Genomic DNA, 57,671 nt, shown 5'->3' with positions numbered 1-57,671 from the left:
ATATGTTAATCCTGCATTTGAACGCATCACCGGTTACAGTGCCGAGCAAGTGATAGGACACAATCTCGAAATTCTGCAGGGAGCAGATATTGAGCAGATAGGCAAAGAAGAAATTTACAGTGCCATCAAAGAAAAGCGCACTGGCAATGCCATATTTCGTAGCTATCGTAAAGACGGTGGGTTGTTATGGACGGATATGTATATTGCGCCGGTCAAAGACGATTTCGATAAGGTCACGCATTTCGTCACCGCTTTGTACGACATCACAGAAATGAAGCGTTATGAGTCCGAGCTGGAACATCAAGCGCGTCACGATACGCTTACCGGATTGGTCAATCGCAATGTACTGCGGGATCGCTTAAGCCAGTCGATTGTTTATGGTGCCCGCTATAACCATCAAGTGTGGGTGCTATTTCTGGATTTGGATAGATTTAAATTCGTTAATGACACTTTGGGTCACAACGCCGGTGATCAACTACTGAACAAAGTGGCGGCATTGCTTAAAGCTTTTACACGTGAATTCGATACGATTGCCCGCCTTGGCGGAGATGAGTTCGTTCTGATTTTGCCGGAGCGTCCTGAAGAAACCTTGGCAGTTAATCTGATACAACGTTTGATGGATGCGATTGCAAAGCCGTTGCAAATTGAGGGCCATGATTTTTTCCTGACTTGCAGTGTGGGGGTGGCGGTATATCCGAATGATGGACAAGATCCGGAAACCTTGCTTAAAAATGCCGATATCGCCATGTATCGCGCCAAGGAAATGGGGAGCAATAATTACCAGTTTTACACCGCGGCCATGAATGAAAGGGCTTTAGAGCGCTTACGTATCGAAGGCGATTTACGCACTGCATTGGAACGCAAGGAGTTTGTCTTGCATTACCAGCCGCAAGTGGATGTGCGCACAGGGCGTATTATTGGGATGGAAGCGTTGATTCGTTGGATACATCCTAAATTTGGTGCTATTTCCCCGATTCGATTTATCGAAGTGGCCGAAGAAACCGGCATGATTGTACAAATTGGCGCGTGGGTCTTGCGTACCGCATGTGAATTTAATAAAGATTTGCAACGTAAAGGCCTAGGCTATTTACGCGTGGCGGTCAATTTATCAGTGCGTCAGTTTTATCAAAAAGATTTGGTACAGTCGATTATTAAGACATTACATGACACTGAGTTAACGCCGCATTATCTGGAAGTGGAGTTAACGGAAAGTCTGGTCATGTCAGACGTGGAGCTTGCTGTCGGCATTCTCAAACATTTGAAAAGCGTTGGTGTTCAGTTATCGATTGATGATTTTGGAACCGGTTATTCCAGCCTTGCTTACCTTAAGCGCTTTCCGATTGATGCGCTGAAAATTGATCAATCTTTTGTACGTGATATTACTAACGATCAAGACGATGCTGCGATTGTGGCTTCTATCATTTCGTTAGCGCATAACTTGCGTCTGCAAGTGATTGCTGAAGGTGTGGAAACGAATGAACAGATTGCCTTTTTGCGGCGTCAGCATTGTGATGAAATACAAGGATTTTATTTTAGCCCGCCAGTATCGAGTGAGGCATTTGAGGCAATGCTGAGAGAAGGAAAAATGCTGTAGTAAATTATATAATTTACGTTAATCAGAGAGCCGGTCGCAGATCCATAACGCATGTGGTGATATCCATCGGTGTCCATCGTCGACCATTAATGCGTATTGCAACGTTCCGACCACCCTACATTTTCGAAGCCATCACTTTATATATTTAATTTAATTATTCAATTTAATTATTCAATTTCATAAGGCTGATCATGAGCACCAGAATTGAACGGGATACCTTTGGCGATATTAAAGTCCCCGCTGCGCGATTATGGGGAGCGCAAACGCAGCGCTCACTGGAGCATTTTCATATCTCTACTGAACGCATGCCGACGGAATTGATTGCAGCGCTGGCAACCGTGAAATATGCTTGTGCGCAAACCAATCTTGATTTGAAAAAATTGGATCAACGGCAAGCCACTGCCATTATGCAAGCTGCACAAGAAGTGATGAATGGTCAGCACCCGGATGAATTTCCATTAGCGGTATGGCAAACCGGCTCGGGTACGCAAAGCAATATGAACATGAATGAGGTTTTAGCCAATCGCGCCTCGGAGTTGTTGGGAGGTGTACGTGGTCAGACGCGGATGGTTCACCCTAATGATGCGGTCAATCTCAGTCAGTCATCGAATGATATTTTTCCAACGGCAATGCATGTGGCAGCGATGGTCGGGCTTACGCGATCATTGCTACCCGCCTTGCGCGCCTTGCGGACTACCTTGGACCAAAAAGCAATTGCCTTCGCTACGATAGTGAAGATTGGTCGGACCCATTTGCAAGATGCGACTCCATTGACTTTAGGGCAGGAATTTTCGGCGTATGTTGCACAACTCAATCACGCCGAAGTGATCATTAATGCGTCATTAAATGCCTTGTCCGCTTTGGCCGCTGGTGGAACAGCGGTTGGTACCGGCTTAAATGCACCATCTGAGTTTGGTGCGCAAGTTGCTGCTAAACTAAGTGAATTGCTGCTGCTGCCATTTCACACCGCCGACAATAAATTCGCGGCGCTCGCGGCGCACGATGCATTCGTGGCTGCACATGGGGCGTTAAAAACGCTGGCGGCTGCCTTGATGAAAATTGCCAATGATATTCGTTGGCTGGCGTCCGGCCCACGCTCTGGCTTGGGAGAAATCAGCATTCCTGAAAATGAACCAGGTAGCTCCATCATGCCAGGCAAGGTTAATCCCACACAGTGCGAAGCGTTGACGATGATTTGCTGTCAAGTGTTTGGAAATGATGTCGCGATCAATTTCGGTGGCGCTTCGGGTAATTTTGAATTAAACGTATTTAAACCACTGATCGTTCATAATTTCCTGCAAAGTGTACGTTTGCTGGCCGATGGCATGGCAAGTTTTGATCAGCATTGCGCGCGCGGCATTGTCGCCAATGAAGAGCGGATAGCCGACTTGATGGAACGTTCTTTGATGTTGGTCACCGCATTGGCGCCGCATATTGGTTACGACAAAGCGGCACAAATTGCTAAGCGCGCGCACCATGACGGCAGCACTTTGAAGCAAGCGGCGCTAGTCTTGGGTTATGTCACTGAACAAGAGTTCGCGGCTTGGGTCAAGCCGGAACAGATGACGCATCCAGATAACTAAGATTTAAGATTTGCAGGACTTACGCAAAATTGCTTCAGTCAGGTTATTTTCCCATGCGTACCGTCTTTGCCGGAATGTCTTGCAGGGACAATTTTGCATAAGTTAGTATTCGCATACTTTGCGTTAAATCGTGTTAATAAATAGGTTTAACCGCAAAGGCTTTTATTATAATGGCAGGTATTTTCCATAAATATTTAGCAATTTATTTACAAAACTCCAAAAGCCTATGGTTTCTCCCATTTCCTTTCATCACGATATTGACGCACGATGACATGCCGACTCAAGCTAGCCTTATGCTTGCGCGAATCTTTGCGTCTTATTCTTTTCACGTTAGTTCCGCTGATCAGTGGACTGACGATAAGCAACTTTGCCTTCGCCGCCTATAAAGTTGAGATTGACGCGCCCAAAGAAATCAAAGCGCTGTTGACCGATCATCTTGATTTGGTTCGCTATCAAAAGCGTGATGACATAAGCGAAGATCAATTGAAGTTCATGATTGAAACCGTGAACGAGAAAATTACTCAGCTCACTTCAACACAGGGCTATTTTTCGCCTACTACTGAAGTGAAAGTTGATGATGGCAAGACACCTGTCATTCATCTGACAGTTGATCTTCATCAGCGCACAATTGTTTCCAGCGCCAAAATTGAGGTGGTCGGCCCGGTTGAAACGGAAGTACCGGAACGTATCCCACGTGTACAACGTAACTGGAGTTTGCCAGTAGGTGCACCTTTTCAGCAAAGCACATGGGATGATGCCAAACAACACGCTTTGCGGTTGTTGCAATATAAGCGTTTTCCTGCAGCGAAAATCGTCGATTCCCAAGCGCGTATAGATCCTGATGAGCACGATGCTCAACTATCTGTGAAATACGATAGCGGCCCGACTTTTACTTTAGGCCCATTGCAAATTACTGGTGCCAGGCGCTATCCGGTCAAGATTATCGAAAATGTTAATCCTCTCGCCATTGGTGAGGAATACGACATTGATCGACTTTTGTATTTGCAGCGGCAAATACAAAACACCAATTATTACGGGAACGTGATTGTCGGGATTGACGATGATCCAGCGCATGCCGGTATGGTGCCGGTGAAGGTGCAAGTGACGGAGTTTGCGGCGCAACGGATCAGAACTGGTGTCGGATACGACACCGATACCGGCGCGCATGTGCAAGGGCGCTATACCAATTACAACGTGTTCGACAAAGCCTATGTGTTTGATAGTCAGTTAAAACTGGAACAGAGAAGTCAGGCAGCTTCGTTGGAACTGGATATGCCGCCAGATGAGCGCAGTTTCGTTAATGGTATTGTTTCTTCTTATACTCGCACTACCTCCGAAGGGGTCGATTTACGCAGTTTGCAATCGGGATTGAAACGTACGCGCTCCTTTGAGAACTACGATACAACCTGGACTCTGACTTATTATCGTGATCAATTGCGTCAAGATATTGGTGCAACATTACCACCCAATACGGTGGTTTTTCCCGGTGAACATCAAGCGTTAGTTCCGGGGTTTGCCTGGACGCGGCGCGATGTGGATGATCAGATTTTCCCATCCGACGGTGACATCGTGACGATACAAGCTGGCGTTGCGCTGAAAGGATTGCTCACTGATCAAACTTTTATGCGCCTGTATTCGCGGTATAAAAAATTCATACCGATGGCCAAGCGTGACATTGTGATTTTCCGTATTGAGGGCGGTGCCATATCCTCTGCCGGAACTGTTTCATCGGTACCTGCATCCCTGTTATTCCGCGCAGGAGGTGTTGATTCGGTGCGTGGTTATAGTTATGACAGTATCGGTACTAGCTTCAACGGCACGGTATACCCCACTAAGTTTCTGATGACGGCAAGCGCCGAATATCAGCACTGGTTTACCCGTGAGTGGGGTGCCGCAGTGTTTTATGACGTTGGTACGGCAACCAATTCGTGGGCCGATAAAGAAACGAAAGTTGGTATTGGTCCCGGAATACGCTGGCGCAGCCCGGTAGGACCAGTCAACCTGGATTTAGGCTATGGTGTGCAAGCAAAGCAGTTCCGCCCACATATTTCACTTGGCATCGCTTTTTAATGTTTGATTCCCTTAATTTCATTTCACACTTTGCATGAACCAAGCATGAATCAAGCATCAACACCACCGCCAGATCAATCAAACGATACTGCCCCGACACCATCGTCTACCGGCAAGGTGCCTGGCAATGGTGCTATTCATGCTGTTGGCGCCATGCTACGCGGGCTGGTGGCCTTATTTTTGATCGTAGTACTGCTACTGGTGTTGGCTGCGCTGACTATCTGGGTTGGCGTGCGCTCTGAAGTCGGGACACAAAAAATCTGGCAAACAGCGACATCCTTATCGCAAGGTCATCTGACCGGTGAGTTTGTGGGCGGCACATTGAATAAAGGCATTCGTTTGCGCAATGTCCAGTTTCAAGACAAAACACAGCGCTACGTGATCGACAAAATCGATGGTGGCTGGTCGCTGAATTTTTCCCCACTCAAATTCACCGTTGATCATTTACACGTCGGTACGGTGGACGCATATATACAACCGACACCTTCAGAGCCAACCGTCTTACCTCAAAGTTTAACGTTGCCATTGGCATTAGAACTGCACAATATTCAATTAGATAAACTCTCTTTGCACGAGAGAGACAGCACCACCGAATTGAGCAACTTATCTTTGCATGGCGACTCAGATGGCCGTCAACACCATTTGGTAGTGGAAAATCTGGACACGCCATATGGCAAGGCCAACGCCAATGCTAATCTGGACGGGCAGTCGCCATTTATCATCACTGGCGACGTCGCTTTATCCGGCGCGTATGAACAAGAAAAATATCAACTTAACGCCAATGTTTCAGGCAATCTTTCAGCCCTGAAGGTGCTGCTCAAAGGTAATGGCGATAAACTCAGTGCCACAGCAAATATCGCGGTAACACCTTTCGCGCCGATCCCATTCGAACGGATACAACTTAGCGCGAATCATATCAACCCGAAATTGTTCAGTGAAGGTGCGCCGTTAGCTGATTTGAGTTTGCAGGCAGATTTAGTGCCGGTATCGCCTGCTGCAACTGGTAACGCCGACAAGGCTGACAATATCAAGGCTGATACTGGCAAAGCGCCAGACCTGGCACTGCTGGCGGTCAGTGGTCCCCTTCATATTAGTAATGCCATTCCTGGCGCTATCGACAAAGATCATCTGCCATTGATTTCTGCAGATGCCCAAGTACGCCTGGATGCGCACACGCAAACCTTAACCAGCTTGCAGATCAAGTTACAAGAAAACGCAACCATTACCGGCTCAGGTCACTATTACACCGACGGTAAAGAAAAAAATAATGGTGCGTTTGATTTCAATGTCGCCAATTTAAATTTACAGGCGCTACATGGAAAATTACAACCGTCCCAATTGCGTGGTCCGATCAGTGTCAAGCTGACTGAGAAGACCCAAGAAATAGCTTTGGATCTGGCAGATAACACGCTTTCTGCAAAAATAGACGCACTGATCGATTCGAAACAAATCAATATAAAATCAGCGCAACTTGCCGCGCAAGCAGGTGCGCGCCCATCACGTTTGGATCTGACTGGTAGCCTGAGCCGTGATCCGCAAATGGTCTACGCGGCAAAGGGGCAGTTGCGGGATTTTGATCCGGCGGTATGGATGAAAATCAGCGGCGCGAGTGCCAGTGCCAAGGCAAAAAGTAACGGTGCCAAGCCAATAAACGCGCGCATCAACATGACATTTGACGCTGCCGGAAAAGTGTCACCGGAACTGCAACTCAAACTCAAGTTTGGCATTCTTGATAGCGAATACAACAATTTGCCAATGAGCGGCAATGGCACGATCAACCTGATTGGCAAGCGTCTATTGCCTAGCGACGCAGCGCTGTCGATCGCTGGTAATGATGCACAATTAAATGGCAGTTTTGGAAATAGTAACGATCAATTGCATGTGAAGATCAATGCGCCGCAATTGGAGCGCCTGGGATTCGGTTTGTCCGGCGCAGTTCAGGTGGATGGGCAAGTCACCGGGACACTGCAACGTCCTGCCGTACGCGCCACGTATCGTGCCGAAAAAGTCATTTTTGGCGAACATAGAGTGGATAGTTTATCTGGTGACGCGGATATTCAAACCGATCTCAATGCAAAAGTTAGCGCGGCTGGAAATCGCCTGCAATTGAATCTTGATGCTAGCGGTTACCACGGCCCTGGCGTTGTCTTAAATAAATTAAATGCACATCTAAGTGGCACCTTCGCTGATCACACCTTGAAACTGGACAGCACTGGCACGGTGCATGAAAAACCAATGGCGTTGACTTTGGCAGCGCAAGGCAAGCTCACCGAAAGTGTCGGCGGTTATGGCTGGCAGGGTAGTGTCAATGAATTAAAAAATCAAGGCACACCGAATTTTGCTTTAGAGGCACCACTGGCAATTACTGCTTCAGTAGCGGCATCAGGAACCAAGGTGACCTTAGGCGCAACGCGTTTGACGATTGCCAATGCAGTGATAGCACTTAAGAATTTCAGCTTTGATAATGGCCGCCTCCGTTCTGCTGGCGAAATCAACGCACTTAATATCAATACTGTATTAGATCTTGTTCACGAGTTCACGGACAAGCCAGTAGCAGTTAAATCCGATCTGGTGTTGGATAGCAGCTGGGATTTTGCATTGGCAGAAAGCGCCAGTGGCTTTATTCAAATTGCGCGGCGCAGCGGTGATGTGCGCTCCAGTTCAGGTATTGGCGGGACGGCATTAGGATTGTCTGAATTGCGCACGCGGATTGATTTTAGCGGGACGCAAATGCAGCTTAATGCGGCACTGGTTGCGGAACGGGTTGGCACGCTCAATGCGGCATTGCAGTTGGGATTGAAACAACAGGGAGCTATATTGTTACCCGTTGATAATTCGCCCTTATCCGGGACTATCAAAGCGAATGTTCCTGAACTTAAAAAAGTTGGCAGTTTATTCGGTCCACAGATCGGGATGACTGGCAGTCTGGGACTAAATCTGAAACTCGACGGTGTATTGAGTCAACCAAAATTATCCGGTGCGCTCAACGGCGATCAGTTAGCCGTAACCTTGTTTGATCAAGGTATTCAATTACGTGATGGGTCTGCGCGGATTAATGTGACCGAGAACGTGATCGACTTGCAGCAATTAATCTTCCACGGCGGTGATGGCACTATCAGTGCTAGCGGTCGGTTGCAGCTTGGACGCGCAAATCCGGATTTAAGTGCGACGATCGTCGCTGACCATTTGCAACTATTTGCCAGCCCAGATCGGCAGTTGATGTTGTCCGGTCAGGCCAAGGTTGCTAACGTCAATGAACAATTGCATGTCGATGGCAAATTTGTTGTGAATAAAGCGCTGTTTGATTTGCCTAAAGACAGCGCGCCGACGCTGGGCGACGACGTCGTTATCGTCAGTAAGAATGATGGTGCCACACGTGCCACTCCATTGACAGATAAAGAGCAGATGGAAAAAGCGGCAGGAAAGAAAGCCAATGGCATGACCCCAATAATGAATATCGGCGTCGATTTCGGCGACGATTTCCGTTTCCGAGGCAGTGGCGCGGATTTGCGATTGGCGGGTGTCATGAACGTCAACAGTGAACCATATAAACCACTGCGTGCTACCGGCTCTATCCGCGTCGCGGAAGGAACCTATGAAGTGTTTGGCGTTAAATTGGCGATCGAGCGGGGTTTGATTAATTTCCAGGGGCCGATTAATAATCCGAATATCAGTATTCTTGCCATGCGCCGTAATCAAGACGTTGCAGCGGGCGCTGAGATTACCGGGTATCCGTCAACTTTGCGCGTTAAATTGGTATCTGATCCGAATGTTTCAGACGAAGAAAAACTCTCCTGGATGATGTTTGGCCACGGCAGTGACAGCAGCGCCGTCGGCCAGCGTCAAGCGGCCGGTGCGGCCTTAGCCTTATTGGGTAACTATGGTGGCAAAAAAATTGCAAGTGGACTCGGGCTGGATGAATTTTCGATCGGTAACAGTGAATCTGGTCTGGTCGACACGCAAGTCGTCAATATTGGTAAAGCCATCACGCAAAAAATCAATATTGGCTATGAACAAGGGATTAGCACTGCGGAGAGTATTTTGAAACTTACGTGGCAATTTTCGCGGCGTTGGTCCCTGACATTACAGGGCGGCACCATCAATGGCTTCGACGTACTGTATAACCGCCGTTTTGATAAATTCTGGAGAGACCGTAAGTCATCGGAGAATACTGAAGATAAAGACGGAGATCATTCGAAATAGCTTTGAGAAGTACGTCTCAGTGAGGACTTTTGTTGTCGCTAGTTTGAAATGGTCGTTACTCTGCTGCTTCAAGGCTTAGATATAACTACTCGTATCGTAGTACATCATCTGTACTCAATCGTTTATCTATTTCCTCTCTCCCAAATAAAGGAGAGAGGAAAATAACACTTAATTCAAAAATTTCGCATCTTTTGTAATCATCGTCATTTCTACGAATTTCGAGCCGCTGTGATTCGTCGGCGAAAAATTGATGTCAAAGCCACCGGTATCGTAGTTATGTATGTTGATGGTCTCTAATGCTTTCACTAGTTTTTCACGCGTCAAATCCTTGCCTGCACGACGTAATCCTTCAACGAATATTTTGGCCGCCAAAAATCCTTCCAGGCTGGTGAAATTAGGATTTTTAATACCGGTTTTTGTTAGTAGTTTGTTGTATTCGCCGACCACCGGCACCGATGAAGTCCAAGGGAAGGGAACAACTTGAGAGATGACAATACCCACCCCATCTTTGCCTAATGTATCAGCCAGTGGTTGGCTACCAACAAATGAAACGTTATAGAACTGACCGGTATAGCCGGCTTTGCGCATGGCTTTAATATAGGCGGCCGAAGAAGCGTATGCGCTGATTTCAATCACGGCATCAGGTCGTTTCGGCAGTATGGTGGAAACTGCTTTAGCGACGTCGAGGCTATTGCGTTCAACGGTGGCAGTCTCTACCATTTGCACATTCATTTGTTTGAGGGCACGTTGCACGCCTTCCAATCCAGCTTTGCCATAAGCATCATTTTGATAAAAAACGGCGATATTTTTGATACCGGTATTCACCAGTTTTTCGACCAAATGGCCGGTCTCATCAAAATAGCTGGCGCGAATATTAAACACTTCGCGATTTAACGGTTCGCGCAAACTTTGTGCGCCGGTGAATGGCGCAAAAAAAGGTACTTTCGCCTGTGTAAAAATAGGCAATGCGGCATTGCTGGTCGGTGTGCCGACGTAGCCGAACAGGGCGAAAACATTATCTTTTTCAATGAATTGTTTTGTATTTGCGGCAGCCAGATCAGGCTCGTATTTGTCGTCGGCTGTGACGATTTCGATGCGACGCCCATAGACTCCACCTTGCGCATTAATTTCGTCAAAGTAGGCTTTTGCGCCTGCGTGCATCTCTATTCCTAATTGGGCAGCAGGTCCAGAAAATGCGGCAGATTGGCCTAACACGATTTTTTGGTCGGTAATCCCGTTTTCAGCAAAGCTGGCTGACCACGGAGTACATATTCCTAGTAATACAGGAAGGACGAAAGTGAGGGCATGTTGACGGAGGCGCATAAAATCGATTTTCTTTAATGTTGATCAAGAGTGAAAACATCAGCTGAGACATTCTTCTTAGCCATAAAGTGAATGAGTGAGACACAATATTTCCATCAAGCATCTTATCAGTTTGTGCTTCATTAAATGACAGTTCATTGAGGTTGGAACTAATATTTTTATGGCTGATGGAAGGTTTTTTTGATTGTTTCAGCGAACCGCGGCCGAGCTAATAAAAGGAAGATATTGAGGGAGCTAATATGGTTTAAATGTTAAATATGCAATACTCTGTTTGAGGTTTAGATTTTTTGCGATACACAATAGAGCGCAACGTTCTCATAGACTTGGTTTGACGCATAAATTTAATATGCATCGCCATTCGTGTTGGCAAAATTCTTTTGACGTAACGTGTTGGTGTAAATGGTATGCGAGCTTTTGCTATTTGCCTGTGGTGTGTTGGATTATTGATTTGCGTTTGTGGCGCAAATGTTAATGCAAGTGAATCAAGCGCCATATCGTGCGACGATAAGCGATCAGTAAAGGAAATAGTTGATATTTCATATACAGATCAATCGGCATTCGTAAAACACCTCAATGATTTTCGCGCATTGCAAGATACAGTGGGAATGGCTTTAGGGACGCGAGAAATTCCAGATTCACAAGGCCCCGAATGGGAATCCTATCGTAAAGAGGCCTATTTTCTCATTTGCATTATTTTACTGTTGCTGGCGTTTCTTCCATGGAATGCCTATTTATGGCACCAGATCGGTCGACGTAAAATCGTGGAACGCGCATTAAGTGATCAGCTCGAATTTATGCGAGTCTTAATTGATGACACGCCGCATCCTATTTATGTACGCGATATAAACGCGCGTTTGATTAGTTGCAATCGTAGTTATCTGGCTGTTTTCGATGCAACCTTGGCGCAAATGCTAGGTAAAACGTTGGTGGAGTCCGGCGTGTTTGATGCCGCGACTGCAGATCAATTTCAGAAGAAATTTGGTGGGGCCCTGGTCCATGGTTCGCCTGTCATTTCTGAAGGTGAGTTTATAGTCAATGGCCGTAGTTATACGATTTCATATTGGCACTGTCCATATCGTGACTCCTTAGGAAACGTTATGGGAATTATTGGCGGTTGGGTTGATATCACCGAATTGCACTTAGCCAAAGAACAGGCTGATGAGGCCAGTCGCGCAAAAAGTACTTTTTTGGCGACCATGAGCCATGAAATCCGCACTCCCATGAGCGCGATTATCGGCATGTTGGAGCTCATTCTGAAACGCTCTGAGCAAGGACATTGGGAGCGCAGTTCAATTGAAGTTGCCTACGATTCCGCACAGACTCTGCTGGAATTGATTGGCGGTATTTTAGATATCGCAAAAATTGAATCAGGAAAATTCGAATTGGCGCTACATCGGGCGGATTTACGTCAACTGGTGGAGTCTGTGACACGCTTATTCGACGGACTGGCAAGGCAAAAGGGCTTGCGTCTGCGAGTGTTCATCGATCCGGAGATAGTCCGAGATGTTTTGATTGATTCCGTTCGTTTTAATCAAGTACTGTCAAATTTGATTAGCAACGCCATCAAATTTACCAGCAAAGGACAAGTTACTATCAAACTCAGCGGAGCGATTGAAAGCGATAACAAGAGCAAGGAATTACTCCATGTTACGTTGAGCGTTGAAGATACGGGGCAGGGGATTAGTCTCGCCGATCAGCGCAAATTGTTTGCGCCATTTTCTCAAATTCACACTGCAGAAAATAACCAGAATGGCGGCACTGGTTTGGGTTTGATGATTAGCCGTAAGCTAGTTGAATTGATGGGCGGGACATTGCTGCTCAAGAGTGAAGTGAATCTGGGCACCGAAATTCATGTTAATTTGACTTTGTTGACACTGGAAAGCATTACAGAAAAAATCATTGAAGTAGCGCCACAAAACGTAAGTGAACAATTAGCTTTACGCGTACTAGTGGTCGATGATAATCGCCCAAACAGACTGGTCCTGCGGCAGCAATTGATTTTTCTTGGGCATTTGGTCAGTGAAGCCGAAAATGGGGAAGAAGCTTTGTTGCGGTGGAACTCAGAAACTTTTGATTTAATTATTACCGATTGCAATATGCCGGTCATGAATGGCTATTTATTGGCGCAACAGATTCGACAGCGTGAGCAAGAACAAGGGCTTATTCCTTGTCTTATCGTTGGCCTTACCGCAAACGCGCTGCCAGAAGAACTACAGCACTGCCAGGATGCCGGGATGAATGACTGTTTGTTTAAACCGATTTTGCTACACGATTTGCATCGCTGTTTAATTAAATCTCAGGCGTTGGCAAAGAACGCAGGTATGCCACCGGATAAAGAACGTGTATCTGCACTACCTCAAAACCATACAGAAATTTCTTTTGATCCAGACGCACTTAACACATTGACCGGCGGTGACCAGCAGCTGGTGAAAAGTCTGATGGCAGAGTTACGCATTTCCAATCGTAACGATATGTTGGCGATAGCAGATGCTTTGCGAATCGGGAATTGGCAACGCATTTCTGAACTGGCACACAAAGTGAGGGGAACTGCAACACTGATCCGAGCAGATGTCTTGTCACGGCTTTGCCTGGATTTGGAGTTATGCCATATACCGCCAGTGGAAGGGAAGCAGATTGGTGAGAAAGTGGCTGCATTGTCGTGTGAAGTTTTGCGGGTTGATGCTTACTTGAGCAGTGCATCACGATGATATTTTGTAGGGTTTGCGTAAATCTACGTGCTTCTACACGATGGCTTGCGCAATTCGTATCAGATCGTATCCAACAACGAATGCGCAAGCACGGGAGCACTGGAAGTGTCGCTTATGCCTGGTCTAATGCCGGGTAATCGGTATAGCCATGCTCGCCGACGCCACCGTACAGCGGTGCATCTTCAAACGGTGTATTTAGCGGCCGGTTGTGCTGCAGGCGATACACCAGATCCGGATTGGTAATGAAGGCACGGCCGAAGGCAACCAGATCGGCATGACCGCTGGCGATGGCTTCACGCGCCATGATGCGGTCGTAACCGTTGTTCACCAGCCATGCGCCGTCAAAGCGCTGATGCAGCGCCTCGTAGTCAAACGGCGCGTTATCGCGCGGGCCGCCAGTGTGGCCTTCGACCACGTGTAGATAGGCCAGGCCAAACTGGTTGAGCTGTTCCACCAGATAGTTGAACAATGGTTGCGGCTGGCTTTCGCTGGAATCGTTGACCGGCGATACCGGGGAGAGACGCACACCGACCCGACCACCGCCGATTTCAGCGGTAGTGGCTGCCACTACTTCGAGCAGCAGGCGACTGCGATTCTCAATGCTGCCGCCGTAGATGTCGCTCCGGTGATTCGAGCCGTCGCGCAGGAAGCTGTCGAGCAGATAGCCGTGCGCACCGTGGATTTCAATGCCGTCGAAACCGGCTTCTATGGCGCGTCGCGCCGTTTGGCGGAAATCATTTACTACGCCGGGAATATCGTCCAAAGCCAATTCGCGCGGCACCGAAGTGTCGACAAAACCTTCACCGAGCACAAAGGTCTTGGCTTCGGCGCGGATGGCGGACGGCGCTACCGGTGCTTCACGGTTGGGCTGGAAAGAGACATGCGACATACGGCCGGTATGCCAGATTTGCACCACGATACGACCACCTTTTTCATGCACGGCATCGGTGATTTTTTTCCAGGCGGCGACTTGTTCCGGCGTATGCAGGCCGGGTGTATTGGCATAACCTTGAGCCTGTGCCGATACTTGGGTCGCTTCGGTAACAATCAACCCCGCCGTTGCGCGCTGAGCGTAATACTTCAGGTTCAGTTCATTGGGTACGTTGCCTTCGCCGGCGCGATTACGCGTCAGGGGGGCCATCACAATTCGGTTGGACACTTCTATGTCACCGATGCGGGCCGGTTGAAACAGGCTGTTTTCGGTACGGGTTTCTGGTGTGCGGCTCATATATATTCCTTTGTGAATAAATCGCGTTTAAGCGAGTGGTGGTTTGACTTGTTATTAAAAAACCAAACTGCATTACAGAACAATAAATGACCGGTCGTCTCGAATTCTTTTTTAAAAAATGGATTCAATTCCTTGTCTGGCTTCTGTAACGTTACGGCAGAAAAAAATGATCAAACATCATGTCGACGCAGGCATGCACCGGTGCCGTCGAGCGTTCGATTTTCATGCGCAGCAGAGCACCTTCCCAAGCATTCCAGAAAAAATCGGTCAGCTGCTCCGCGCTCAGATCGGTGCGCACCGAACCATCGGCCTGGGCTTTGCGCAGATAGCTGGCGAAGCGCTTGCGCCAGCCGCCAACTACTTCTTGCAGGGTGAGACGGCAGAGCTCGCTGGATTCCGACATTTCGGCAGCAAAATTGCCTAGTAGACAGCCCGCTTTCACTTCGTACTGTTCGTGGTAGTTGATGATGCGTTCGTAGGTGTAGCGTAGCGCGGCTAGCGGTTGCTCCGGACCCTCGGCAAAATACGCCGACCATTTGTCTGCGAAGCCGGTGGCGTAGAACGAGATGACCTCGGCACCGAAGTCTTCTTTACTCTTGAAATAGTTGTAAAACGAACCCTTGGGTACACCAGTGGCATCGACGATTTCCTTGATGCCGGTACCGTTATAGCCTTGCTCCGCAAACAGTCTGAGACCGGTTTCGAGCAGGGTTTCGCGGGTGTCGTTGATCGTGTTGGCTTTATTCATTTCGCTATTATATGACCAGTCGTCTTAAATTGCTTGGCAGCGCGAATAATAACTCATTGCTATTTTATTATTAATTTATTATCATTTTTATCGTTCCCCCCAAAATCTTCTCGAAAAGCTGCGGAATGCGCTTTCGCTACAACTCGTTTAGTGTGGGAATTCCGCCCATAAGCATCCGCATATTTAATTTGTAGCGGCAGGTAAGCGCCGACTGCATTGTTGATGTCATTTAAAAGGAACTGCAAAACCGATTCAAGCGGATGGTTTTGGCATTACGTATGAAGTAAGTCGGAAGGCAGTGTGCTTATCCGTGACTATTTTTTACGTAAGTCCTATCCATAAAAAATACTGTACAAAAATGCATTTCCCCGTAGAAATATATGCAACTTTGTACATATAATAAGAATTTTTATATCGGGGAAAGCAATGGGGTTTTTAGAAAAAGAACGCACCATCGCAGGTGCGGGTTTTAATCGCTGGCTAGTACCGCCAGCGGCGCTTGCAATTCACTTGTGTATTGGTATGGCCTATGGATTTTCGGTGTTTTGGTTGCCGTTGTCGAAAGCGATAGGAATTAAAGATAGCGTTGCATGCGCCAAAGACTTGGGATTTTTTGAACAGATTTTTGCTACCAACTGTGACTGGAAAATTTCCATGTTGGGTTGGATGTTCACCATGTTTTTTGTGATACTTGGTATCTCAGCAGCCATCTGGGGAGGTTGGTTAGAGCGTGCTGGCCCGCGTAAAGCAGGCGTGGTTGCTGCACTGTGCTGGTGTGGCGGCCTGTTGATTTCAGCCGTCGGTGTGTATCTCCATCAAATTTGGTTGATGTGGCTAGGTTCTGGTGTGATCGGTGGTGTCGGTTTGGGCTTGGGTTATATCTCGCCGGTGTCGACTTTGATTAAATGGTTTCCGGATAAGCGTGGTATGGCGACAGGCATGGCCATCATGGGTTTTGGTGGTGGCGCATTGATCGGCAGCCCATTGGCTGATCTGTTGATGAAGCATTTCGCAACGCCAAGTTCGGTCGGTGTCTGGCAAACTTTTGTCGTCATGGCCGTGATTTATTTTGTTTTTATGATGGCAGGTGCTTTCGGTTATCGGATTCCACCAACCGGCTGGAAACCAAAGGGTTGGACAGCACCCGCAACGGTCAGCAATGCCATGATTACGCAACAACATGTGCATGTCAGTAAAGTGTGGGGTATCCCTCAATTCTGGTTGGTGTGGTTAGTGCTGTGTTTGAACGTGTCGGCAGGTATCGGTGTGATCGGTATGGCATCGCCGATGTTGCAAGAAATGTTTGGTGGTCATTTATTGGGTGTAGCGACTAAGTTTACGGACTTGTCGATTGAGCAAAAAAGTGCGATTGCTGCGATTGCCGCTGGTTTTACCGGTTTGATCAGTTTGTTCAACATTGGCGGTCGTTTTGTGTGGGCGTCGTGCTCCGATTACATCGGACGCAAGATGACTTATGTGGTGTTTTTCGTTCTCGGTTTTGTGATGTTCGTCAGTCTGCCATGGAGTGGGGCAATTGGTAATATCGCTTTGTTTGTGGCGGCAGTCTGCGTGATTTTGTCTATGTACGGCGGCGGTTTTGCTACGGTTCCGGCGTATTTGGCGGATTTGTTTGGCACGCAAATGGTGGGGGCGATTCACGGCCGTTTGTTGACTGCATGGGCAACTGCCGGGATTCTCGGCCCTGTAGTGGTCAACTACATGCGCGAATATCAATTGTCGCTTGGTATGCCAAGAGAATCAGTTTATAACACGACGATGTACATTCTGGCCAGTATGCTGGTGCTGGGTTTGATTTGCAATTTATTGATACGCCCGGTCGCTGCCAAGTATTTCATGACGCCGGACGAATTGGCACATGAGAAGCAATTGGCGCATGAAAGAGCCGCAAAAGATGGTACAGCTGTACTGAGTCAGGCAGAGATGGATAAAATCGGTAATGGTGGTCATCCGGCGTTGTTGTTCTTTGCCTGGGCTGCAGTGATTATCCCGTTAATCTGGGGCGTCACCATTACGCTGGAAAAAGCAGCAGTATTGTTTAAGTAGAAGAGTAGTAGGATGGGTGGAGCATAGCGACACCCATCATTATGAAGAGTTGGATAGGGTGGGAACGGTATTTTGCGCCTCCCCTAATCTGAATGAATTCTGCATAAGTTTTATAAAATAAAGCGGTATAGGAGATTGTTGTGACTGCAGTGACAGATAAAGAAGCGACGAAAGAAGCGACGAAGACATTTGCATTAAATTTCGTGAAGCCAGCAATCGAAACGGTTTCTTCCGCAGCGGTTCTTGCGCAAGTCGCGGCCATCGTCAGCGCGCACAAAACCATGCCCGGCGCGATGCTGCCGATTTTGCATCAGATACAGGATGCGGTTGGTTATATTCCATCGGATGCAGTGCCACTGATTGCTGATCAGTTGAATCTGTCACGCGCTGAAGTGCATGGTGTGATCAGTTTTTATCATCATTTTCGTCAACAACCGGCAGGCAAGCATGTCGTGCAAATTTGTCGCGCAGAAGCTTGCCAGGCTGTAGGTTCGGAGAAGCTGGCAGAGCATGCGAAATTAGCCCTGGGCTGCGACTTTCATAACACCACCAGTGATGGACAATTTACTTTAGAGCCGGTGTATTGCTTAGGGCAATGCGCTTGCGGCCCTAACATCATGATAGATGATGACTTATACGCACGTGTTAGTGCAGACAAATTTAATCGCTTAGTAGCGGCCAAACGAGGTGTCGAATGAGCACTACTTATACTGTTTATGTTCCACGCGACTCGACTGCGATCGCGCTTGGCGCCAATCAGGTTGCTGCAGCCATTATCGAACAAGCCGAGCAACGCGGCATTGCGGTCAATCTAATCCGTAATGGTTCGCGCGGAATGTTTTGGCTAGAGCCATTGGTTGAAGTCGTGACCGCCCAAGGTCGCATAGGCTACGGGCCGATAGAGCCAGAAGATGTAGTCGGATTATTTGACGCTGACTTTCTGAACGGTGGCAAGCATGCGTTAGCCATCGGTTTGGTTGACCAGATCCCTTATCTGCAAAAACAAGAACGCTTGACCTTTGCCCGTGTCGGTATCACTGATCCTGTATCGCTGGATGACTATCTGGCGCACGAAGGTTATCAGGGCTTGCAACGTGCTTTGGCCATGTCGCCAGAAAATGTGGTGCAAGAAGTACTCGACTCGGGTTTGCGTGGCCGTGGCGGTGCAGCTTTTCCGACTGGGATTAAATGGAAAACGGTCGCGCATACTCCGGCTACGCAAAAATACATAGTTTGCAACGCCGACGAAGGCGATTCCGGGACTTTTTCCGATCGCATGGTGATGGAAGATGATCCTTTCATGCTGATCGAAGGTATGACAATTGCAGCCTTGGCAGTCGGTGCGACGCAAGGTTATATCTACGTTCGCTCTGAATATCCGCACGCAATTGCCGCTTTAAATGAGGCTATTGCTATTGCCAATGCACGACATTATCTCGGTGAAAATCTGCTTGATTCCGGCACTTCCTTCCATCTGGAAGTGCGTAAGGGTGCCGGCTCTTATGTCTGCGGCGAAGAAACCGCTTTGCTAGAAAGCCTGGAAGGAAAGCGCGGCATTGTTCGCGCTAAACCGCCGTTGCCAGCGATTGAGGGTTTATTCGGCAAACCAACCGTCATCAACAATGTGATCTCGTTGGCTTCGGTGCCGATTATTTTGGCACGTGGCGCAGCGTTTTATAAGAATTACGGTATCGGTCGTTCGTACGGTACATTGCCGATGCAATTGGCGGGCAACATTAAACACGGTGGCTTGGTAGAGAAGGCTTTCGGTGTAACGCTACGCGAATTGTTGTTTGATTTTGGTGGCGGTACGGCCAGTGGTCGGGCGATACGGGCGGTGCAAGTTGGCGGCCCGTTAGGTCCGTATTTACCTGATTCTTTATTTGACACCAAAATTGACTATGAAAGTTTCGCCGCTGTCGGCGGCACGGTCGGACATGGCGGTATCGTGGTGTTTGACGACAGTGTAGATATGGCCGCGCAAGCACGCTATGCGATGGAATTTTGCGCGGTTGAGTCGTGTGGGAAATGCACGCCATGCCGCATAGGTTCAACCCGTGGCGTGGAAGTGATCGATAAAATCGTTGCCGATCAAGATAAAGCACCCCACATCGCGTTGCTGCGTGATTTGTGCGACACGATGATCAATGGTTCGTTATGTGCTATGGGGAATATGACACCACTGCCAGTTTTATCAGCGTTGGATCACTTCCCTGAAGACTTCGCATAATTGTGGACAAAAAACGATCAGCTTACGCGTTGGAGAAATAAAATATGAACCAATTAAACGATCTGGATTATGGCACGCCAGAAAAGCATTCTGAGCAAAGCGTCACGCTGGAAATCGATGGCATATCAGTGCAAGTGCCTGCCGGCACATCGGTGATGCGGGCAGCAGTTGATGCTGGCATTAACGTACCAAAATTATGTGCGACCGACAGCCTGGAACCGTTTGGCTCTTGCCGTTTGTGTTTAGTAGAAATCGACGGTAAGCGTGGTTATCCGGCATCCTGTACCACGCCATGTGAAGCTGGTATGAAGGTGCGTACGCAAACACCAAAACTGGCGGATATTCGCCGTGGCGTGATGGAATTGTATATCTCTGATCATCCGCTCGATTGTCTGACTTGCCCGACAAACGGTAATTGCGAATTGCAAGATATGGCTGGCGTGGTTGGTTTGCGCGAGGTGCGTTATGGCTACGAAGGTGACAACCATCTGAAAATGAAAAAGGATGAATCCAATCCTTACTTCACTTACGATCCATCCAAGTGCATCGTCTGCAATCGTTGCGTCCGCGCCTGCGAAGAAACGCAAGGGACTTTTGCACTGACAATAGATGGCCGTGGTTTTGAGTCGCGCGTCTCGGCTGGGCAGTTGGATAGTTTCATGGAATCAGAATGCGTTTCTTGCGGTGCTTGTGTACAAGCCTGCCCGACGGCGACCTTGACCGAAAAATCGGTGATCATGTTGGGGCAAGCCGAGCACAGTGCGATTACGACATGTGCATATTGCGGAGTCGGTTGTTCATTCAAAGCCGAGATGAAGGGTAACGAAGTAGTGCGCATGGTGCCGCATAAAGATGGTCAGGCTAACCATGGACATTCTTGCGTCAAAGGTCGTTTTGCATGGGGTTACGCCACGCATAAAGACCGCATTACCAAGCCTATGATACGCAGTAAAATCACTGATCCCTGGCGTGAAGTTTCGTGGGATGAAGCGTTGACTTACGCTGCAAGCGAGTTCCGTCGGATTCAGGCCAAACATGGCAAGGACTCAATCGGCGGTATTACTTCATCACGCTGTACCAATGAAGAAACCTATCTGGTGCAAAAATTAGTCCGCGCCGCATTTGGCAATAACAACGTCGACACTTGCGCCCGGGTTTGCCATTCACCGACTGGTTATGGACTGAAACAAACTTTAGGCGAATCAGCTGGAACCCAGACTTTTGACTCAGTGATGAAATCCGATGTGATCATGATCATCGGTGCCAACCCTGCATCTGCACATCCGGTGTTTGCTTCACAAATGAAGCGGAGATTACGTCAGGGTGCAAAGTTGATAGTGATCGATCCGCGTACCACCGAGATGGTCAAGTCGCCGCACGTGGAAGCTGATTATCACTTGAAACTGCGCCCCGGCACTAACGTTGCGTTGATCACTGCAATGGCCCATGTGATTTTGTCGGAAGGTTTGCACGATGAGACTTTTGTCGCCGAGCGTTGCGATACGCAATCGTTCGCTGACTGGAAAGAATTCGTATTACGTGCGGATAATTCGCCAGAAGCCATGGCTGAAATCACTGGTGTCTCCGCCGAAGAATGCCGCGGCGCCGCACGCTTGTTTGCCAGCAGCGGCAATGGTGCGATTTATTACGGCTTGGGCGTGACTGAACATGCACAGGGCTCGACAATGGTAATCGGCATCGCCAATCTTGCTATGGCAACTGGCAATGTCGGGCGCGAGGGTGTGGGCGTTAATCCATTGCGTGGGCAGAACAATGTGCAAGGTTCGTGTGATATGGGTTCCTTCCCGCATGAATTGCCGGGTTATCGTCATGTTTCGGATACCACGGTCAGAACGCAATTTGAGCAAGCATGGAACGTGACACTCAGTCCAGAACCAGGATTGCGCATTCCGAATATGTTCGATGCTGCGCTCGACGGGAGTTTCATGGGTTTGTATTGCGAAGGTGAGGACATAGTTCAATCTGACCCAAATACGCAACACGTGATCGCCGCGATGACAGCAATGGAATGCATAGTGGTGCAGGATTTATTCTTGAACGAAACCGCAAAATATGCGCACGTGTTCTTGCCGGGTTCATCGTTCCTGGAAAAAGATGGCACCTTCACCAACGCTGAGCGTCGTATTTCACGCGTTCGCAAAGTGATGCCTGCTAAAGCCGGGAAATCGGATTGGGAAGTGACCGTAGCACTGGCTAACGCTTTGGGTTATCCGATGGACTACCAACATCCATCAGAAATCATGGATGAAATCGCTGCATTGACACCCACTTTCCACGGCGTCAGTTATGCCAAGCTGGATCAGGTTGGCAGTTTGCAATGGCCATGCAATGACGCAGCGCCAGAAGGTACGCCAATTATGCATATAGGTGAATTTGTGCGTGGCAAAGGAAAATTCATCAACACCCAATATTTCGCTACTTCTGAAAAAGTAACGCGTAAGTACCCACTGATTTTGACCACAGGCAGAATCCTGTCGCAATACAACGTCGGCGCTCAGACAAGGCGCACCGAAAACGTTGCGTGGCATAGTGAAGATCGTTTGGAAATCCATCCCCATGATGCTGAAGACCGCGGCATCAAGGAAAATGATTGGGTCGGGATTGCCTCGCGTGCCGGTGAAACTGTGTTGCGGGCGACGGTGACAGAGAAGGTGCAACCGGGCGTGGTGTACACCACTTTCCATTTCCCTGAATCGGGCGCCAACGTGATTACTACCGATAATTCGGATTGGGCAACCAATTGCCCTGAATATAAAGTCACTGCGGTGCAAGTGATGCCTGTGCCCGCTCATGAACAATCATCGGCATGGCAAAAAGATTTCAATCGCGTGCATGAAGAGCAAACACGGTTGCTGCAGGAAGCGGATACGTTAGTGACAAAGTAAGAACTGAGTGAGGTTGCGATGAGTGCGTCTATGGATACGGATGATGTTGATTTTTCTACTGTGGCGACAGTCACTGTAGAGAAATGGCGTGAAAGCGTCTCAATCAAAGAACAAGATGTCGTGGCGGAGGAAGTCGCAATAGCCTTGGAATACAACGGCATTTCCCATGCTGTGATGATGGCTTCACCAGCTGATCTGGAAGATTTTGCGTTAGGTTTTTCGCTAACTGAAGGCATCTTGACTGATCCGAGTGAATTGTTCGATTGTGAGGTCGTCGCTGTGCCTGACGGCATACAAGTGCAGATGCAGATTGCAACAGAGCGCTTTATTGCATTGAAAGAAAAGCGTCGAAATCTGACAGGTCGTACCGGATGCGGTTTATGCGGGGCTGAAACATTGGCGCAAGCTATACGTAAGCCGTTGCCGGTCAATTCCAGTGCGAAGTTTAGTGTCGCGACCGTGTACGCAGCGATTGCCAGCATGCAGCAACAACAGCAATTGCAGCAACAAACTGGCGCTACGCATGCGGCTGCATGGCTGAATAAAAATGGCGAGATTTTGCTGGTGCGGGAAGATGTGGGACGGCACAATGCGTTGGATAAATTGATCGGCGCTTTGGCCGCGAGGAATGAAGGCAAGGAAGATTTAAGTTGCGGCGCGGTCATCATCACTAGCCGCGCCAGCTATGAAATGGTACAAAAAGCAGCCAGCATGGGGATAGGTTTTATTGCTGCTATTTCTGCGCCGACGGCCCTGGCGATCAGATTGGCGCAGCAGGCTGACGTTACTTTGTTGGGATTTGTTCGTACGCACTCAAGGTCGCATGTGGTGTATACGCATGAGCGGCGCATAATCAGCTAAATTGGATAGCCGGCAAAACTGTCCCAATCGCGTTACTCCTACTAAACCGAAAATTATTATCATCATGAATCAACGTCACTTAATCACCATGGCAAATCAAATCGCAGTTTTTTTTGAAACCATGCCAGACAGAAGGCAAGCGTTGAATGATTTTGCTTTGCATATCAAGCGCTCCTGGGAGCCACGGATGCGGCGTGAATTGCTGGAATATGTGGAAAAAGAAGGCGGCACTGATTTGAATGAAACTGCCAGAGAGGGTATTCGCCTGCATGCCGATGTGATCCGTTAATGCGTTAATTAAGTAAGGTCGCATAAGTATTTATACATTGTTGCCTCCGCCTTGCCATACAGTCGTACTGTCTGCGCCGAAGCGCCTAGTCTAAATACTTATGCAGCCTTACTTAGACAGTAATCTGATTTGCTTATCAGTGTTAAAACCGCAATAAATTAACCGAAACCTCAGTTGCTTATAGTCTTATATGCTGCATTGCATAAAACTATTTATAGTATCTATTGACGTGAAATCATCTGCACCACTATAGTGATGGGATGATTTCAGAATTCCACCAATTATCCGAAAAAATTCGCCTGCTGGCAGAATTGACGCAATCCTTACGATTAGAAAATAAGGAACTGCGCAAGAATGTCGCCGCGCTTACTCTTCAAAATACGGACTTGACGCGTCGTATTAATACGGCGCATCAGCGCGTTTCAACATTACTCAATAAAATCCCGGCACCGCCACAGGATGATCATGATCTGGTGCAGAATCATGGCAGTGAGCATGACGATGCACATGATGAGGAAATCATATGACACAGATAAGCGTCAATATCATGGGGCAGGCTTATACCTTGGCGTGTAAAGAGGGCGAAGAAACTGCTTTACGGCAGGCGGTCGCTTATCTGGACGGCAAAATGTGCAGCATACGCGACGGTGGAAAAGTGCGGGGCAACGATCGTATTGCTGTCATGGCAGCTCTGGGAATGGCGGCAGAAATGCTGTCTGCAAGGGCACCTGACGGTCCAATGTCTGGTTTGACAATGGCAGAAGTGAAACAAGAAATTACAACTATGCATGAAGCGCTGGACAAGGCATTGGGGCCGCAAGAGGCATTGTTTTAATAATTGATAGTACTGTACTTCGATTACATTTTTATTCGTCAAAGTGTTTGACATGAGAAGTGGTTGGAGTAAACTTGGCGCTCCTGCCTTGTTCGCCATTGCTAAAATTCCTTGAACCATTTTTACGCAGCGGTTACGGAACATCGTTTGATGGGCGTGATCGTCGCTAGTCCGATGAACCCGAAATTGAACTAACTGTAGCCAACTTGAACCTCCTTGGTTCAGGATGCCGGCAAAGCGGCATAGGCGGGACTTAATACTGACGCGGTTGCATTTTCAAAGATGCAGCCGCTTTTTTATGCTCGTAAGGTATTTCAAGAGTTTTTCTTTTGCGTTAGATTCTGGTGTTTTGTTTTACACCGATTTGTCACCATCCGGTCATATAATCGGGTGATAGTTTTGCTGCCTGTGGATGTGCACAGAAAAGGAAATACGGCATGAATTAAGCATGCCAATGCTGCGATTAGCAATGGCAACGCGAATGACAGTGATGTCGCCATATGCTGCAGATAGGTCTCATCAACTGACGCCGGGTGCTGTGTAAATGGACGTAATAGTGTTTTCATAAAACAGATCGTAAAACTAGTTATGTAGAATAGATTTCTATAATTCAGTCAAAAAATGTTACTTTTTAGAAATTTTTTCTATGTAATCGAAGCTGCCTGTAAAAACTAATCTAATTTTCATTTTGCGATAGGATTAACATGCAATATTGGCTCATGAAATCCGAACCCGCAGATGCCAGCATCGATGATGTGTTGGCGTTGCCTAAGCAAACCATCGCCTGGTACGGTGTCCGTAATTACCAGGCGCGTAATTTCATGCGTGATGTAATGCGAGTCGGTGATGGCGTACTGTTTTATCACTCCAGTTGCGCCGAACCGGGGATTGCCGGTATCGCAGAAGTCGCCAGCACTGCATATCCAGACGATACGCAGTTTGACCCAAACAGCAAATATTTTGATCCCAAAGCAACCCAAGAGACGCCGCGTTGGGTGATGGTTGACGTGCGCGCACTTAAAAAGACGCGCTTGCTGAGTCTGGCGGAAATACGCAGTTTGCCGGCATTGGCAGAGATGCGCATTTTGCAAAAAGGGAATCGCTTGTCGATTACGCCGGTCAGCGCAGTCGAATGGAAATGTTTGATGGGTTTGTTGAAGTGATCAACATCGGCAGCCACAATTTTTGTAGCTGCCGATTTCATGATGACGTACTACGTCCTTTTGACAGTCTGCTCAGATTGCGGCGTTCGATAAGCAATCACCAGCAAAATAATTCCCAGAATAATCATCGGTATCGATAACATCTGCCCGGCTGAAATCGTGATGCCTGCAAAGGTGACGTTGTAATCGGGAACGCGGAAGTACTCTGTGAAGAAACGGGCGCAACCATACAGCAGCGAAAACAAGCCAGCCACTGCCATGCGTGGGCGCGGTTTGCGAGAGAAAATCCAGAGAATGATAAACACTAAAATGCCATCGACCAGCATTTGATAAATCGGCGATGGATGGCGCGGTAAGTTATCAACATTCGGCCAGATCATCGCCCACGGCAACGAAGGGTCGGCAACACGACCAGGTAATTCGGCATTGATGAAGTTACCCAAACGGCCAGCAGCATACCCAAGCGGGACCATCGGTGCGATCATATCCATAATGTCCATTAGCTTGCGACCGTGTTTGCGACCCCACCACCACATTGCAAGCATCACGCCGAGGAAGCCACCATGAAATGACATGCCGCCATTCCACACGGCGATGATTTGGGATGGATTGGTAAAGTAATAGACGGGGTCGTAAAAAAATACTTGCCCTAAGCGCCCGCCAATGACGACACCTAATACGCCATAAAACAGCATGTCATCAAGATCTTCTTTTTTCCAGCCTTGAGCGGCAATATGCGGTTGCTTGATGCGGATGCGTCCAACGTAAATGAATTGGATGAACGCCAGTAAATACATCAGACCATACCAACGGACGTGGAGTGGGCCTATGGATAGGGCGATAGGGTCAGGCATGGGGTGAATCAGCATAGGTTCTTTCTCAATTGCACTAGTTCTAAAAATGCTTGCAACACTGGCGACGCATTGTCTTTACGCCAGGCCAAACCGGTTTCGACCGATGGCGTGGTTTCTTTCAATTCCCGATAGGTGACACCGGGGCGTTTTAAATTCGACACCGATTGTGGCACAAGCGCGCATCCCATACCAGCGGACACCAGGCCTACGATGGTTTGCATCTGGATTGCCTCTTGCCCGACATGCGGCGTCACACCGGCATTACGGAAACAAGACAGTATCGTATCGTGTAAACCAGGTGAAATACGACGCGGAAAGATGATGAGTGGTAAATCGCTCAAGGAGTTCAAACTTATTTTATTTTTTGCATCGTCGGGATCGCCTAAAACATGGTCGGCAGGCACAGCCAAGACTAAAGGCTCCGATAATATGGCTTGATAATTTAATATGAGTCTGGCTTTGTCTGAGAGCGGAGGAATCAGTAATCCGGCATCAATTTGATCCTGCATCAATTGCTCTAACTGAACATCGCTGGTGGCTTCTTTAAGTTCTATTTGTACCTGTGGATAGGCGGTACGAAACTCGCGCAACAGAGACGGCAGAATGCTGTAGTCGGCGGTCGATACAAATGCCAGCGTCAACAAGCCAGATTTTCCGGAAGCGGCGCGCTGCACCAAATCGGGAAGCATTTCAGCCTGTTGCAGCATACGGCGTGCCTCAGGCAGTAGCGCCAGTCCAGCAGGAGCCAACGCCACGCTGCGATTGGTGCGGATAAATAGTGGAGTGCCCAGCAGGGCCTCAAGCGCTTGTATGGTTTGCGATAACGGCGGTTGGGTCATGTGCAAGCGTAATGCAGCGCGACCAAAATGCATTTCTTCAGCAACTGCAACGAAGTAGCGTAGCTGGCGTAATTCTATATTCATATGATATCCATATTAATTATGGCTAAATCATATGCTTAAATAAGGTTGACGCACAATCAACGTGAACCTTATTTTCGTCTTGAGCGTCCAGGCCCTTCGAAAGTTTTTTTAACCCGGTCTAAGCGAGACTTTTCCATGGCTTCATGCGCTCGCTTTTTATCCAGGCCTAGCAAGCGTTCTATAAATTCAAACCAAATGAAAGCAACCGCCATCAAGCCGGAGATCCACCACCAGGAAATAGTGCCTAATGGTCCAAATTCGGTTAGTTTCATGACAACTAACAATACAATGATGATGATGAGCGGCATTACGTTTCCTTGACTAAATTTCACTGATTCGTAGCATATGTTGATTTATGGCAATGGTCAATAATCCGCAAGGTCCGATTGATATATGTACTTATATGTGCGATTCTTGATGACTACTGATGTTGGGTGAATATGAGACATTGGCGACCGTTAAGTACAATGCAAGCAGTTTTAACGAAAGGATGAAGAATGATGAAATTTGCAACACGTAGTTTGTTAGTCTGTGCGACTTTCGGTGTTATGGCATCAGTCTCGACACTGAGTTACGCAGATGCCGGTCTTGATTTGGCTAAAGCCAAAAATTGTCTGGCTTGCCACTCCGTGAAGACTAAGATTGTTGGCCCTGCGTATATCGATGTCGCCAAAAAATTTGCAGGTCAAAAGGGTGCGGAAGATATGTTGGTAGACAAAGTGCTGAAGGGTAGCACCGGAACATGGGGCGCCATCCCTATGCCTGCCAACGCCCAAGTGACACCGGCAGAAGCGCACATTTTGGTTAAGTGGATTCTGTCGCAGAAGTAATCGTAAGTATTCTCAAAACAGATCTTGTAAGAATAAAAAAAGCGCCCCACACCAAGGGCGCTTTTTTTACGTGTTGTGCAGTATTCTTACTTGGTGACCACTTCGATCTGAGTGCGTGTACCAGCTTTGAAAGTATACAAAGTCAGCGCAGCATTTTTCATATCGCCTTTGGCATCGAATGAGACCGTGCCAGTCACGCCTTTGTGATTGATTTTCGCGAGGAACGGCAAATACACTTTTGGATCAGTGGATTTGGCCTGTTTCATTGCATCTGCCAATGTCATCGTTGCATCGTAACTATATGGTGCGTAAATGACTACGTCATGGCCGTAGCGCTTCTTGAACGCCGTATTGAAATCGTCCATCGCTTTTTTACCGGACGGTGCTACGCCACCGGCTACAGCGCACACGACCTGGTCGTCGATCAGGCCATCGCCTGACAATTTAGGTAGCTCAGTAGTGCAAATTGCATCGCCGCCCATCAATTTAGCCTTGATACCCAGTTGTTTCATTTGGCGCAGCATAGGGCCAGCGCCGGCATCCAAACCACCGAAGAAAATCACATCAGGTTTCTTGGCTTTAATTTGCGTCAGGATGGCATTGAAGTCAGTTGCCTTGTCATTGGTGTACTGGGTTGAAACGATGTTGGCGCCGGCCTTTTTTGCACCTTTTGTGAATTCTTCCGCCAAACCTTGGCCGTAAGCGGTACGGTCATCAATCACAGCAATATTTTTTGCGTGCAGTGTTTTCACCGCATAGCTACCCAACGTGCCACCCAATTGACCGTCATTGGCCACTACACGGAAGGCAGTGTTAAAGCCTTGTTGGGTGTATTTCGGATTAGTCGCGCCAGGTGAAATTTGGGGAATGCCGGCATCGTAATAAATTTTGGAAGCAGGAATTGTTGTACCCGATTGCAGGTGACCAACGACACCGCTGACTTTTTTATCAACGAGCTTTTGCGCAACGGTAGTCGCTTGTTTTGGATCGCCAGCGTCATCTTCTGACTGCATGACGAATGTAATTTTTTTACCGCCGATGGTCGTACCTTCGGCATTCAATTCTTCAATCGCCATCCTGACGCCATTTTCCGTGTCTTTACCAATATGCGCGATTCCGCCAGTCAATGGACCAACGGTGGCAATAGTGACGGTTTGTTCTTGTGCAAAAGCAGCGCCAGAAAATGCCAACGTCGCTGCGATGGCGAGTGACATGGTATTGAATTTACTTTTCATAAATTTCCTCCTAAGGAATTTTGTTACGAATATATGTTACTTAATTACAAGAGAAACGTTAAAACGTGTGCCCAACATTGTAGTAGACAATGGACGGGCGTTCCACGTTGTTGTATAGCATGTTATTTGGTCACATTCAGCACCACACGTTGACCACTTCTAAAGGTGTAAATAGTGATAGCGCCGTTTTTAATATCACCGTGGGCATCAAATGCGATGTCGCCAGTGATGCCATGATGCGTAATTTTTGCCAATACCGGTAGATATTTTTTTGGATCGGCCGAATTCGCTTTTTGCATCGCATCGGCGATCGTCATTACTGCGTCGTAGGTGTACGGCGCATATTGTTTGATCTCACTGTTGTAACGGGTTTTATAAGCAGCTTCAAAGGCACCTAATTTTTTCTCCGCAGATTTTTCTACACCGCCGGCCTCGGCACACACCACCATGTTATCGATCAAACCGTCACTCGCCAGCTGTGGCAGTTGGTTGGTACAGATAGCATCACCGCCCATCAATTTCGTTTTGATGCCGAGTAATTTCATTTGATGCAGCATGGGACCCGCGCTGGCATCGATGCCACCAAAAAATATCAGGTCAGGTTTCTTGCTTTTCACCGTTGTCAAAATGGCGTTGAAATCGGTCGCTTTGTCGCTGGTGTACTGTGCTGTGACAATATTGATACCGGCAGCTTTCGCGCTTTTAGTGAATTCGTCGGCCAAACCTTGGCCGTAGGCAGTGCGATCATCAATGACAGCAACATTTTTGGCATGCAAAGTGTTCGCTGCATAACGCCCTAAAGTGTTACCTAGCTGCCCATCATTGGCAACCACACGGAAAGTTGTATTGAAACCTTGCTGTGTATATTTGCGACTGGTGGCCGATGGGGATATCTGTGGAATGCCGGCGTCGTAATAAATTTTCGAAGCAGGAATCGACGTACCGGATTGCAGATGGCCGATTACTGCCTGCACTTTGGCGTCGACTAATTTCTGTGCCACAGCTGTCGCCAATTTGGGATCACTGCCATCATCTTCAGATTGCAGTACAAACTTCACTTTTTTGCCAGCTAGCGTGATGCCTTTGGCATTCAACTCATCAATCGCCATTCTGGCGCCGTTTTCATTATCTTTGCCCATATGCGCTACAGGGCCAGTCAGTGGCCCGACTTCACCAATTTTGACGATTTGTTCCTGGGCACGCGCCATGGTCATGGTGCCAGCGAGCGCAACGGCCGCTGTGAAAGGAAGCAATTGGGCTTTCATTTGCATAGTGTTCTCTGGGGGGATTTGGTGCAGGTATTTTACATTACCATTACGGTAAACCCTCTCCCGCAGGCGGGAGAGGGGGAGTTCACGGCTAGTTATTTAGTAACAGCCAATTGCGTCCGTTTTCCATCTTTGTAAGTGTAAATCGTCAATGTGCCGTCTTTGATATCACCTTTAGGATCAAACGCAATGTGGCCAGTGACGCCATCGTGTTGGATCTTGGCTAGCTCAGGTAAATATTTTTTAGGATCGGCTGATTTGGCTTTTTGCATCGCATCGGCCATCGTCATTACGGCATCGTAGGAATACGCTGCGTAGAGTTTGATGTCGGTACCATATTTTTTCAAATAAGCAGCTTTGAAGGCATCCATTTTCTTTTTGCCAGAATCTTCAACACCGCCCGCTTCTGCACAAATCACTTGATCGTCAATCAAGCCATCACCAGCAAGTTTGCCCAAGTCAGTAGTACATAAACCATCGCCGCCCATGAATTTAGCTTTGATGCCAAGTTGCTTCATCTGACGCAACATAGGGCCGCCAACAGCATCCATGCCGCCAAAGAAAATCACATCAGGATTCTTGCCCTTGATGGACGTCAGAATCGCATTGAAATCGGTCGCTTTATCATTGGTGAATTGCGACGCCACAATGTTAACACCGGCCGCTTTGGCGCCTTTGGCGAATTCACTTGCGACACCTTGTCCATAAGCGGTACGGTCATCAATCACCGCGACATTTTTAGCTTTTAATGTGGTTGCCGCATATTTCCCCAATGTGCCGCCAAGCTGTCCGTCATTGGCAACTACGCGGAACACGCTATTAAAGCCTTGCTGTGTGTATTTTGGGTTGGTTGAGGCTGGGGAGATTTGTGGGATACCGGCATCGTAATAAATTTTCGACGCAGGAATGGTGGTACCGGAATTTAAGTGACCGATGACACCATTGACATGCGCATCCACCAATTTTTGTGCGACGGCAGTACCTTGTTTAGGATCGGATGCATCATCTTCACCTAGCAATTCGAACTTCGCTTTTTTACCGTCGAGCATGATGCCCTTGGTATTCAGTTCTTCGATCGCCATTTTGGCGCCGTTTTCCATATCCTTGCCCAAGTGAGCGGATGGGCCTGTGAGCGGGCCAACATGGCCAATTTTGACGATCTCTTCTTGTTGCGCAAAGGCGCTACCTGAAAATGCAAAAGTGATTGCGCTCGCTACTAAAATCATTTTGAACTTCGACTGCATGGACTTTCCTCCTAAGGATTTACTGCTAAAAATAAAGACATCAAATAGAGAGTTGCCCGGTAAAAAATAAAGTTACCGAACACTGTTTGTTGTGTTTCATCTATGTGACCTGACAAAAGTTACAACAAGTACTGCAGTTCTCCAAGCAATTTCCTTAAAGAGATATTCATTCCTGACTTTAAATTTCCGGGTGGAAATTTAAAGCGCTAAAAGTGCGCATTTTCAGATTTGACGACGAAAAAAAAGCGTCCCGACGATGAAGTCGGGACGCTGTCCAGATTCTTACAGAAATGAATCTATGCGCTATTTATTTTTTAAAGCGACGTGCTTGCTATCGCTTTTATCGCTTATTTAGTGACGGTCAATAAAGTGCGTTTACCATCTTTGTAAGTGTACAAAGTCAGAGAGCCATTTTTGATATCGCCTTTAGGATCAAACGCGATAGTGCCAGTGACACCTTTGTGATTGATTTTCGCCAGGTAAGGTAAATATTTTTTCGGATCAGCTGATTTGGCTTCTTGCATCGCCTGAACCATCGTCATCGTTGCATCGTAGACATACGGCGCATAGATCACGACTTCCTGGTTAAATTTTTTCTGATAAGCAGTTTTGAAATCATTCAATGCTGTTTTTTCTCCCTCTGGAACACCACCAGCTTCAGCACAAACAACTTCATCGTCTTTCAAGCCAGTACCAGCGAGTTTGGCCAGTTCGGTAGTGCACAAACCATCACCACCCATGAAATGCGCTTTAATGCCCAATTGATCCATTTGATGCAACATTGGACCACCCACTGCATCCATACCACCGAAGAAAATCAGATCAGGACTTTTTGCTTTGATTGAAGTCAAGATGGCGTTGAAATCAGTCGCCTTGTCGGTGGTGAACTGGTTATCAACAATAGATGCACCGGCCTTTTTCGCACTTTTCGCAAATTCTTCTGCGACACCTTGACCGTACGCAGTGCGGTCATCAATGACGGCAATTTTTTTGCCTTTGAGTGTATTGACTGCATAACGTCCCAGCGTACCACCCAACTGGCCATCATTAGCTACGACACGGAATGCCGTATTAAAACCTTGTTGAGTGTATTTAGGGTTAGTTGCAGACGGTGAAATTTGTGGGATGCCAGCGTCGTAATAAATTTTCGATGCAGGAATCGTAGTACCAGAATTCATGTGGCCGATAACACCGTTAACATGCTCATCCACTAGTTTTTGTGCAACAGTGGTGGCCAGTTTCGGATCAGACGCGTCATCTTCGGAATCCAGTACAAACTTTACTTTTTTACCGCCTATCAAAGTGCCTTTGGCATTCAATTCATCGATCGCCATTTTGGCGCCGTTTTCATTGTCTTTACCAATGTGAGCATTTGGGCCTGTCAACGGACCGACGTGACCGATAATGACAGTTTCTTCTTGTGCGAAGGCTGCACTTGAAAATGCCAGAATGACGGCACCAACTAATGGAATAATTTTAGTCTTTAGCAACATGAAGTTCTCTCCCGTGGATTTAAAATAAAGCTAAGCTCAAGGCTATAGCAAAATAAAAAGTACAACGCATTTAATGCAACATCAATATGATAAAAGTACTACGTGAAAGCCTATGTTTTTAACGTCGTTTTTAGGTTATGTTGAAAATATGTCTCTCTCCGAGCCTACGTTAATAAGTTGCCAGAAGAAAACTAACGGTACATCATAAAAAACAATTCGCAAAGAGGTTTTATGCAAATTTTTATCAATTTATTGTTTCTACCCCCATTCTGATATGAGCAAACAGCACACCCTCGATAAAGTTGATCGCAAGTTACTAAACCTGTTGCAACGTGATAATCAAATGCCAACACGGCTACTGGCTGAAAAAGCCCATATATCGCAGCCAACCTGCCTGCGACGCGTGCACGAATTGCGCGACGCCGGGATTATTCAGGCTGACGTTGCCTTGGTAGATCCGTTTGCGCTGGGTTACGGGCTGTTGGCCTTTCTCGAAATTTCACTGAACAATCAATCTGATGAACACATGCAAGAATTTGAATTACGCATGAATAAAGAAGTGGAAGTGATGCAATGTTATTTTGTCTCCGGTGATTACGATTATTTTGTGGTGGTGCATGTGATTGATATGGATGCTTATTATCAGTTTGTGCGGACGGTGATTTCGGGGTCCGGTAATGTGCGGCATTATCAATCGCGGTTTCCCATGAAGCGGGCCAAGTTCGTTACGCGGGTGGCGTTTGATGAGAAAGCGGCCGCTATACAGGTGAAGGCTGTTAAGTAAATTTTGGTTGCTCTTTTCTGGTGCTTTATTTGAGGTTTGTGACTCTGTGCGATTGGTAATGCAACAGTCGTGCCAAGGCCTGAGGTTGCTGATGAGGGAGTCACTCCGTGGTGCCATGCCGGTGGTAGACCGGCGGCTACTCACTTTCTTTGCTTCGCCAAAGAAAGTAAGCAAAGAAAGGCGACGCAGAGCCGTTGCCCGCCGTTGGCGGGGCCCCAAATGTGACAACTGTCATTCGGATGGAAAGACCAACTCGCCTGCGGCTCAAACATGTCTTCCCATAATTCCCGAATGACAGTCGTCACATTTGGCAACGTCCAATGCGGTACTTCAAAAACAACACCCTAGTGTCGCGGAAATATTTGATGAGGATTTTCGAGCGAATAAGGATGAATCATTAAGGCTGTTGCTTTTGACTTTGAATTTCGCATTGGACGTTGCCAAAATTACAGACAACATTCGGAAAAAGAGGGAAGACATGTTTGAGCGCAGCGAGTTGGTCTTTCCTCCCGAATGTTGTCTGTAATTTTGGGGACCCGCCACCGGCGGGCAACGGCTCTGCGATCGCCTTCTTTTGCTTACTTTTCTTGGCGAAGCAAGAAAAGTGAGTAGCTGTCGGGCTACCCCCGACATTGCCGGACCCACGGAGTGACAGCCGACTAAATTACCTTCATAGCGATTCCCGCATATGCCAAAAGCAAAAAAACGCCACTGACAGCTCCCCGTCAGTGGCGTTTTCATAAAGCGGCGAAGAATTAATTCTGAGTCTGCACCTGCGGCACCGTAACTCCTTGCTTAGGCTTACGACGCGGAATACCAGTAAAGGCAAAATCAATATCAGGCACGCGACCTGCAACGATATCGGCAATAGCCCGACCAGAACCGCAACCCATAGTCCAACCTAATGTGCCGTGACCAGCATTGAGGAACAGGTTGCTGATCTTGGTTTTGCCGATGTAAGGAATATTCGACGGTGTCAGCGGACGCAAGCCGGTCCAATAGACTGGATTGTCGTAGTCGCATGCATCAGGGAACAATTCACGGGTACGACGCGTAATCGCTTCACAGCGCGTGGAGTTCAGCTCACGTGTGTAACCATTCAACTCACAAGTGCCAGCGACGCGCAGGCGATCGCCCAAACGGGAGACCACTAATTTATAACCGTCGTCAGTCAGCGATACCGTCGGTGCTGCGGCAGGATTGGTAATCTTGTAAGTGGCTGAATAGCCTTTACCCGGATAAATCATCAAGTTTATGCCCAGCGGTTTCAACAATTGTTCCGAGAAACTACCCATGGCGACCACGAAAGCATCTGCATGCAAGACTTCATGACGACCATCAGGATTGATCACTTCGACAGCCGTAATTTTAGTGCTGCCGCTGTGATTTTCGGTAATCAGACGTGTGACGGTGGTGTTGAACTGGAATTTGACGCCCGCTTTTTGCGCTTTATCCGCTAAACCAGTAGTAAATTTATAGACATCGCCGGATTCGTCGTTATCGGTGTAATCGCCACCGACAATTTTGTCACGAATGATCGCTAATGACGGTTCAATCTTGACCACTTCATCGGCACTGATCGAGTTGCGCGGGCAACCCAGATCGCGCATCAATTGTGCGGCAGCGAGCGAATCATCGAATTCTTTTTGTTCTGTATAAAAATGCAAAATACCGCGCACCAGATGATCATACTCGATACCGGTTTCAGCGCGAACATCAACCAAAGTTTGGCGACTGTATTCGCATAATGCAACGATTTGACGGATGTTGTTATTGGTACGAGAAGGCAAACATTCACGTAAGAAACTGACAGCCCATTTCCATTGCAGCCATTCTGGACGGAAGCGATACAGTAAGGGCGCGTCTTCTTTCCCTAGCCATTTCAGCACTTTCATCGGTGCTTGTGGATTGGCCCATGGTTCGGCATGCGATACCGAAATCTGACAGCCGTTGGCAAAGCTGGTTTCTTGCGCAGCACCAGACTGACGATCAATCACGGTGACTTCATAACCTTCTTTATTGAGAAACCACGCAGAAGTGGTGCCAATAATGCCCGAACCTAAAACGATGACTTTCATCCTATCCCCGTGTTTGTTTATATTGCCATTACAAAGATGGTATTGTAAGAAGGAATCGTTTATTTATGTAATCAGAATTGATGTAATAATTTTCTATATGAATCATAAGTTTAATAAAAATGATTTAAAAAGAACGTATTGATATTAATTTTTTGTTTTTTCGAATTTGTTTAACTCAAGCATCACGGCGCGGGAAATTACCTCGTTTAAGGTCTGATGCAAGCCTGTTTTAATTTGTTCCGCCATGCCTTCTACGGCTGTTTGTAAAACATCGGCCAAACTGTCACGCACGCGTTGTTCGATCACGAAATCTATCCTGTCTTGTAATTGACGCAAGACTTTTTCGCGAATTTCTAGTTCTAAGCGATCCCAGTCTTGTTGACTTAGGATGGGATTTTGGAGGTCAGCCTGAGGTTGAGCTATTGGCGGCATTAAGACAGCAGCATCTGCAGTCGGGGTCGCGATGATGTCTTCTAACAGCGGTACCGGCGCTACCTCGGGGATGACTTCGGTCAGAAGGGGGATGCCGGCGTCGGGAGTATGGTTGCTCATGTTTTACTCATGGGGTAGCTTTACACCTTGTCGGCGACAAAATGCGTCAAAGGATAGCCGCCTTGCTGATAAAAGCGATAGCGTTCGCGGCTGTTGGTTTTGTCGATTTCATCCTGGGTCACAATTTCAAATACGCGTTCAAAGCGTGCAAAATCGGCGGGTGTATCGCCCGATAAATTGATCAGCATTTGATGATGCGGCAGTGCAGCTGTTGCATCGCTGGCGGTCGCCAAAATGATCGGCGTTTGCGCTGCCAAAGGGTCATTCGCTTTCACATGCGGCAAAAAATCTTGCTCAGAAAAGGTCCACAACATCTGATCCAGTTTGAGTAAATCATCGCTATTGCTGACCAATACGATGATTTTATTTTTTGCAACAGAAGTGGTTGCAGAAGTAGAAGCACCGGCAGAAAGTGCTTTGCGCACTAGCCGGCACGTGTACAAAAATTTATCAGCGATATTGGTGTGAAAATCGATACGAGTCATTATAAGTACATCAAAAAAACTGTTTATACGTTGTTGTGCCGCCTTGTCGTACTTCCAGTACTGTCTGCGGCGGCATGCCTAGTCTAAACAGTTTTTTGACATACCTATTAAAATTTAAAATTGAAACCCAGGCGGTGCATTGCCAGCGGCAGGGGGGATTTTCCCATGGTCGGCAGCATTGTTCGTTTTGCGATTATCAGAACGGGCGACAACATCGGTTATTGCTGGAGTCGCTGCTGCGGTGGAGATCTGGCCGTTGTGATAACTTTTAGGTAGTTGGCTATTTTTGGGATAGCCTGCTGTCGTTAGCGCTGAACTCCAGTCGCTGGAAGAGAATCCGTTTACTTTTTCGCGACCTATGAGCAGCAGCGGTATTTGACTATTACCGTTGATTTCTTTTAGAGCGGCTACATCGCCGTCGCGGTTAACGGTTTTTTCGGTAAACGGAATGCCACGACTTTGTAGAAGCTGGCGGCCCTCGTTACAAGGTGCACATTTATCTGCACTGTATAAAGTCACCGGGAAATTTTTAGCGGCTTGTGCCAATTCATATGGCAAACCGCTGGTGTCATTGCCTTGATTGGCATTCCCCACATTTTGGGTAACTACCTTACCTGCGACAGGCGGCGTGTCGCTGTATGTAATTTTGCCGTCGGCATTAACGGTTTTAAATAGTTGTTGTGCATTGGCGGTTGCCGTGAACGTCATTAATAAACAAGCGATGGATAAAAAAGGTGCGGCCAGTTTCATGTATTTCCTTTTGTGAAAATTGTGAAAAATTTGAACAAATCACCAATTACTCCTTCCCCGTTGACGGGAGAAGGATTTAAAACAATCGCAGGTCTTATGCCGCCATCCCGCTATGTCGCAACAGCGCGTCAATGCTAGGTTCACGTCCTCGGAAGGCTTTGAACGATTCTAACGCCGGACGCGACCCGCCAACAGCTAAAATTTCAGTTTGAAATTTCTTGCCGGTTTCAACAGACACGGTATTGCCGCCGTTGCTACCTAATGCCGCAGCTTCTTCAAATGCGCTATAAGCATCGGCCGACAACACTTCTGCCCATTTATAACTGTAATAGCCGGCAGCATAACCACCTGCGAAAATGTGACTGAATGAATGTTGAAAACGATTGAACGCCGGCGGTTTAATGACGGCAATTTGCTCGCGCACCGCATCAATCACTTGTTGCACCGTTTGGGTGCCGGATGCATCGTAGTCGTCATGCAAGCGCATATCAAACAAGGAGAACTCAACCTGACGCAAAGTTTGCATGCCAGACTGAAAGTTTTTAGCCGCAGTCATCTTGTCAAACAATGCACGCGGCAATGGCTCGCCCGAATCGGCATGTGCCGTCATGTTTTGCAAAACATCCCATTCCCAGCAAAAATTTTCCATGAATTGTGATGGCAACTCGACTGCATCCCATTCAACGCCAGAGATACCTGATACGCCGATTTCATCAACTTGCGTCAGCATATGATGCAAGCCGTGTCCAAATTCATGGAATAGGGTAATCACTTCATCGTGCGTAAACAGCGCCGGCTTGATTAGCCCATCGATTACTGTCGGTGCAGTGAAATTGCAGGTCAGATAAGCGATTGGTGTTTGAATCGTCCCGTCACTCAGACGGCGTCGCGCGCGTGCATCATCCATCCATGCGCCGCCGCGCTTGCCGTTGCGAGCATATAAATCCAGATAAAATTGACCGATTAATTTGCCATCTTTTGTGATCTTGAAAAACTTCACATCGGGATGCCAGGTCGGCGCCTGATCGACGCTGATTTCGACAGAAAACAATTTCTGCACCACCGAGAACAAGCCTTCTATGACTTTCGGCTCAGGGAAGTATTGTTTTACTTCCTGCTCTGAAAATGCATAACGCTGTTCGCGCAACTTTTCCGACGCATAAGTGCTATCCCACGCTTCCAGCGTATCGATATGCAACTGATCTTTGGCAAAAGCGCGTAACTCGGCTAAATCTTTTTCTGCAAATGGACGCGCGCGATGACCTAAGTCTTGCAAGAAATCGACCACCACTTTGGGCGATGCGGCCATCTTTGGCACCAGCGACAATTGCGCATAATTTTTGAAGCCGAGTAGCTTGGCTTCCTCATCGCGCAACTTGAGAATTTCAACGATGTTTTGCGTGTTATCCCATTCTGCTTTTACGCCTAATTCAGACGCTTTGGTGGCGTTGGCATGATAAATTTTCTCACGTAACGCACGGTTGTCTGCATATTGCAAAACCGGGAAGTAAGAGGGGAAATGCAGGGTGAATTTATAACCTTCTTTGTCGTCTTGTCTGGCTGCCGCATGCGCTGTCTGTTTGACGTCATCCGGCAGGCCACTCAATTCAGCTTCATCGTGAATAAACAAGCCGTAATCGTTGGTCGCATCAAGAATGTTTTCGGAAAATTTTGTCGTTAATGCGCCATGTTTTTCCTGAATATCGGCAAAACGAATTTTGTCGGCTTCTGGCAACTCTGCACCGCCGAGGCGGAAATCACGCACGGCATTTTCGATGATTTTTTTGCGGGCGACCGAAAGAGCGGCAAAGTTTGCGCTGGTACTGAGTGCTTTATATTTATCGAACAATGCTAAATTTTGTGCCAGAGCGGTCCAGAATTCGATCAGCTTGGGCTGATTTTCATTGTAAGCAGCACGCAATTCAGGAGTATCTACCACCGCATTCAAATGTCCGACTATGCCCCAGGCTCGGCCTAGTTTTTCAGTAACGTTTTCCAGCGGTTCAACAAAATTTTCCCAGGTGAGCGATGCTTGTGGCGCTTCCAGCTGCGTGACCACGATGCTTGCTTGTTCCAACAAAAAGGCGATTGCAGGAGTAACGTGTTCTGGCTTGATCGTGTCGAAATGCGCCAGGTCAGAAAAATCTAACAACGGGTTTTCTGCGTGGGTTGCGGTGGAGATAGCTGTCATAAGTTTATTTTCTTTCTGCGGCTTCAATCGTATTGACCAGCAACATGGTGATGGTCATCGGCCCGACACCGCCTGGCACCGGGGTGATATAACCCGCAACTTCTTTGGTATTCGGATAGTCGACGTCGCCGCATAATTTGCCATTGTCATCACGGTTCATGCCAACGTCAATGACGACCGCGCCGGGTTTGACCATGTCAGCAGTGACGATATTACGTTTGCCGGTAGCGACCACAAGGATATCCGCCATTCTGGTGTGCAAACCGAGATCACGGGTCTTGGAGTTACAGATGGTGACGGTGGCGCCGGCTTGCAAGAGCAACATTGCTTGCGGTTTGCCGACGATATTGGAGGCGCCAACGACAACTGCATGTGCGCCACGGACTTCGTAGTTGATCGATTCCAGCATTTTCATCACGCCATACGGCGTGCATGGGCGAAACAGGGGCTGGCCGGTCATCAGCAGACCGGCATTGCTGATATGGAAACCATCTACATCTTTTTCAGCGGCAATAGCTTCAATTACTTTATGCGCGTCGATATGGGCGGGCAAAGGCAGTTGCACCAGAATCCCGTGAATTTTCGGATCATTATTGAGGGCCTCAACACGTGCCAATAATGCAGCTTCACTCAGGTCTGCATCGTATTTTTCCAGCACTGAATGTAAACCGTTATCTTGACAAGCTTTCACTTTGTTGCGCACATACACCTGCGATGCAGGACTGTCACCGACCAGAATCACGGCCAGACCGGGTTGATTTCCTTGCGCAGTGAGTGCGGCGGCGCGTTTGGCAACGTCGGCGCGTAATTGTTGGGAGAGGAGATTGCCGTCGATGATGTGTGCTGTCATGGTAGAGCTCGCAGTAACAAATTAAAACGAGATTATAAAGGCTTGCTTGTCTGCGCAGCACTGGTTTGCTTATTTTGCTATTTAATAGTTGCGCGACTTAGCGCATTATGGCTAGGCAATGATCATGAAAAATATGAAATAGACATCAATTTTTGATCCGAAAGAAAAGTAAAATCGAGGTAGTTATGGCGATCCGCGCATTAAAAGAGCGCTTTCGTCACTAGCCGACGCGCTTTTGTATTTTCGGCTATTCTCTCGCTACATTAGCTTATGAGCTCAAGGTACTAACGCCCTTTTAACTAAACTGAGACCTGCTAGCGACAATAATAAGAACAGCTAGTCAAGACGACATCGAGAGGAATTTGAATTGAGCTACTTATCAAACAACCAGTATGCACGTCGTTTGGCCTTGTTAGGCGAAGAGAAAAATCGTGGTTTATTAGCGCAAGGCTTACGCGGTATTGAACGTGAAACTTTACGTGTGACTCCTGATGCAAAATTGGCATTGACACCCCATCCGCTGGCTTTGGGATCGGCATTGACTAACCCGCAAATCACCACCGATTATTCTGAATCATTGTTGGAGTTTATTACTCCGCCAGAGCACGATATCACCACAGTCTTGAGCGAACTCAATACGATTCATCGCTTTGTGTACAGCAAGTTGGGCGATGAAATGTTGTGGAGCGATTCGATGCCATGCGAATTACCGCCGGATGAACAGATTCCGATTGGCTGGTACGGCACTTCCCATATCGGCATGCTGAAACATGTGTATCGACGCGGCCTGGCGCTGCGCTACGGCAAGCACATGCAATGCATCGCAGGTATTCATTACAACTATTCTTTAGCCGATGAAATCTGGCCATTGATTCAGGCTGCGGAAGGCTGTACTGCGCCAACCAGAAGTGCGCAATCGAATGGCTATATTGCTTTGATTCGCAATTTCCGTCGTTATAACTGGCTGTTGATGTATCTATTCGGCGCATCGCCGGCAATTGCGACCAGTTTTCTGGAAGGGCGCGAGCATAAGCTTGATACGCTGGATGACGAAACGCTGTATCTGCCGTACGCGACCAGCTTGCGCATGAGTGATCTGGGTTATCAAAGTAAGGCGCAAGCCGAGTTGACCCCGCATTACAACAATCTGGATGCGTATATCAGCAGCTTGTCGAAAGCGGTAAGCCAACCTTATCCACCTTATGCCGAGATTGGCACGCATCGCGATGGGGAATGGATACAGATCAATACCAATATTTTGCAAATCGAAAACGAGTACTACGCCACGATACGACCTAAGCGCGTGATCAACAGTGGCGAACGGCCGATTCAAGCTTTAGTGGCGCGCGGTGTCCAATACATCGAAGTGCGCTGCATGGATATTGATCCGTATGAACCAACCGGTATCAATGAGCAAACTGCACGATTTTTAGATGCTTTTTTGCTATTTTGTGCTTTGCATGAAAGTCCTTGTTCTGACGAGGTACATACTTACGAAAGTGCCGAAAATTTTGCGCGTACCGTGAAAGAAGGGCGCCGTCCGGGATTGCTATTAAGCCGTAGTGGCGAAAAAGTACCGCTGCAAGCATGGGGCGAGGATCTTATTAAAGGAATTAGCGCGGCAGCACAGCTGCTGGATGCACAGCGCGGTGATACTGCACATATGGATGCGCTGATGCTGCAACGTCAAAAAATACTGCATCCTGAGTTGACGCCATCTGCGCGTATTTTGGCGGAGTTGAAGCAAAACAAAGAAACGTTTATCAGCTTTGCATTGCGCCAGAGTAAACAACATGCGGAGTATTTCCGCGCTCGGCCGCCTAATGCGGAAGAGTATGCTTATTTCACTGACCTGGCCGAGAAATCAGTGGCTGAGCAGGAAAACATGGAGCAAACGCAAACGGGTGATTTTGATAGCTTCATAGAGGCTTATCACGCGAGTACGTTGGATGTAGGTGCGTTAACTTGAGCGTATTTTTATTCTTTTGAGAGGAAATCATCATGGCATCACCAGAAAAAGTTCTGTACACAGCACGAGCAACGGCAACCGGCGGTCGCGAAGGTACTGCGGTCTCGTCGGACGGTTTATTGAACGTTAAATTAGTACCGCCTGCAGCATTGGGTGGCAAGGATGGCGCGGGAGTAAATCCAGAGCAGCTATTCGCAGCCGGTTATTCAGCTTGCTATATCGGCGCAGTAAAATTCGTCGCAGGACAGGAAAAAATCACTTTACCAGCGGATTTCAGCGTAACTGGTCTGGTGGGTATCGGTCAGATTCCAGGCGGTTTTGGATTGACGGTTGAATTGAAGGTTTCCTTGCCAGGTATGGATAAGGCTGCTGCAAAAGACCTGACCGATAAGGCACACCATGTTTGCCCATATTCAAATGCGACACGCGGCAATATTAATGTAACAACGACGTTGGTTTAAGAAGCGTCAGCAGCAAAATAAAAAGGGAGTGACTATCAAAAGTCACTCCCTTTTTTATTGTCTGGTTTTGCTAATCTTAATCGATAGCTTTTTTCGCGGTCAGTTTTTGATAAAACTTCCACATAGCGCCCAACACAACCGGAATCGCCGCTGCGCCAACGCCGACTAAAACAATAGTATTCAAATGATCGCGGATGATAGGGATATTTCCAAAGAAATAACCCGCCGTCACCAAACCGGCTACCCACAGCAATGCGCCGCCGATGTTATAAAACTGAAATTTAGCAAAATCCATCTTGGAAACGCCGGCAACAAACGGCGCAAAGGTACGCACAATCGGTACGAAGCGTGACAGAACGATGGTGATGCCGCCATGGTGTTCGTAAAACGCATGCGATTTTTTCAAAGCATTTTTGTCTAGCCAGCGATAATCATGGGTAAATACTTTGTCCCCGATTTTGCTGCCTATCCAATAATTCAAGGTATTGCCAGTCGTCGCCGCCAGAATCAACAAGCCCATCAATAACCAGATATTCATATCGCCGGTAGCGCAAAACGCACCACCGATGAACAGCAATGTGTCGCCGGGTAAAAATGGAAAAACGACCAGACCGGTTTCACAAAAAACAATAAGAAACAGCACCATATAAATCAATGGGCCGTACTGCTGAATTAAGATGCCGAGGGATTTGTCGACGTGCAGAATGACGTCGAGGAATTGCATAAAGTCCATAATTCTCCTAAGGTGTTGCGCGAAATAATACACTACCCGGCTACTTAAAAAATACACTTATTAAAGAAGTAAGAGAAAAGTGAATATTCAGACTGGTGTTCTAAGTAATCTTATGTAATTAATTTGATAAAAATTCCCGTCACTCCCGCGAACTGGGAAATCCATTTTACGAAAGGCAGTGATTGGAGTGACTTGCCCTTTGCTTTATAGAAATCGCAACGTGGGTCCCCGCGTCCGCGAGGATGACGGTGCTTTGTTTAGCTGACCGCCACGGAAAATCTTGCAGAAAAGAGTGAAGTCGAATCACCATCAACTTTATAATGCTTAAAGAACTTACTACGGTATTTTGATATTGCCGATCCGGCGATTCCTGACATGGCGATGAGGCAACGAAAGAGATGACCTATTTGTTTCATTTGATAGAGCAATATGGGCTGATCATTGTATTTTTGAATGTGCTGGTCGAGCAGATGGGAGCGCCCGTGCCGGCCTATCCAACGCTGGTGATTACCGGAGCCTTGATGCATCGGGGTGAGTACTCGGCTCCGATGCTATTGTTGACAGCGGTGGCAGCGGCATTGATTGCCGATTATTTTTGGTATCTGGCAGGTCGGCGTTACGGCAGGAAAGTATTGTCGACGTTATGTCGTATTTCGCTGTCGCCCGATTCTTGCGTGCGACAAACCGAGTCGATCTATTCGCGTTGGGGAGCGCGTTCGCTGCTGGTGGCTAAATTTATCCCAGGCTTTGCTTCCATCGCCAGCGCGTTGTCTGGCACCATTGGCACCAAGCATAGGACATTTATCATTTACGACGGCATAGGGGCAGCTCTGTGGGCTGGCCTGGCAATTTTCCTCGGTTCGTTGTTCAGCACTACGGTCGGTGATTTATTGAGCGTACTGACTGAGCTCGGTCAATACGGCATGATGCTGGTTGCAGCGGCACTTGTCGTTTTTGTTGCCAGCAAATGGTGGCAGCGTCGGCGCTTCCGCATGTCCTTGCGCATGGCGCGCATCTCAGTGACCGAGCTGGATCAGTTGTTCAAGCAAGGTGTTACTCCGGCGATTGTCGATGTGCGATCACCTGCTTCACAGCAGGCAGGGCGGATTCCCGGCGCGCGTACTATCTCGCATCAGGAAATCAACAGCTTTGTCTTCGATGCGCCGGTCGATCAAGAGGTGATCGTCTACTGTGCCTGCCCCAACGAAGCATCAGCGGCACTGGTTGCCAAGCAGTTGATGCAAAGGGGGTACAAGAAAGTGCGACCATTGTCTGGTGGCATAGATGCCTGGATCGCTGCCGGCTACGCGATCGACTCCTAGTCCTCTTCTTTTTTCTGCCCTTTATCAGAAGTTCCATAGGCGGGCCAGGGCAGTCATTGTGTCACCCTGAGTCTGTGCTTAGGTATAATCCTGTCCATGAATGCACCACACCCACCATTACGCGCTATCCAGGCTTTACCCGATAATCTGATTTCACAAATCGCTGCTGGCGAGGTGGTCGAGCGCCCCTCGGCAGTCGTCAAAGAGTTGCTAGAAAATGCACTCGATGCCGGCGCAACTCACATCACTGTGCGATTGGAACAAGGCGGCATCAAACGTATTGCCATTACCGATAACGGTCGAGGCATTGCGCCGGAACAGTTGCCGTTAGCATTGGCGCGGCACGCGACCTCAAAAATTGCCTCACTCGACGATTTGGAAAACGTTATCACGCTAGGGTTTCGCGGTGAAGCATTGGCATCGATTGCATCAGTATCGCAATTGACCTTGACTTCGCGCACGGCGGAAGCTGCACATGCTTCCATGATAGACGGCAGCACGGGTGCAGTGACGCCGTCGTCCGGTACGCAAGGTAGCACGGTGGATGTGATGGATTTGTATTTCAACACGCCGGCACGCCGCAAATTTTTGAAATCCGATCAAACCGAATACGGTCACTGCGCAGAAGTCGTGCGTCGGATTGCGTTGGCGCGGCCTGATGTCACTTTCTCGCTGACCCACAACGGCAAAACCGTCGATCATTGGCAGCACACGGAGTTCGCCAAACGCAGTGCCAGCATACTCGGTAGCGAGTTTGCCGATGCCAGACTGGCCGTTGACGAAAGTGCCGGAGCATTGCGCGTGCATGGCTTTGTCGGTTTGCCGACCGCCTCCAAAGCGCGTGGCGATGCGCAGTATTTTTATGTCAATGGCCGCTTCGTGCGCGACAAGTTATTGATGCATGCGGTGCGTGCTGCGTATCAGGATGTGTTGCATGGCGATCGCTATCCATCCTATGTATTGGCGCTTGATCTAGATCCGGCGCTGGTCGATGTCAACGTTCATCCTTCTAAGATTGAGGTACGTTTTCGCGATAGCCGCGCGGTACATCAATTCATTTATCACGCGGTCAATCGTGCCTTGGCGCAGACTTCGGCAACCTCGCACGGAGCAACGCCTGCGCCGCTGCCCGCGCCTAGTGGGGCAATGCCGTGGGTGCGTGGTTCGCAAGATCACTTGCAGGCGATCTTGACGCCATCATCAGCACAGCCAAACTATCAAACGCCGCAGCATCAAACCTCGTTCGGCGCACAGTTCGGTGTGGCGCAGACCAGAGAAAATTATGGCGCCTTATTTTCCGGGAACGGTGGCGCATCGGTTCCTGCTGTGGCAAGCACGACAGACTATGCGACATTGTCGAACGACGAATTTCCATTAGGTTTCGCACTGGCGCAATTGCACGGTATTTATATACTTGCGCAAAATACCAAAGGTTTGGTATTGGTCGACATGCACGCCGCACATGAAAGAATTTTGTACGAACAGCTCAAAGGCGCGCTCGACGAAAATGCGATGCAAGTGCAACCGCTGTTAATCCCCGTAACGTTCTATGCAGATGCGGTCGAAGTCGGCACGGTAGAAGAAAATCGGCAAACCTTGCAATCGCTGGGTTTTGATATCGCCGCAATGTCGCCAACCACACTGGCCGTGCGCGCGGTTCCGGCTTTATTGAAAAATGCTGATGCCCAAACTCTGGCGCGTGATGTGCTGCGTGATGTCCGTGAATTCGGCGGTTCGCGTGTCTTGGTGGAGCGTCGCAATGAGTTACTCGGCACACTCGCCTGTCACACTGCGGTGCGCGCTAATCGTAGCCTGACCGTGCCAGAAATGAACGCGCTATTGCGCCAAATGGAAGCAACCGAACGCGCAGACCAATGCAACCACGGCCGACCAACCTGGAGCCAGTTAGCCTTATCCGATCTGGATAAACTTTTCTTGCGTGGTCAATGATGCGTAAAAATGCACGTCCACTCGTCATCAGCATCATGGGGCCAACCGCTTCAGGCAAAACTGCCGCGGCATTGGAAATCGCACGTCATATTCCATCTGAAATTATTTCCGTCGATTCCGCCCTGGTCTATCGCGAGATGGATATAGGCACCGCCAAACCAACCAAGGAAGAACGCGCCGCCGCGCCGCATCATCTGATTGATATCATCGAACCGACGCAATCGTATTCAGCGATGCAATTCCGTGACGATGCATTGAAATTAACCGAAGGGATTCATGCGCGTGGCAAGTTAGTATTGATGGTCGGCGGCACCATGCTGTATTTCAAAGCCTTGAAAGATGGCCTGGATGCGTTACCGCAAGCCGATCCAGAACTCCGCGCCAAGCTAGACGCGGAAGCCGCCATCATCGGCATGCCCGCGATGCACGCCAAATTAGCGCAACTCGACCCCATCACCGCCGCACGCTTAAAACCGAATGACAGCCAACGCATACAGCGAGCCTTGGAAATCATAGCGCTCAGCGGTCAGACTATGTCATCGCTATTGACCAACACCCCAGCACCCGAATTGCCATTCGATGTATTGCCAATCGCCTTGGAACCATCCGATCGTAGTGTGCTGCACAAGCGTATTGAGCGCCGTTTTGATCAAATGCTCTATAGCGAGGGAGGCGGAGTGCAGGGCGGTTTGATCGCAGAAGTCGAAGCATTAAGAGCGCGTGGCGATTTGCACCTAGGCTTACCGTCCATGCGTTGCGTCGGTTATCGTCAAACCTGGGAATATCTGGATGGCATGTATGATCTGGCAACACTACGCGAAAAAGGCATCATCGCCACCCGTCAGTTAGCGAAACGCCAACTGACCTGGCTACGCTCCATGCCAGAGCGTATCGTGATTGATTGCACAGGAGATAACGTTAGCCAGACGGTGCTAGATACTGTGGCGAAGGCATGCAGTAACAGATAATGAGAAATAGTGAGTAAATAGTGCAATAAAACGCACAAGCTCGCTTGACAGAAACCGATCACATGCCGCATAATTGCGGGCTTGTTTGGTGATATAGCTCAGTTGGTTAGAGCACAGCACTCATAATGCTGGGGTCGGTGGTTCAAGTCCACCTATCACCACCAACAACATGTTTTAAGACGTCCAAGTACGTACATTAACCCGCCTCTAGCCCCGTGCTGATGCGGGTTTTTTGTTTCTGGAGCGCTTTTAACGTCCGTTGACATCCAAAGTCTTTGGGGGGGTATTATTGGTGGCATATCCCCCAATAGTGAAGACAGGACGCCCCCCAAAAGCCTAAAATCGTTACGCCGCTGACTGATATACAGGTCAGAAATGCTAAACCAAAAGACCAGCCTTATAAAATAGCAGACGGTGGTGGCTTACACTTGGCAGTCATGCCGATAGGCTCAAAACTGTGGCGTATGAAGTTCAAGCAGGCCAACAGGAAAGAAAGCTGGGCGACATATCGAACATTTTAATTTCCTTATGGACATTTTAGTGTCGCCGCGCTCGGCTGACACTCCGTGCGATTCGATGCTGGTTGGGGCGCTGCCTAAACCGAAGACATGAGACGTACGATTTCTTTCCACAAGAAGTTGGCCGCAGGGCTGAGTTTTCGTCCCACGCGAGTTGCCACATAGCGATCGAATGTATTGGCGATCGGATGCCGAATCGGAACCGCCACCACGCGTCCGGCGTCCACCTTTTCTTTTGCCGCCCACTTTGTCATGAATGCTATGCCTAGCCCTTCAGCCGCAAGCGATAATGCGACGGTGAAGAGATCGCAGGTGATTGTTGGCGACACGCTCAGTTTGGCGTCCCAAAACATAGCAGTGACGTAACCCTGCGATGCAAATTTGCCCGACATGAAAATGAGCGGATCGTGCACCAGATCCTCGATGCGCACGGACGTTTTTGAAGCCAGTGAATGACCGACAGGAACAATCGCACATAACGGTTCTCGTTGGAACAGGCGCGCATTCAAAAGGGGATCGCGTGAAGTGCCGACGGAGACGCAGATGTCGGCTTCATCGTCCCTAACCATGCGAATCAGGTCCGGTAACGGGCCAGTACGGATATTAATGGCGATATCCGGATACTTTTGATGGAAACGTTTGAGTACCACTGAAATCAGGCTGCCGACCAGCCCCTCGCCAACCGCCAGCGTGACATGCCCCCGTCGGAGGTCGCGATACTCAGCGAGCTGCATGCGAAAGCGCTTTGCGTGGCGCTCCTGCTCGTGGCCGTACTCAACGGCAGCAAGTCCAATTTGGGTGAGCGAGATACTTCGCCCCCGTCGCGACACCAACGCCAGTCTCAGGTTGCGTTCCGTCGATGCAATCTGACGGCTTATAGTCGATACGTTTACACCCAGAGACTCGGCCGCTTGCCGCATTCCCCCGTGTTTCGCTACCGCACCCAAGTACTCCAGCGTTCGTTCACTGATCCCCTCGTCCTCTGTCGCCATTCGCTTCTCCTGTTGCGTCCAACGCAACATTGTCGCACATTTGGATGTCACATTTTGGCGCTGTTTCTGGCGCATACTGCGAGCTCAACACTGGGGCCAACCGTTGTAGAAGGGTCAACAAGCCGGAGCGGCTGTCGATTCGGACGGCTGACACCCGCGAGAAAACCATAAGAGGAGACAACATGGAGGCCAGCCAAATATTGTCCGGCACGGAGGCTGCAGACGTGCGCGACGGCCCGCAACGCAAATTCTCGGCGATCAGCCCCTATGTATTGCTTTTTGCAGTACTGCTGATTGCGGCGATCGCCACATGGATAATTCCTGCCGGCGAATTCGATCGTGTGATCAAGAATGGCATCAGCTTCGTGGTTCCACATAGCCTCAAGAGTGTTCCTCAGAACGGGATCGGTCTCGGGGCAGTGTTCATGGCAATCTCGAACGGTATGATCGCTTCGGCGCCGATCATCTTTTTGATCCTGTTTACCGGCGGTGCACTGGCCGTGTTGGAGAAAACCGGGGCGATAAAGGCTGCGCTTGGCCGCATTGGCGCTGGATCTAATGCGCAGGATGTCTCGGTTATTGTCACCATCTGCATCATCTTTTCGTTGTTAGGAACCGTCGGCGTAGTAACCAATTCGGTAGTGGCGTTCGTGCCACTGGGGCTCTTGGTCGCACGTTCGCTTGGCCTGCCCACGGTCTTCGGCGTGGCTTTCATCTACCTGGGAACATATTCGGGTTTCAACAGCGGCGTTCTCAATCCGGTAACGACCGGGTTGTCGCAGCGCCTGGCGGAATTGCCCATGTTCTCCGGAATGGGATTTCGCTCCGCGGTGTATGTTCTCTTTGTCATTGCAACGATAGTATTTCTCATTATTAACGTGCGGGCCTATCGGCGTAACCCGGATTCTCAAAGATTCCTGATCGCCGAACAAGACTTCGTCACGGCTGCACCAATTGGGCATGGCACGCGACTGACGCGGCGGCAGATCGCTGCCCTCGGATTCTCCGTTATCGCGCTGTGCAGCTTTGTTTTCGGTGCCGTGGAACTGCATTGGGGAGAGGTCGAAATGATCTCGATGTTCATGATCGTCGCCATCGGCTCAGGTCTTATCTGCAAAATGCGCCCGTCACAGATTGCCGATGAGTTTCTCGCAGGATCGGGCAAACTGGTCCATGGAGCGCTCATCGTCGGTCTTGCGCGCGCGATCTCTACTGTGCTGAGCAACGGAAAGATTCTCGATCCCATCGTCAACCATCTTTCCGACATTCTGGCTCCCCTTCATCCGATGTTTGCCGCCATTGGCATGTTCCTGAGTTCGGCAGTAATGCATATCGCAATCTCGTCAGGGTCGGGAGAGTCGGCGGCACTGATCCCTATTTTCGCGCCGCTGGGAGATGCGCTTCATCTGACGCGCCAGGTCACCGTGCAAGCAGTACTCTTGGGCGAAGGGATTATGAATTGTTTCAATCCCACTTCCGGCGTTTTGATGGCCGTGCTGGCGACTGCACGGATTCCCTACGGACAATGGGTACGTTTCCTCATACCGCTCATCTTGCTGTGGGGTTTCATTAGCATAGCCGCATTGATAGTCGGCGTCCTCATTCAATGGGGGCCGTTCTGAGCGATCGCAGTTTGCGCCCGCGTCGGCGCAGCTGCCGTCTTCATCGTATTCAATCAATTGTTTATAGGGGCACCCAATGTCTTTTAATCTTTTTACATCTCTTACCGATATTGCGCCACATGAGCAGGATCTGACGCGCTTGCGCTATCAGTTACATTGCAACCCGGAACTGGCTTTCTGCGAGAACGAGACCTCGGATCTGGTGGCCGATCGATTACAAGATTATGGTTTTGAGGTTCACAGAAATATTGCAAAGACAGGGTTGGTCGGAACACTCACGGTAGGTGAGGGAAGTCGCTCGATCGGCATTCGGGCCGACCTCGATGCATTGCCGATTAACGAGGCAAACACATTTGCACACGTGAGCCGGAATCCCGGAAAAATGCATGCGTGTGGCCACGATGGACACACGGCAATGCTACTAGGCGCAGCGAAGCATCTCGCCCAAACGCGACGGTTTAACGGCACGGTGAACCTGATCTTTCAACCCGCGGAAGAACGCGGATTCGACAGCGGCGCCAAGCAAATGGTTGCCGAGGGGCTTTTCGAGCGATTCCCGTGCGATGCCGTGTTTGCCTTGCATAACCATCCCGGCAAGCCAGCTGGTACCTTCATGTTTCGCTCGGGCGCTTTCATGGCGGCCGGCGACCGTGTATATATCAAAATTGTTGGCCAGGGCGGGCATGCAGCCAGACCGCATCTCGCCCACGATCCCATCGTCGCCGCGTCGAGCATTGTGATGGGATTGCAGACCATTATTTCGCGAAATATCGACCCAACGAAGGCTGCAGTAATCACAGTCGGGAAATTCGCGGGAGGAGATGCTCCCAACGTGATTCCCGGCCAGGTAGAGCTGAGTTTGAGTGTGCGATCATTTGACCCGGAGGTTCGAGCCTTGCTGAAGAAAAGGATCATCGCGCTTGTGAATTCCCAGGCGAAGAGTTTTGAAGTCGACGCGACCATTGACTATGTGGAAGGGTATCCGGTTGTCAGCAATACCGACGCGGAGACGCGCTTTGCCATCGAGGTCGCAAGGGAGTTGGTAGGGAGCGATGCAGTGAACGACAATATGGAAATGCTCATGGGCAGTGAGGATTTTGCTTATATGTTACAAGTTCGTCCAGGTTGTTTTCTGCGCATCGGAAATGGTCCTGCCGATAATGGGCGGGGCTTGCATAGCCCAAACTACGATTTCAACGACCAGAATCTTACGGTCGGAGCGGCGTTCTGGTCTCGTTTGGTCGAGCGTTATCTCGACCCGGATCGCTCGACTACTTGATGACAACTCCGGGCTTTCGCGTTATACGTGCCCGTTTTCGAGATGGTCGTGTCGAAAGACTCGCTTCTCGGGCGGCCCGGCCTGGCACTAGATACCTATCTGGAACCTCTGTTTGAACTGCAGCATCGTCGACCACTGAGCGCCTGGTATTGGTGCCGACGTCAAATTGACCTGCAACGCCGTTTACTATTTTCGGCATCAATTTTCTGTTGCATTCTTACCTAATAAGGTCCGACAGTAATTGTATAAAAAGCCCGACATTGCTGACGCACTGCCGGGTTTTTTTATAGTCTCAAGCATGGTGCTTTTGATGTAGCCGTAATCTTTGATTATTATGATCCGGACGGCGTGATTCGAACATTTAACTCTTTTCGCCGCATGTAAAGAATCCTAATAGGAACTGATCGACGTTACGCCAAAGACTTGATAGCCGCCTTCAAGCCCATTTCCGCGATCGGCCGCAGTACCGACAGCGTTGGTGCCGTATTCTCAGCAAGAAGCTTGCGGATAGTGACGTGATCGCTGGGACTGTTGATCGATTCGCCATACATCAGCTTTCCGTTGCGCCAACCCAGCACACTGAACGCGTTCGATTCAACTGCGCCCGTCAGCAACCATTCTTCCACACGGTCGATGCGCCCGGCCATCTGCAGCCGGACACCAGCTTGCTGGGTCCAGAACCACGGAACATCCGGTGCCGGCACCGGCGTGCCGGCAATCGTTGCAGAGACCCGGCGCGCATGGTCGGCGGCATTGCCGATCGACTCCAGTCGCGTGGCGCCGCCTTCATCATCGACGAAACGCGCGCAGTCACCGATCGCGAAGATGGCCGTATCCTTGGTGCGCAGGGTGCTGTCGACGAGGATGCCGTTATCGAAATCGAGACCAAAATCGCTTATCCAGCTGCCATTGGCGATAGCACCCACCCCTTGCACCACCAGGTCGGCCTCCACGTACGATCCATCCGACAGCTTGATACGCTCAACCCGACCGGATGGCCCGATGACTTCCTGTACCGTGGCGTTGAAACGGAAAGTCGTACCATTGGCTTCGTGCCGGTTGCGCATGTAGGCTGACGTAAATTCACTCGCGGTTCTGGGCATCGCCCGTCCCGCCGTCTCCATGACCGTCACCGGCAGCCCTCGTTTGGCGGCTGATGACGCCAATTCCAACCCGATGAAACCGGCACCGATGACGCCCACGCTGGTGGCACACGCCAGGTCGTCTCTGAGCGCGGAAGCTTGCTCCAGCGTGTGCAGGTGATGCATGCCAGCCAATGCGGAACCCGACAACCGCAATTGTCGCGGGCTCGACCCCAGCGCCAGCACTAGCGTCGAATAAGTCAGGTTCCCTTTGCTCGTCTCCACCACCTTGCGCTCTCTGTCAATGCACAACAGCTCGCACTCCAGCATCAGGTCGATATTGGCACTGGCGAAAGCTTCATGGCCACGTAGGGTCAATTCCTCAGGACCGCCCGAGCCGTTGATCCACGATTTGGACATGGGTGGACGCTCGTAGGGAACAAAGCTACTTTTATCGAGCACCGTGATCGGTCCGGTGTAACCACGCTCGCGCAGGCCGAAAGCGACGTCGACGCCACCATGGCCAGCGCCGATAATAATGATGCTGTTCATCGCTGCAACTTCGGTAAATGAACCACCATGTTCTCGTGCTCGGGCTTGATGATGATCGCGCACGACAATCGGCTGTTCGGCAGGCGATCAGATGCCGTTGCTTCCAGCATTTCGTCTTCATCGTCGGAGATCTCTGGCAGCGTACCGAGAAACTCTTCGGCAACGTAGACATGGCATGTTGCGCACATCTTCTGACCGCCACATTCGGCGTAGATACCTGAAATCGCGTGCAGCTGTGCGCACTTCATCAGGCTGGTTCCGACCGTGCAATCGATGGTTCTCGACTTGCCGTTGGCTTCTATAAAAATTACGTTAGGCATGATATTCCTCTTCCATCAAGGTAATGACTGTGCATCGTCACGTTCAACGCGCAAGACGCACGCGTAAGTGTTTGAAACCATTCGATTGCAGGGATCGTTCGCGAATTGGTTCTGCAATGGCCTGTGCGTTAGGAAAGCGCGCAAACAATTCCTGGAACAGCATCCAGATTTCACGGCGGGCAATGTTGGCGCCCATGCAAAAGTGGGGGCCACCGGCACCGAAGCTCTGGTGCAGATTGGGATCACGCGTAATGTCGAAATTAAACGGATCTTTGAAAAGACGTGGATCACGGTTGGCCGAGATAAACCACATGCCGATCTTTTGTCCCTGCTTCATCTGGACACCTTTGAATTCGATGTCGCGGGTCAGCACACGGCCCTGATGCTTGATCGGTGTGGCCCAGCGTATGACCTCATCGGCCATCGTCCGCTCGTGTGTGACAGGATCGCTGATGAACAGGCGGCGCTGCTCCGGAAACTGGGTGAACGCCAGCATTCCATGCGATAGTGCGGCCCGCGTGGTACCGCTACCGGCGGCGATCATCAGACCAAAATAGCCACCCAACTCTTCCTTATCGAGCAACTGACCATCGACTCGCACCTGCGCCAGTTCTGAAATCAGATCTTCCTTCGGGTCGAGCAAACGCTTGGCGGCGAGATTGATGCCGTACTCACGCAGTTCCATGACCGCTTGTTGTGGAATTTCCGGTTTGTCGGCATATTCAGGTTCCTGCTCTGAGCGGCCAATCTTGGACAATTCCAGCAGGCGCGGGCGGTCGGCCGGATCAATGCCGACCAGGTCGCTGATGATTTCGAACGGCAGTTTCGCCGCCAAATCGTCGACAAAATCGATCTCCTGACCATCCGAAAATTGCGACACCAGTCGGCGCGCCTGCTCGCGCACGTAATCCTCTAACCGGCCCACCTGGCGCGGCATAAACGCCTTGCTCACCCGTTTGCGGTTCACGGTATGGTCGGGCGGATCGAGCTCGATCAAAGCACCAGTGCCGGGCCTGATCTTGGTGCCCGCATCATGATAAACGCGCACACCGTATTTGCTGCAGAACGTTTCCCAATCCTTGTCTACTTCGGCGATGTCTTCATAGTCCAGCAGTGCCCAAAAGCCTTTGCCACACTCTGGATGTTCGTGCCATGAAATTGGCTGCTCCTTACGCAAAAGTGCGACCGCTCCATGGAAGTCGTCTCTTAGCCAGAAATCGGGATCCGCAAGATTGATCTCGGGCACGCATAAAGTTGTTTGGGGTTCGGACCCTTGTAATAACATTTTTGTCTCCTTGTATTGCCGCCGATGCTGCTTTGTTTTTCATCGGCAGGCATGCTCTTTTTAACGCCATGTTCCGCATCGCACAACATGGCTGAATTGTGTAGTCAGACTCGCGCGGTTCGTTGCAACACTGTCTTCGTTATGGTGTAGGGTTCCAGACTCTGGGCACCGCCTTCGCGGCCGATGCCGCTTTCTTTGACGCCGCCGAAGGGCGTGTCGGCGCCGCACATGCCGAAGTGATTGATCGACAGAACACCACAATCCAGCTCGCGCGTGAAGCGCTCCGCCTCTTCAAGCGAATTAGTGAAGGCATAACCAGCGAGTCCCACAGACAGGCTGTTGGCGAGCGCAATACCTTCGTCCAAATCGGCAACCTGTACACACAGCGCCAACGGGCCGAATGGTTCGATAGACAGCGCCTTGGCTTGCGCAGGTACATCAGCGAGCACGGTCAACGCATAAAAGAACCCATGGTCGCCGATGCGTCGACCGCCCGCCGCAACACGTGCACCGCAGGCCTTGGCGTCTTGCACCAACTCGTCGATCGCCGTGAGGCGCCTGGCGTTGAGAAGTGGCCCCATTTGCACACCTTGCTCGAAGCCGTCGCCCACGCGCACTTCGCTCGCGACCTTGGCAAACGCTTCGACGAAGGCGGCATAGGATTTCTTGTGAACGATGAAGCGCGTCGGCGAAGCGCAGAACTGACCCGCCAGGCGCATCTTGGCGTTGCCTGCGAGCCGGCCTAACGCGGCCGCATCGACGTCGGCGCCGATTAGCACCGGCGCATGGCCGCCGAGCTCCATCAGCACGGGTTTCATGGCCGCAGCCGCGAGTTGCGTTAGATGTTTGCCGATCGGTACCGATCCTGTGAAGGTCACCATGCGAATGACTGGCGAGGCGATCAGTGTCGAGGAAATCATGGCCGGATTGCCGAAAACCAGATTGAGCACACCAGGTGGCAGACCGGCATCAATGAAGCATTGCACGAAGGCGCACGCGGTGCCCGGGGTTTCCTCGGCCGCTTTGATGATCACCGAACAGCCGGCGGCAAGCGCACCGCCGATCTTGCGCGCCGGGGCACCGACCGGAACGTTCCATGGAGTGAAGGCGGCCACTGGGCCGATCGGCAGCCGAAGTATCATCTGCTGCATCTGTGGCCCAGCCGGAACGATGCTGCCGTAGAGGCGCTGTGCCTCCGCTGCATCCCATTCCAGAAAGGCGGTGGCGCGTGATACTTCGTTGCGCGCGTCGGCGATCGGCTTACCTTGTTCTAGCG

General features: G+C 49.2%; 47 protein-coding genes, 1 tRNA gene and 1 other RNA gene (2 of these 49 cut by a window edge). 26 read left to right on the top strand and 23 right to left on the bottom strand.

The genetic code is table 11. From position 1 onward, the window contains the following. The 4 genes from GEV47_RS05505 to GEV47_RS05490 form a co-directional block, all read left to right on the top strand. On the top strand, nt 1-1,594 hold the 3' portion of the coding sequence (locus GEV47_RS05505; RefSeq protein ID WP_153233648.1) for a bifunctional diguanylate cyclase/phosphodiesterase. The gene continues 1,265 nt to the left of window position 1, outside the view; 1,594 of the gene's 2,859 nt are visible here — the last part of the coding sequence; its start codon lies beyond the left edge, outside the window; its stop codon occupies nt 1,592-1,594. A 191-nt stretch (nt 1,595-1,785) separates the two neighbouring features. Further along, nucleotides 1,786-3,177 carry a class II fumarate hydratase gene (gene fumC, locus GEV47_RS05500; RefSeq protein WP_153233647.1) on the top strand — a complete coding sequence of 464 codons (1,392 nt, stop codon included), beginning with the start codon at nt 1,786-1,788 and terminating at the stop codon, nt 3,175-3,177. A gap of 267 nt (nt 3,178-3,444) precedes the next feature. Beyond that, the gene (locus tag GEV47_RS05495; RefSeq protein WP_153233646.1) at nt 3,445-5,247 is read left to right on the top strand and encodes an autotransporter assembly complex protein TamA; all 1,803 of its coding nucleotides are present in this window, start codon (nt 3,445-3,447) and stop codon (nt 5,245-5,247) included. A 45-nt stretch (nt 5,248-5,292) separates the two neighbouring features. Beyond that, nucleotides 5,293-9,450, top strand: a complete 4,158-nt coding sequence (locus tag GEV47_RS05490) for a translocation/assembly module TamB domain-containing protein (RefSeq protein WP_228124570.1) — start codon at nt 5,293-5,295, stop codon at nt 9,448-9,450. A 168-nt stretch (nt 9,451-9,618) separates the two neighbouring features. Here GEV47_RS05490 and GEV47_RS05485 read toward each other — a convergent pair whose 3' ends face one another. Further along, complete coding sequence (locus tag GEV47_RS05485; RefSeq protein WP_153233645.1) at nt 9,619-10,773, bottom strand: ABC transporter substrate-binding protein; 1,155 nt, start codon at nt 10,771-10,773, stop codon at nt 9,619-9,621. A 605-nt stretch (nt 10,774-11,378) separates the two neighbouring features. On the opposite strand from GEV47_RS05485, the gene GEV47_RS05480 reads away from it, so the two are divergent. Beyond that, nucleotides 11,379-13,481, top strand: coding sequence for an ATP-binding protein (locus tag GEV47_RS05480; RefSeq protein WP_194270573.1), 2,103 nt, complete (start codon nt 11,379-11,381; stop codon nt 13,479-13,481). Nucleotides 13,482-13,593: 112 nt separating this feature from the next. On the opposite strand, the gene GEV47_RS05475 is transcribed toward GEV47_RS05480, so the two are convergent. Then, the gene (locus GEV47_RS05475; protein ID WP_153233643.1) at nt 13,594-14,709 is read right to left on the bottom strand and encodes an alkene reductase; all 1,116 of its coding nucleotides are present in this window, start codon (nt 14,707-14,709) and stop codon (nt 13,594-13,596) included. Nucleotides 14,710-14,860: 151 nt separating this feature from the next. Beyond that, on the bottom strand, nt 14,861-15,457 hold the full coding sequence (locus GEV47_RS05470) for a TetR/AcrR family transcriptional regulator (RefSeq protein WP_153233642.1): 597 nt from the start codon (nt 15,455-15,457) through the stop codon (nt 14,861-14,863). A gap of 426 nt (nt 15,458-15,883) precedes the next feature. Here GEV47_RS05470 and GEV47_RS05465 point away from each other — a divergent pair, with 426 nt between their 5' ends. From GEV47_RS05465 to ssrS, 9 genes are all read left to right on the top strand, one after another. Beyond that, nucleotides 15,884-17,521: an OFA family MFS transporter gene (locus GEV47_RS05465; protein WP_153233641.1), complete on the top strand. Its 1,638-nt coding sequence runs from the start codon at nt 15,884-15,886 to the stop codon at nt 17,519-17,521. Between the two features lie 215 nt (nt 17,522-17,736). Then, entirely contained in the window at nt 17,737-18,219 is a 483-nt protein-coding gene (locus tag GEV47_RS05460) for a formate dehydrogenase subunit gamma (protein ID WP_322741565.1), read from the top strand. After that, a complete protein-coding gene (locus GEV47_RS05455) occupies nt 18,216-19,751 on the top strand; it encodes a formate dehydrogenase beta subunit (protein WP_153233640.1) in 1,536 nt (511 codons plus the stop codon). Before GEV47_RS05460 ends, GEV47_RS05455 begins: the two co-directional genes overlap by 4 nt. Before the next feature lie 44 nt (nt 19,752-19,795). After that, nucleotides 19,796-22,657: a formate dehydrogenase subunit alpha gene (gene fdhF / locus GEV47_RS05450; RefSeq protein ID WP_153233639.1), complete on the top strand. Its 2,862-nt coding sequence runs from the start codon at nt 19,796-19,798 to the stop codon at nt 22,655-22,657. 18 nt (nt 22,658-22,675) lie between these two features. Further along, entirely contained in the window at nt 22,676-23,518 is an 843-nt protein-coding gene (gene fdhD, locus GEV47_RS05445; protein ID WP_153233638.1) for a formate dehydrogenase accessory sulfurtransferase FdhD, read from the top strand. Between the two features lie 64 nt (nt 23,519-23,582). Continuing rightward, complete coding sequence (locus tag GEV47_RS05440) at nt 23,583-23,807, top strand: formate dehydrogenase subunit delta (protein WP_153233637.1); 225 nt, start codon at nt 23,583-23,585, stop codon at nt 23,805-23,807. 260 nt (nt 23,808-24,067) lie between these two features. Next, nucleotides 24,068-24,334 carry a DUF904 domain-containing protein gene (locus tag GEV47_RS05435; protein WP_228124569.1) on the top strand — a complete coding sequence of 89 codons (267 nt, stop codon included), beginning with the start codon at nt 24,068-24,070 and terminating at the stop codon, nt 24,332-24,334. Beyond that, nucleotides 24,331-24,642 (top strand): cell division protein ZapA, encoded by a 312-nt coding sequence (locus GEV47_RS05430; RefSeq protein ID WP_153233636.1) that lies wholly within the window; start codon nt 24,331-24,333, stop codon nt 24,640-24,642. Before GEV47_RS05435 ends, GEV47_RS05430 begins: the two co-directional genes overlap by 4 nt. Nucleotides 24,643-24,719: 77 nt before the next feature. Next, a non-coding RNA gene (gene ssrS, locus GEV47_RS05425) (6S RNA) lies at nt 24,720-24,899 on the top strand. Nucleotides 24,900-24,956: 57 nt separating this feature from the next. Here the strand turns inward: ssrS and GEV47_RS19485 are convergent. Then, entirely contained in the window at nt 24,957-25,208 is a 252-nt protein-coding gene (locus GEV47_RS19485; RefSeq protein ID WP_228124568.1) for a DUF6356 family protein, read from the bottom strand. Nucleotides 25,209-25,346: 138 nt separating this feature from the next. Between GEV47_RS19485 and GEV47_RS05420 the strand changes: the two genes are divergently transcribed. Next, complete coding sequence (locus GEV47_RS05420; RefSeq protein ID WP_153233635.1) at nt 25,347-25,805, top strand: EVE domain-containing protein; 459 nt, start codon at nt 25,347-25,349, stop codon at nt 25,803-25,805. 50 nt (nt 25,806-25,855) lie between these two features. Here the strand turns inward: GEV47_RS05420 and lgt are convergent, their stop codons facing one another. The 3 genes from lgt to GEV47_RS05405 all read right to left on the bottom strand — a co-directional run bounded on the left by lgt (nt 25,856) and on the right by GEV47_RS05405 (nt 27,890). Further along, nucleotides 25,856-26,674, bottom strand: coding sequence for a prolipoprotein diacylglyceryl transferase (gene lgt, locus GEV47_RS05415; protein ID WP_153233634.1), 819 nt, complete (start codon nt 26,672-26,674; stop codon nt 25,856-25,858). After that, complete coding sequence (locus GEV47_RS05410) at nt 26,668-27,582, bottom strand: LysR substrate-binding domain-containing protein (RefSeq protein WP_153233633.1); 915 nt, start codon at nt 27,580-27,582, stop codon at nt 26,668-26,670. The genes lgt and GEV47_RS05410 overlap by 7 nt, the downstream gene beginning before the upstream one ends. Before the next feature lie 68 nt (nt 27,583-27,650). Further along, nucleotides 27,651-27,890, bottom strand: coding sequence for a TIGR04438 family Trp-rich protein (locus GEV47_RS05405; RefSeq protein ID WP_153233632.1), 240 nt, complete (start codon nt 27,888-27,890; stop codon nt 27,651-27,653). 240 nt (nt 27,891-28,130) lie between these two features. Here GEV47_RS05405 and GEV47_RS05400 point away from each other — a divergent pair, with 240 nt between their 5' ends. Next, nucleotides 28,131-28,412 carry a c-type cytochrome gene (locus GEV47_RS05400; protein WP_153233808.1) on the top strand — a complete coding sequence of 94 codons (282 nt, stop codon included), beginning with the start codon at nt 28,131-28,133 and terminating at the stop codon, nt 28,410-28,412. 86 nt (nt 28,413-28,498) lie between these two features. Here the strand turns inward: GEV47_RS05400 and GEV47_RS05395 are convergent, their stop codons facing one another. From GEV47_RS05395 to GEV47_RS05380, 4 genes are all read right to left on the bottom strand, one after another. Further along, complete coding sequence (locus GEV47_RS05395) at nt 28,499-29,647, bottom strand: branched-chain amino acid ABC transporter substrate-binding protein (protein ID WP_228124567.1); 1,149 nt, start codon at nt 29,645-29,647, stop codon at nt 28,499-28,501. Between the two features lie 122 nt (nt 29,648-29,769). Beyond that, a complete protein-coding gene (locus tag GEV47_RS05390) occupies nt 29,770-30,918 on the bottom strand; it encodes a branched-chain amino acid ABC transporter substrate-binding protein (RefSeq protein WP_153233631.1) in 1,149 nt (382 codons plus the stop codon). A 92-nt stretch (nt 30,919-31,010) separates the two neighbouring features. Next, nucleotides 31,011-32,159, bottom strand: coding sequence for a branched-chain amino acid ABC transporter substrate-binding protein (locus GEV47_RS05385; protein ID WP_153233630.1), 1,149 nt, complete (start codon nt 32,157-32,159; stop codon nt 31,011-31,013). Between the two features lie 347 nt (nt 32,160-32,506). Continuing rightward, on the bottom strand, nt 32,507-33,652 hold the full coding sequence (locus tag GEV47_RS05380; RefSeq protein WP_153233629.1) for a branched-chain amino acid ABC transporter substrate-binding protein: 1,146 nt from the start codon (nt 33,650-33,652) through the stop codon (nt 32,507-32,509). A 274-nt stretch (nt 33,653-33,926) separates the two neighbouring features. Between GEV47_RS05380 and GEV47_RS05375 the strand changes: the two genes are divergently transcribed. Further along, on the top strand, nt 33,927-34,436 hold the full coding sequence (locus GEV47_RS05375) for an Lrp/AsnC family transcriptional regulator (RefSeq protein WP_153233628.1): 510 nt from the start codon (nt 33,927-33,929) through the stop codon (nt 34,434-34,436). A 755-nt stretch (nt 34,437-35,191) separates the two neighbouring features. Here GEV47_RS05375 and GEV47_RS05370 read toward each other — a convergent pair. From GEV47_RS05370 to folD, 6 genes are all read right to left on the bottom strand, one after another. Continuing rightward, nucleotides 35,192-36,514: a D-amino acid dehydrogenase gene (locus GEV47_RS05370; protein ID WP_153233627.1), complete on the bottom strand. Its 1,323-nt coding sequence runs from the start codon at nt 36,512-36,514 to the stop codon at nt 35,192-35,194. Nucleotides 36,515-36,658: 144 nt separating this feature from the next. After that, nucleotides 36,659-37,066 (bottom strand): hypothetical protein, encoded by a 408-nt coding sequence (locus tag GEV47_RS05365; protein WP_153233626.1) that lies wholly within the window; start codon nt 37,064-37,066, stop codon nt 36,659-36,661. A 20-nt stretch (nt 37,067-37,086) separates the two neighbouring features. Next, nucleotides 37,087-37,551, bottom strand: coding sequence for a DNA polymerase III subunit chi (locus GEV47_RS05360; RefSeq protein ID WP_153233625.1), 465 nt, complete (start codon nt 37,549-37,551; stop codon nt 37,087-37,089). 114 nt (nt 37,552-37,665) lie between these two features. Continuing rightward, complete coding sequence (locus tag GEV47_RS05355) at nt 37,666-38,301, bottom strand: glutaredoxin family protein (protein WP_228124566.1); 636 nt, start codon at nt 38,299-38,301, stop codon at nt 37,666-37,668. A gap of 94 nt (nt 38,302-38,395) precedes the next feature. Continuing rightward, complete coding sequence (locus GEV47_RS05350; protein WP_153233624.1) at nt 38,396-40,492, bottom strand: M3 family metallopeptidase; 2,097 nt, start codon at nt 40,490-40,492, stop codon at nt 38,396-38,398. Between the two features lie 4 nt (nt 40,493-40,496). After that, nucleotides 40,497-41,342 (bottom strand): bifunctional methylenetetrahydrofolate dehydrogenase/methenyltetrahydrofolate cyclohydrolase FolD, encoded by an 846-nt coding sequence (gene folD, locus GEV47_RS05345; protein ID WP_153233623.1) that lies wholly within the window; start codon nt 41,340-41,342, stop codon nt 40,497-40,499. A 367-nt stretch (nt 41,343-41,709) separates the two neighbouring features. On the opposite strand from folD, the gene gshA reads away from it, so the two are divergent. Beyond that, complete coding sequence (gshA, locus tag GEV47_RS05340; RefSeq protein WP_153233622.1) at nt 41,710-43,311, top strand: glutamate--cysteine ligase; 1,602 nt, start codon at nt 41,710-41,712, stop codon at nt 43,309-43,311. Between the two features lie 32 nt (nt 43,312-43,343). After that, nucleotides 43,344-43,772, top strand: coding sequence for an organic hydroperoxide resistance protein (locus tag GEV47_RS05335; RefSeq protein WP_153233621.1), 429 nt, complete (start codon nt 43,344-43,346; stop codon nt 43,770-43,772). A 76-nt stretch (nt 43,773-43,848) separates the two neighbouring features. On the opposite strand, the gene GEV47_RS05330 is transcribed toward GEV47_RS05335, so the two are convergent. Beyond that, entirely contained in the window at nt 43,849-44,505 is a 657-nt protein-coding gene (locus tag GEV47_RS05330; RefSeq protein WP_153233620.1) for a VTT domain-containing protein, read from the bottom strand. 398 nt (nt 44,506-44,903) lie between these two features. On the opposite strand from GEV47_RS05330, the gene GEV47_RS05325 reads away from it, so the two are divergent. The 5 genes from GEV47_RS05325 (at nt 44,904) to GEV47_RS19840 (ending at nt 49,266) form a co-directional block, all read left to right on the top strand. Next, nucleotides 44,904-45,827 carry a DedA family protein/thiosulfate sulfurtransferase GlpE gene (locus tag GEV47_RS05325; RefSeq protein ID WP_153233619.1) on the top strand — a complete coding sequence of 308 codons (924 nt, stop codon included), beginning with the start codon at nt 44,904-44,906 and terminating at the stop codon, nt 45,825-45,827. A gap of 96 nt (nt 45,828-45,923) precedes the next feature. Next, a complete protein-coding gene (gene mutL / locus GEV47_RS05320; RefSeq protein WP_153233618.1) occupies nt 45,924-47,777 on the top strand; it encodes a DNA mismatch repair endonuclease MutL in 1,854 nt (617 codons plus the stop codon). After that, nucleotides 47,777-48,745, top strand: coding sequence for a tRNA (adenosine(37)-N6)-dimethylallyltransferase MiaA (gene miaA / locus GEV47_RS05315; protein WP_153233805.1), 969 nt, complete (start codon nt 47,777-47,779; stop codon nt 48,743-48,745). Before mutL ends, miaA begins: the two co-directional genes overlap by 1 nt. 87 nt (nt 48,746-48,832) lie before the next feature. Continuing rightward, a tRNA-Met gene (locus GEV47_RS05310) sits at nt 48,833-48,909 on the top strand. Nucleotides 48,910-49,086: 177 nt separating this feature from the next. Beyond that, on the top strand, nt 49,087-49,266 hold the full coding sequence (locus GEV47_RS19840; RefSeq protein ID WP_407646206.1) for an Arm DNA-binding domain-containing protein: 180 nt from the start codon (nt 49,087-49,089) through the stop codon (nt 49,264-49,266). A gap of 74 nt (nt 49,267-49,340) precedes the next feature. On the opposite strand, the gene GEV47_RS05305 is transcribed toward GEV47_RS19840, so the two are convergent. Continuing rightward, on the bottom strand, nt 49,341-50,255 hold the full coding sequence (locus tag GEV47_RS05305; protein ID WP_194270572.1) for a LysR family transcriptional regulator: 915 nt from the start codon (nt 50,253-50,255) through the stop codon (nt 49,341-49,343). 182 nt (nt 50,256-50,437) lie between these two features. On the opposite strand from GEV47_RS05305, the gene GEV47_RS05300 reads away from it, so the two are divergent. Together GEV47_RS05300 and GEV47_RS05295 are read left to right on the top strand one after the other, a co-directional pair. Beyond that, nucleotides 50,438-51,877: a YfcC family protein gene (locus tag GEV47_RS05300; RefSeq protein ID WP_153233617.1), complete on the top strand. Its 1,440-nt coding sequence runs from the start codon at nt 50,438-50,440 to the stop codon at nt 51,875-51,877. 76 nt (nt 51,878-51,953) lie between these two features. Next, on the top strand, nt 51,954-53,156 hold the full coding sequence (locus GEV47_RS05295; RefSeq protein WP_153233616.1) for a M20 aminoacylase family protein: 1,203 nt from the start codon (nt 51,954-51,956) through the stop codon (nt 53,154-53,156). A gap of 410 nt (nt 53,157-53,566) precedes the next feature. On the opposite strand, the gene GEV47_RS05285 is transcribed toward GEV47_RS05295, so the two are convergent. The 4 genes from GEV47_RS05285 to GEV47_RS05270 all read right to left on the bottom strand — a co-directional run. After that, complete coding sequence (locus tag GEV47_RS05285; RefSeq protein WP_153233614.1) at nt 53,567-54,790, bottom strand: NAD(P)/FAD-dependent oxidoreductase; 1,224 nt, start codon at nt 54,788-54,790, stop codon at nt 53,567-53,569. Beyond that, on the bottom strand, nt 54,787-55,110 hold the full coding sequence (locus tag GEV47_RS05280) for a 2Fe-2S iron-sulfur cluster-binding protein (protein ID WP_153233613.1): 324 nt from the start codon (nt 55,108-55,110) through the stop codon (nt 54,787-54,789). Before GEV47_RS05280 ends, GEV47_RS05285 begins: the two co-directional genes overlap by 4 nt. Before the next feature lie 43 nt (nt 55,111-55,153). After that, nucleotides 55,154-56,395 carry a cytochrome P450 gene (locus tag GEV47_RS05275; RefSeq protein WP_153233612.1) on the bottom strand — a complete coding sequence of 414 codons (1,242 nt, stop codon included), beginning with the start codon at nt 56,393-56,395 and terminating at the stop codon, nt 55,154-55,156. A 104-nt stretch (nt 56,396-56,499) separates the two neighbouring features. Continuing rightward, nucleotides 56,500-57,671, bottom strand: partial view of an NAD-dependent succinate-semialdehyde dehydrogenase gene (locus tag GEV47_RS05270; RefSeq protein ID WP_153233611.1) — the 3' portion only. The gene runs 307 nt beyond the window's last position; the window shows 1,172 of its 1,479 coding nt (coding positions 308-1,479); its start codon lies off the right edge, out of view; it ends in the stop codon at nt 56,500-56,502.

The sequence above is a fragment of the Glaciimonas soli genome, from assembly GCF_009497155.1.
In the GTDB taxonomy this organism is placed as follows: Bacteria; Pseudomonadota; Gammaproteobacteria; order Burkholderiales; family Burkholderiaceae_D; genus Glaciimonas; species Glaciimonas soli.
This window is presented reverse-complemented; position numbering and strand designations above follow the sequence as displayed.

Bases quoted from the DNA above. Each gene is read 5' to 3' on its own strand.
- GEV47_RS05385 (WP_153233630.1), bottom strand. From the start codon at position 32,159: ATGCAGTCGAAGTTCAAAATGATTTTAGTAGCGAGCGCAATCACTTTT.
- GEV47_RS05430 (WP_153233636.1), top strand. From the start codon at position 24,331: ATGACACAGATAAGCGTCAATATCATGGGGCAGGCTTATACCTTGGCG.
- GEV47_RS05480 (WP_194270573.1), top strand. From the start codon at position 11,379: ATGGCTTTAGGGACGCGAGAAATTCCAGATTCACAAGGCCCCGAATGG.
- GEV47_RS05285 (WP_153233614.1), bottom strand. From the start codon at position 54,790: ATGAACAGCATCATTATTATCGGCGCTGGCCATGGTGGCGTCGACGTC.
- GEV47_RS05470 (WP_153233642.1), bottom strand. From the start codon at position 15,457: ATGAATAAAGCCAACACGATCAACGACACCCGCGAAACCCTGCTCGAA.
- GEV47_RS05485 (WP_153233645.1), bottom strand. From the start codon at position 10,773: ATGCGCCTCCGTCAACATGCCCTCACTTTCGTCCTTCCTGTATTACTA.
- fumC (WP_153233647.1), top strand. From the start codon at position 1,786: ATGAGCACCAGAATTGAACGGGATACCTTTGGCGATATTAAAGTCCCC.
- GEV47_RS05440 (WP_153233637.1), top strand. From the start codon at position 23,583: ATGAATCAACGTCACTTAATCACCATGGCAAATCAAATCGCAGTTTTT.
- GEV47_RS05335 (WP_153233621.1), top strand. From the start codon at position 43,344: ATGGCATCACCAGAAAAAGTTCTGTACACAGCACGAGCAACGGCAACC.
- GEV47_RS05350 (WP_153233624.1), bottom strand. From the start codon at position 40,492: ATGACAGCTATCTCCACCGCAACCCACGCAGAAAACCCGTTGTTAGAT.
- GEV47_RS05400 (WP_153233808.1), top strand. From the start codon at position 28,131: ATGGCATCAGTCTCGACACTGAGTTACGCAGATGCCGGTCTTGATTTG.
- GEV47_RS19485 (WP_228124568.1), bottom strand. From the start codon at position 25,208: ATGAAAACACTATTACGTCCATTTACACAGCACCCGGCGTCAGTTGAT.
- lgt (WP_153233634.1), bottom strand. From the start codon at position 26,674: ATGCTGATTCACCCCATGCCTGACCCTATCGCCCTATCCATAGGCCCA.
- GEV47_RS05420 (WP_153233635.1), top strand. From the start codon at position 25,347: ATGCAATATTGGCTCATGAAATCCGAACCCGCAGATGCCAGCATCGAT.
- GEV47_RS05325 (WP_153233619.1), top strand. From the start codon at position 44,904: ATGACCTATTTGTTTCATTTGATAGAGCAATATGGGCTGATCATTGTA.
- GEV47_RS05275 (WP_153233612.1), bottom strand. From the start codon at position 56,395: ATGTTATTACAAGGGTCCGAACCCCAAACAACTTTATGCGTGCCCGAG.
- GEV47_RS05380 (WP_153233629.1), bottom strand. From the start codon at position 33,652: ATGTTGCTAAAGACTAAAATTATTCCATTAGTTGGTGCCGTCATTCTG.
- GEV47_RS05495 (WP_153233646.1), top strand. From the start codon at position 3,445: ATGACATGCCGACTCAAGCTAGCCTTATGCTTGCGCGAATCTTTGCGT.
- GEV47_RS05390 (WP_153233631.1), bottom strand. From the start codon at position 30,918: ATGCAAATGAAAGCCCAATTGCTTCCTTTCACAGCGGCCGTTGCGCTC.
- mutL (WP_153233618.1), top strand. From the start codon at position 45,924: ATGAATGCACCACACCCACCATTACGCGCTATCCAGGCTTTACCCGAT.
- GEV47_RS05465 (WP_153233641.1), top strand. From the start codon at position 15,884: ATGGGGTTTTTAGAAAAAGAACGCACCATCGCAGGTGCGGGTTTTAAT.
- GEV47_RS05435 (WP_228124569.1), top strand. From the start codon at position 24,068: ATGATTTCAGAATTCCACCAATTATCCGAAAAAATTCGCCTGCTGGCA.
- GEV47_RS05280 (WP_153233613.1), bottom strand. From the start codon at position 55,110: ATGCCTAACGTAATTTTTATAGAAGCCAACGGCAAGTCGAGAACCATC.
- GEV47_RS05395 (WP_228124567.1), bottom strand. From the start codon at position 29,647: ATGAAAAGTAAATTCAATACCATGTCACTCGCCATCGCAGCGACGTTG.
- GEV47_RS05355 (WP_228124566.1), bottom strand. From the start codon at position 38,301: ATGAAACTGGCCGCACCTTTTTTATCCATCGCTTGTTTATTAATGACG.
- GEV47_RS05375 (WP_153233628.1), top strand. From the start codon at position 33,927: ATGAGCAAACAGCACACCCTCGATAAAGTTGATCGCAAGTTACTAAAC.
- GEV47_RS05490 (WP_228124570.1), top strand. From the start codon at position 5,293: ATGAATCAAGCATCAACACCACCGCCAGATCAATCAAACGATACTGCC.
- GEV47_RS05475 (WP_153233643.1), bottom strand. From the start codon at position 14,709: ATGAGCCGCACACCAGAAACCCGTACCGAAAACAGCCTGTTTCAACCG.
- GEV47_RS05305 (WP_194270572.1), bottom strand. From the start codon at position 50,255: ATGGCGACAGAGGACGAGGGGATCAGTGAACGAACGCTGGAGTACTTG.
- GEV47_RS05365 (WP_153233626.1), bottom strand. From the start codon at position 37,066: ATGAGCAACCATACTCCCGACGCCGGCATCCCCCTTCTGACCGAAGTC.
- GEV47_RS05455 (WP_153233640.1), top strand. From the start codon at position 18,216: ATGAGCACTACTTATACTGTTTATGTTCCACGCGACTCGACTGCGATC.
- GEV47_RS05300 (WP_153233617.1), top strand. From the start codon at position 50,438: ATGGAGGCCAGCCAAATATTGTCCGGCACGGAGGCTGCAGACGTGCGC.
- GEV47_RS05330 (WP_153233620.1), bottom strand. From the start codon at position 44,505: ATGGACTTTATGCAATTCCTCGACGTCATTCTGCACGTCGACAAATCC.
- GEV47_RS05360 (WP_153233625.1), bottom strand. From the start codon at position 37,551: ATGACTCGTATCGATTTTCACACCAATATCGCTGATAAATTTTTGTAC.
- miaA (WP_153233805.1), top strand. From the start codon at position 47,777: ATGCGTAAAAATGCACGTCCACTCGTCATCAGCATCATGGGGCCAACC.
- folD (WP_153233623.1), bottom strand. From the start codon at position 41,342: ATGACAGCACACATCATCGACGGCAATCTCCTCTCCCAACAATTACGC.
- fdhF (WP_153233639.1), top strand. From the start codon at position 19,796: ATGAACCAATTAAACGATCTGGATTATGGCACGCCAGAAAAGCATTCT.
- GEV47_RS05370 (WP_153233627.1), bottom strand. From the start codon at position 36,514: ATGAAAGTCATCGTTTTAGGTTCGGGCATTATTGGCACCACTTCTGCG.
- GEV47_RS05405 (WP_153233632.1), bottom strand. From the start codon at position 27,890: ATGCCGCTCATCATCATCATTGTATTGTTAGTTGTCATGAAACTAACC.
- GEV47_RS05410 (WP_153233633.1), bottom strand. From the start codon at position 27,582: ATGAATATAGAATTACGCCAGCTACGCTACTTCGTTGCAGTTGCTGAA.
- GEV47_RS05295 (WP_153233616.1), top strand. From the start codon at position 51,954: ATGTCTTTTAATCTTTTTACATCTCTTACCGATATTGCGCCACATGAG.
- fdhD (WP_153233638.1), top strand. From the start codon at position 22,676: ATGAGTGCGTCTATGGATACGGATGATGTTGATTTTTCTACTGTGGCG.